At 61.1% G+C, this 57,671-nt stretch carries 53 protein-coding genes, 2 tRNA genes and 1 riboswitch; of the genes, 32 read left to right on the top strand and 23 right to left on the bottom strand.

Annotated features, from left to right (window positions below):
- The first annotated feature begins 117 nt into the window (after window positions 1-117).
- The 6 genes from ABR989_RS05975 (at window position 118) to ABR989_RS05950 (ending at window position 3,422) form a co-directional block, all read left to right on the top strand.
- Window positions 118-699, top strand: coding sequence for a Maf family protein (locus tag ABR989_RS05975; RefSeq protein ID WP_428126540.1), 582 nt, complete (start codon window positions 118-120; stop codon window positions 697-699).
- Between the two features lie 14 nt (window positions 700-713).
- Window positions 714-1,403, top strand: coding sequence for a YggS family pyridoxal phosphate-dependent enzyme (locus ABR989_RS05970; RefSeq protein ID WP_428126537.1), 690 nt, complete (start codon window positions 714-716; stop codon window positions 1,401-1,403).
- A gap of 12 nt (window positions 1,404-1,415) precedes the next feature.
- On the top strand, window positions 1,416-2,255 hold the full coding sequence (gene proC, locus ABR989_RS05965; protein ID WP_428126535.1) for a pyrroline-5-carboxylate reductase: 840 nt from the start codon (window positions 1,416-1,418) through the stop codon (window positions 2,253-2,255).
- Between the two features lie 15 nt (window positions 2,256-2,270).
- Window positions 2,271-2,573, top strand: a complete 303-nt coding sequence (locus ABR989_RS05960) for a YggT family protein (protein ID WP_428126532.1) — start codon at window positions 2,271-2,273, stop codon at window positions 2,571-2,573.
- A 38-nt stretch (window positions 2,574-2,611) separates the two neighbouring features.
- Window positions 2,612-2,905 carry a DUF167 domain-containing protein gene (locus ABR989_RS05955; RefSeq protein WP_428126530.1) on the top strand — a complete coding sequence of 98 codons (294 nt, stop codon included), beginning with the start codon at window positions 2,612-2,614 and terminating at the stop codon, window positions 2,903-2,905.
- 124 nt (window positions 2,906-3,029) lie between these two features.
- Window positions 3,030-3,422 carry an FmdB family zinc ribbon protein gene (locus tag ABR989_RS05950; RefSeq protein ID WP_428126528.1) on the top strand — a complete coding sequence of 131 codons (393 nt, stop codon included), beginning with the start codon at window positions 3,030-3,032 and terminating at the stop codon, window positions 3,420-3,422.
- Between the two features lie 182 nt (window positions 3,423-3,604).
- Here the strand turns inward: ABR989_RS05950 and ABR989_RS05945 are convergent, their stop codons facing one another.
- Window positions 3,605-3,790: a hypothetical protein gene (locus tag ABR989_RS05945; protein WP_428126525.1), complete on the bottom strand. Its 186-nt coding sequence runs from the start codon at window positions 3,788-3,790 to the stop codon at window positions 3,605-3,607.
- Window positions 3,791-3,805: 15 nt separating this feature from the next.
- Between ABR989_RS05945 and ABR989_RS05940 the strand changes: the two genes are divergently transcribed.
- Together ABR989_RS05940 and ABR989_RS05935 are read left to right on the top strand one after the other, a co-directional pair.
- The gene (locus tag ABR989_RS05940; protein WP_428126523.1) at window positions 3,806-5,374 is read left to right on the top strand and encodes a choice-of-anchor D domain-containing protein; all 1,569 of its coding nucleotides are present in this window, start codon (window positions 3,806-3,808) and stop codon (window positions 5,372-5,374) included.
- Between the two features lie 391 nt (window positions 5,375-5,765).
- Window positions 5,766-9,125, top strand: coding sequence for a choice-of-anchor Q domain-containing protein (locus ABR989_RS05935; RefSeq protein ID WP_428126521.1), 3,360 nt, complete (start codon window positions 5,766-5,768; stop codon window positions 9,123-9,125).
- On the opposite strand, the gene ABR989_RS05930 is transcribed toward ABR989_RS05935, so the two are convergent.
- On the bottom strand, window positions 9,122-9,244 hold the full coding sequence (locus ABR989_RS05930; RefSeq protein WP_428126519.1) for a hypothetical protein: 123 nt from the start codon (window positions 9,242-9,244) through the stop codon (window positions 9,122-9,124). The genes ABR989_RS05935 and ABR989_RS05930 overlap by 4 nt on opposite strands.
- A 327-nt stretch (window positions 9,245-9,571) precedes the next feature.
- Window positions 9,572-9,640, top strand: a riboswitch (Fluoride riboswitch).
- Window positions 9,641-9,770: 130 nt separating this feature from the next.
- Here ABR989_RS05930 and ABR989_RS05925 point away from each other — a divergent pair.
- Together ABR989_RS05925 and ABR989_RS05920 are read left to right on the top strand one after the other, a co-directional pair.
- A complete protein-coding gene (locus tag ABR989_RS05925) occupies window positions 9,771-10,946 on the top strand; it encodes a cation:proton antiporter (protein ID WP_428126517.1) in 1,176 nt (391 codons plus the stop codon).
- A 13-nt stretch (window positions 10,947-10,959) separates the two neighbouring features.
- Window positions 10,960-11,379 (top strand): universal stress protein, encoded by a 420-nt coding sequence (locus tag ABR989_RS05920; protein ID WP_428126515.1) that lies wholly within the window; start codon window positions 10,960-10,962, stop codon window positions 11,377-11,379.
- A gap of 494 nt (window positions 11,380-11,873) precedes the next feature.
- Here ABR989_RS05920 and ABR989_RS05915 read toward each other — a convergent pair whose 3' ends face one another.
- From ABR989_RS05915 to ABR989_RS05905, 3 genes are read right to left on the bottom strand one after another with little or no spacing between them, the layout of a single operon-like run.
- Window positions 11,874-12,809, bottom strand: coding sequence for a hypothetical protein (locus tag ABR989_RS05915; RefSeq protein WP_428126512.1), 936 nt, complete (start codon window positions 12,807-12,809; stop codon window positions 11,874-11,876).
- Window positions 12,809-13,759 carry a hypothetical protein gene (locus ABR989_RS05910; RefSeq protein ID WP_428126509.1) on the bottom strand — a complete coding sequence of 317 codons (951 nt, stop codon included), beginning with the start codon at window positions 13,757-13,759 and terminating at the stop codon, window positions 12,809-12,811. The genes ABR989_RS05915 and ABR989_RS05910 overlap by 1 nt, the downstream gene beginning before the upstream one ends.
- Before the next feature lie 27 nt (window positions 13,760-13,786).
- Window positions 13,787-15,175 (bottom strand): hypothetical protein, encoded by a 1,389-nt coding sequence (locus tag ABR989_RS05905; RefSeq protein ID WP_428126506.1) that lies wholly within the window; start codon window positions 15,173-15,175, stop codon window positions 13,787-13,789.
- 686 nt (window positions 15,176-15,861) lie between these two features.
- Here ABR989_RS05905 and ABR989_RS05900 point away from each other — a divergent pair.
- The 4 genes from ABR989_RS05900 to ABR989_RS05885 are packed head-to-tail and all read left to right on the top strand — an operon-like array spanning window position 15,862 to window position 20,830.
- On the top strand, window positions 15,862-16,818 hold the full coding sequence (locus tag ABR989_RS05900; RefSeq protein WP_428126503.1) for an MDR/zinc-dependent alcohol dehydrogenase-like family protein: 957 nt from the start codon (window positions 15,862-15,864) through the stop codon (window positions 16,816-16,818).
- Window positions 16,815-18,812, top strand: coding sequence for a hydantoinase/oxoprolinase family protein (locus ABR989_RS05895; RefSeq protein ID WP_428126501.1), 1,998 nt, complete (start codon window positions 16,815-16,817; stop codon window positions 18,810-18,812). The genes ABR989_RS05900 and ABR989_RS05895 overlap by 4 nt, the downstream gene beginning before the upstream one ends.
- The gene (locus ABR989_RS05890) at window positions 18,809-20,374 is read left to right on the top strand and encodes a hydantoinase B/oxoprolinase family protein (protein ID WP_428126498.1); all 1,566 of its coding nucleotides are present in this window, start codon (window positions 18,809-18,811) and stop codon (window positions 20,372-20,374) included. The genes ABR989_RS05895 and ABR989_RS05890 overlap by 4 nt, the downstream gene beginning before the upstream one ends.
- 45 nt (window positions 20,375-20,419) lie before the next feature.
- Window positions 20,420-20,830: an NUDIX domain-containing protein gene (locus tag ABR989_RS05885; protein ID WP_428126495.1), complete on the top strand. Its 411-nt coding sequence runs from the start codon at window positions 20,420-20,422 to the stop codon at window positions 20,828-20,830.
- Between the two features lie 16 nt (window positions 20,831-20,846).
- On the opposite strand, the gene ABR989_RS05880 is transcribed toward ABR989_RS05885, so the two are convergent.
- From ABR989_RS05880 to thiI, 3 genes are all read right to left on the bottom strand, one after another.
- Window positions 20,847-21,749 carry a glycosyltransferase family 2 protein gene (locus ABR989_RS05880; protein WP_428126493.1) on the bottom strand — a complete coding sequence of 301 codons (903 nt, stop codon included), beginning with the start codon at window positions 21,747-21,749 and terminating at the stop codon, window positions 20,847-20,849.
- A gap of 133 nt (window positions 21,750-21,882) precedes the next feature.
- Window positions 21,883-23,055, bottom strand: coding sequence for a hypothetical protein (locus ABR989_RS05875; RefSeq protein ID WP_428126490.1), 1,173 nt, complete (start codon window positions 23,053-23,055; stop codon window positions 21,883-21,885).
- Window positions 23,056-23,203: 148 nt separating this feature from the next.
- On the bottom strand, window positions 23,204-24,409 hold the full coding sequence (thiI, locus tag ABR989_RS05870; RefSeq protein WP_428126487.1) for a tRNA uracil 4-sulfurtransferase ThiI: 1,206 nt from the start codon (window positions 24,407-24,409) through the stop codon (window positions 23,204-23,206).
- 114 nt (window positions 24,410-24,523) lie between these two features.
- Here thiI and ABR989_RS05865 point away from each other — a divergent pair, with 114 nt between their 5' ends.
- The 7 genes from ABR989_RS05865 (at window position 24,524) to ABR989_RS05835 (ending at window position 32,912) form a co-directional block, all read left to right on the top strand.
- Window positions 24,524-25,195: an NUDIX hydrolase gene (locus ABR989_RS05865; protein WP_428126484.1), complete on the top strand. Its 672-nt coding sequence runs from the start codon at window positions 24,524-24,526 to the stop codon at window positions 25,193-25,195.
- Between the two features lie 32 nt (window positions 25,196-25,227).
- The gene (locus tag ABR989_RS05860; protein ID WP_428126482.1) at window positions 25,228-25,836 is read left to right on the top strand and encodes a TetR/AcrR family transcriptional regulator; all 609 of its coding nucleotides are present in this window, start codon (window positions 25,228-25,230) and stop codon (window positions 25,834-25,836) included.
- A gap of 25 nt (window positions 25,837-25,861) precedes the next feature.
- Complete coding sequence (locus tag ABR989_RS05855; protein ID WP_428126480.1) at window positions 25,862-27,439, top strand: sulfatase family protein; 1,578 nt, start codon at window positions 25,862-25,864, stop codon at window positions 27,437-27,439.
- 40 nt (window positions 27,440-27,479) lie between these two features.
- Complete coding sequence (locus tag ABR989_RS05850; RefSeq protein ID WP_428126478.1) at window positions 27,480-28,508, top strand: glutathione S-transferase N-terminal domain-containing protein; 1,029 nt, start codon at window positions 27,480-27,482, stop codon at window positions 28,506-28,508.
- Between the two features lie 30 nt (window positions 28,509-28,538).
- Entirely contained in the window at window positions 28,539-30,380 is a 1,842-nt protein-coding gene (locus ABR989_RS05845) for a hypothetical protein (RefSeq protein ID WP_428126475.1), read from the top strand.
- 267 nt (window positions 30,381-30,647) lie between these two features.
- A complete protein-coding gene (locus ABR989_RS05840) occupies window positions 30,648-31,835 on the top strand; it encodes a hypothetical protein (protein ID WP_428126473.1) in 1,188 nt (395 codons plus the stop codon).
- Between the two features lie 687 nt (window positions 31,836-32,522).
- On the top strand, window positions 32,523-32,912 hold the full coding sequence (locus ABR989_RS05835; RefSeq protein WP_428126471.1) for a hypothetical protein: 390 nt from the start codon (window positions 32,523-32,525) through the stop codon (window positions 32,910-32,912).
- Between the two features lie 405 nt (window positions 32,913-33,317).
- Here the strand turns inward: ABR989_RS05835 and ABR989_RS05830 are convergent.
- A tRNA-Sec gene (locus tag ABR989_RS05830) sits at window positions 33,318-33,413 on the bottom strand.
- A gap of 37 nt (window positions 33,414-33,450) precedes the next feature.
- Window positions 33,451-34,287: a universal stress protein gene (locus ABR989_RS05825; protein ID WP_428126468.1), complete on the bottom strand. Its 837-nt coding sequence runs from the start codon at window positions 34,285-34,287 to the stop codon at window positions 33,451-33,453.
- Between the two features lie 104 nt (window positions 34,288-34,391).
- On the opposite strand from ABR989_RS05825, the gene ABR989_RS05820 reads away from it, so the two are divergent.
- Together ABR989_RS05820 and ABR989_RS05815 are read left to right on the top strand one after the other, a co-directional pair.
- Complete coding sequence (locus ABR989_RS05820; RefSeq protein ID WP_428126467.1) at window positions 34,392-34,685, top strand: hypothetical protein; 294 nt, start codon at window positions 34,392-34,394, stop codon at window positions 34,683-34,685.
- Between the two features lie 8 nt (window positions 34,686-34,693).
- Window positions 34,694-35,197: a Fur family transcriptional regulator gene (locus ABR989_RS05815; RefSeq protein ID WP_428126465.1), complete on the top strand. Its 504-nt coding sequence runs from the start codon at window positions 34,694-34,696 to the stop codon at window positions 35,195-35,197.
- A gap of 47 nt (window positions 35,198-35,244) precedes the next feature.
- On the opposite strand, the gene ABR989_RS05810 is transcribed toward ABR989_RS05815, so the two are convergent.
- Window positions 35,245-35,493 (bottom strand): zinc ribbon domain-containing protein, encoded by a 249-nt coding sequence (locus ABR989_RS05810; RefSeq protein WP_428126462.1) that lies wholly within the window; start codon window positions 35,491-35,493, stop codon window positions 35,245-35,247.
- A 20-nt stretch (window positions 35,494-35,513) separates the two neighbouring features.
- Complete coding sequence (gene sppA / locus ABR989_RS05805; RefSeq protein WP_428126460.1) at window positions 35,514-37,256, bottom strand: signal peptide peptidase SppA; 1,743 nt, start codon at window positions 37,254-37,256, stop codon at window positions 35,514-35,516.
- Between the two features lie 119 nt (window positions 37,257-37,375).
- On the opposite strand from sppA, the gene ABR989_RS05800 reads away from it, so the two are divergent.
- A complete protein-coding gene (locus ABR989_RS05800; protein ID WP_428126458.1) occupies window positions 37,376-38,659 on the top strand; it encodes an MFS transporter in 1,284 nt (427 codons plus the stop codon).
- On the opposite strand, the gene ABR989_RS05795 is transcribed toward ABR989_RS05800, so the two are convergent.
- Window positions 38,643-39,668, bottom strand: a complete 1,026-nt coding sequence (locus ABR989_RS05795) for a DNA-methyltransferase (protein WP_428126456.1) — start codon at window positions 39,666-39,668, stop codon at window positions 38,643-38,645. The genes ABR989_RS05800 and ABR989_RS05795 overlap by 17 nt on opposite strands.
- Before the next feature lie 88 nt (window positions 39,669-39,756).
- Between ABR989_RS05795 and ABR989_RS05790 the strand changes: the two genes are divergently transcribed.
- Entirely contained in the window at window positions 39,757-40,005 is a 249-nt protein-coding gene (locus ABR989_RS05790; RefSeq protein WP_428126453.1) for a helix-turn-helix domain-containing protein, read from the top strand.
- Window positions 39,989-40,489 (top strand): PDDEXK family nuclease, encoded by a 501-nt coding sequence (locus tag ABR989_RS05785; RefSeq protein ID WP_428126451.1) that lies wholly within the window; start codon window positions 39,989-39,991, stop codon window positions 40,487-40,489. Before ABR989_RS05790 ends, ABR989_RS05785 begins: the two co-directional genes overlap by 17 nt.
- Window positions 40,490-40,621: 132 nt before the next feature.
- Here ABR989_RS05785 and ABR989_RS05780 read toward each other — a convergent pair whose 3' ends face one another.
- Together ABR989_RS05780 and ABR989_RS05775 are read right to left on the bottom strand one after the other, a co-directional pair.
- Complete coding sequence (locus ABR989_RS05780) at window positions 40,622-42,538, bottom strand: alkaline phosphatase family protein (protein WP_428126449.1); 1,917 nt, start codon at window positions 42,536-42,538, stop codon at window positions 40,622-40,624.
- Between the two features lie 240 nt (window positions 42,539-42,778).
- A complete protein-coding gene (locus ABR989_RS05775) occupies window positions 42,779-44,713 on the bottom strand; it encodes an AAA family ATPase (RefSeq protein ID WP_428126447.1) in 1,935 nt (644 codons plus the stop codon).
- A gap of 733 nt (window positions 44,714-45,446) precedes the next feature.
- Between ABR989_RS05775 and ABR989_RS05770 the strand changes: the two genes are divergently transcribed.
- Together ABR989_RS05770 and ABR989_RS05765 are read left to right on the top strand one after the other, a co-directional pair.
- Complete coding sequence (locus ABR989_RS05770; RefSeq protein ID WP_428126445.1) at window positions 45,447-46,367, top strand: methionyl-tRNA formyltransferase; 921 nt, start codon at window positions 45,447-45,449, stop codon at window positions 46,365-46,367.
- Window positions 46,368-46,460: 93 nt separating this feature from the next.
- Complete coding sequence (locus ABR989_RS05765) at window positions 46,461-47,471, top strand: WD40/YVTN/BNR-like repeat-containing protein (protein WP_428126443.1); 1,011 nt, start codon at window positions 46,461-46,463, stop codon at window positions 47,469-47,471.
- A gap of 88 nt (window positions 47,472-47,559) precedes the next feature.
- Here ABR989_RS05765 and ABR989_RS05760 read toward each other — a convergent pair whose 3' ends face one another.
- The gene (locus ABR989_RS05760; RefSeq protein WP_428126440.1) at window positions 47,560-48,369 is read right to left on the bottom strand and encodes an SDR family NAD(P)-dependent oxidoreductase; all 810 of its coding nucleotides are present in this window, start codon (window positions 48,367-48,369) and stop codon (window positions 47,560-47,562) included.
- A gap of 197 nt (window positions 48,370-48,566) precedes the next feature.
- On the opposite strand from ABR989_RS05760, the gene ABR989_RS05755 reads away from it, so the two are divergent.
- Genes ABR989_RS05755 through ABR989_RS05745 form a run of 3 tightly spaced genes read left to right on the top strand, consistent with a single transcriptional unit; the run spans window position 48,567 to window position 51,474 of the window.
- Entirely contained in the window at window positions 48,567-49,592 is a 1,026-nt protein-coding gene (locus ABR989_RS05755; protein WP_428126438.1) for an SPL family radical SAM protein, read from the top strand.
- 17 nt (window positions 49,593-49,609) lie between these two features.
- On the top strand, window positions 49,610-50,359 hold the full coding sequence (locus ABR989_RS05750; RefSeq protein ID WP_428126437.1) for a DUF5131 family protein: 750 nt from the start codon (window positions 49,610-49,612) through the stop codon (window positions 50,357-50,359).
- On the top strand, window positions 50,356-51,474 hold the full coding sequence (locus ABR989_RS05745; protein WP_428126435.1) for a three-Cys-motif partner protein TcmP: 1,119 nt from the start codon (window positions 50,356-50,358) through the stop codon (window positions 51,472-51,474). Before ABR989_RS05750 ends, ABR989_RS05745 begins: the two co-directional genes overlap by 4 nt.
- Before the next feature lie 72 nt (window positions 51,475-51,546).
- Here ABR989_RS05745 and ABR989_RS05740 read toward each other — a convergent pair.
- The 7 genes from ABR989_RS05740 to ABR989_RS05710 all read right to left on the bottom strand — a co-directional run bounded on the left by ABR989_RS05740 (window position 51,547) and on the right by ABR989_RS05710 (window position 56,348).
- Window positions 51,547-51,632: transfer RNA gene (locus ABR989_RS05740), tRNA-Leu, on the bottom strand.
- Window positions 51,633-51,709: 77 nt separating this feature from the next.
- Window positions 51,710-52,090 carry a preprotein translocase subunit SecG gene (gene secG / locus ABR989_RS05735; protein WP_428126432.1) on the bottom strand — a complete coding sequence of 127 codons (381 nt, stop codon included), beginning with the start codon at window positions 52,088-52,090 and terminating at the stop codon, window positions 51,710-51,712.
- 10 nt (window positions 52,091-52,100) lie between these two features.
- Window positions 52,101-52,874 carry a triose-phosphate isomerase gene (tpiA, locus tag ABR989_RS05730; protein WP_428126430.1) on the bottom strand — a complete coding sequence of 258 codons (774 nt, stop codon included), beginning with the start codon at window positions 52,872-52,874 and terminating at the stop codon, window positions 52,101-52,103.
- Window positions 52,875-52,899: 25 nt separating this feature from the next.
- Complete coding sequence (locus tag ABR989_RS05725; RefSeq protein ID WP_428126427.1) at window positions 52,900-54,075, bottom strand: phosphoglycerate kinase; 1,176 nt, start codon at window positions 54,073-54,075, stop codon at window positions 52,900-52,902.
- Window positions 54,076-54,115: 40 nt separating this feature from the next.
- Window positions 54,116-55,120: a type I glyceraldehyde-3-phosphate dehydrogenase gene (gene gap, locus ABR989_RS05720; protein ID WP_428126425.1), complete on the bottom strand. Its 1,005-nt coding sequence runs from the start codon at window positions 55,118-55,120 to the stop codon at window positions 54,116-54,118.
- 200 nt (window positions 55,121-55,320) lie between these two features.
- The gene (locus tag ABR989_RS05715) at window positions 55,321-55,770 is read right to left on the bottom strand and encodes a MauE/DoxX family redox-associated membrane protein (protein ID WP_428126423.1); all 450 of its coding nucleotides are present in this window, start codon (window positions 55,768-55,770) and stop codon (window positions 55,321-55,323) included.
- Window positions 55,770-56,348, bottom strand: a complete 579-nt coding sequence (locus ABR989_RS05710; RefSeq protein WP_428126422.1) for a rhodanese-like domain-containing protein — start codon at window positions 56,346-56,348, stop codon at window positions 55,770-55,772. The genes ABR989_RS05715 and ABR989_RS05710 overlap by 1 nt, the downstream gene beginning before the upstream one ends.
- Window positions 56,349-57,187: 839 nt before the next feature.
- On the opposite strand from ABR989_RS05710, the gene ABR989_RS05705 reads away from it, so the two are divergent.
- Window positions 57,188-57,671, top strand: a 484-nt coding sequence (locus tag ABR989_RS05705) for a cobalamin-dependent protein (RefSeq protein WP_428126420.1), incomplete at its 3' end; no start/stop codon positions are given.

Below are 57,671 nucleotides of genomic sequence, written 5' to 3'. Positions count from 1 at the left end.
ACGGTTCTCCGGCGCGACATCGGAGCGCCTCAGGCCACTGAAAAAAGAGTTGCGGGCGCGTGCGGCGTCTGGCAACAGTCGGTAACCTGATTCGTGAAGCGTGCGCGCAAATCCTCGATGGGCAATTCAACCAAAGTGATTCTTGCCTCGGCGTCGCCGCGCCGCCGTCAACTGTTGGGGGCAGCGGGAATTGAGTTCGAGGCGATCGAAAGCTTCGTGCCGGAGCGGCACGTCGCGGGCGAGTCGGCGCGCGACTACGCACTCAGGATGGCGCGGGGAAAGGCCGGCGCGGTTTCAGCGCGATTCCCGGCAGCGATTGTGATTGGCGCCGACACCATCGTGGTGTGCGAGACTCGAATTCTGGAAAAGCCTGCCAATGAGGACGATGCGCGCCGGATGCTCGAGATGCTCTCCGGACGCACCCACACGGTCGTGACCGCGTTTGCATTGGCGCGGGGCGGAAAGATCCTGGAGAGTTCGCCGGTCGAGAGCCAGGTCACTTTTCGCAGGCTGGCCGAGGCCGAAATCGACGATTACATCGCTACCGAAGAACCGTTCGACAAGGCCGGGGCTTACGGGATTCAAGGCGTTGGCGGAGGATTTATTTCCCACGTCGAAGGATCGCGCGACAACGTGATGGGCCTGCCGACAGAGCGCGTCGTCGCGGCGCTCGCGCGATGGGGCGTGAAGCCTGCTTAGCCAAGGTCGTGGAAATGTCGATTGGAAATGAAATTGAACGGCGGCTGGAGACCGTGCGAGCGCGGATCGCCGTGGCTGCCCGCCGCGCCGGCCGCAATCCCGCCTCGATTCGTCTCGTGCTCGCGAGCAAGACGCAGCCAAGCGAGGCGATTCGCGCCGCATCGCGGGCAGGCGCGCGCGATTTCGGTGAGAACTACGTCCAGGAGGCGATTGCGAAGCGCGCCGAGCTGGCGGACTTGACGGAAATTCGATGGCATCTGATCGGCCATCTCCAAACCAACAAGGCAAAGGCGGCCGCAAGCGCATTCTCGCTCATTCACAGCGTCGATTCTGTCCGCCTGGCCGAGGCGCTGGGCCGGGCGCAACCGTCGCCGCGCGTCCACGCACTCATCGAAGTGAATCTCGGCGCCGAGGCGAGCAAGAGTGGAGTCGCTCCGGACAGAGTCGCCACCCTCCTGGACGCGGCTCGCGGCAAAATCGAAATCGAGGGCCTGATGACGATTCCGCCGCCCGCCGCGATCGCCGAGACGACGCGTCCCTACTTCGCGCGCCTGCGCGAGATGCGCGATCGCCTTGCAGTGCAATCGGGGCTTGCGCTAAGCGAACTCTCGATGGGGATGACCGACGACTTCGAAATCGCCATCGAGGAAGGCTCGACGATCGTGCGGATCGGACGCGCGGTATTCGGCGGACGCACAGCGTGAAAACGTGAAACAATGAAAAAACTCGGATTCATCGGCGGCGGTAACATGGCCGAGGCGCTCGCGCACGGCCTGATCCAGCACAAGGTATTCAAGCCGGCCGAAATTATTGTGTCCGACGTTGCGCCGGAGCGCCGGCGCAAACTCGCCCGCGCGCTCAAGATCGCGACGACGGACGACAATGCCGAGGTCGTGCGCGAGGCCGGGGCCGTCCTGCTCGCCGTCAAGCCGCAGACGATCGATGCGGTGATGGCGGAAATCGCGGCAGAACTGGCGAAAGCGGGCGGAAAAGCGGCCGGCAAAGGCAAGCTGTTCATTTCGATTGCCGCCGGTGTGACGATTGCGCGGCTGACCCGCGGGCTGGGTAAGCGCGCGCGAGTGATCCGCGTGATGCCGAACGCGCCCGCGATGGTGGGCCATGGGATGGCGGCGATGGTGCGTGCGCGCGGAGCGTCGGCGGGAGATGAGGCGTTCGCGCTGCGCATCTTCAGGGCGGTAGGCGACGCCGTCGCGCTCAAGGACGAAAATCTCCTGGACGTGGTCACTGCCCTCTCGGGCAGCGGCCCCGCTTACGTTTACCTGTTCGCCAAAGCGATGGCGGATGCTGCGGTGAGCGAGGGACTCCCGCGCGAACTGGCAATCCGGATGGCGCTGAAGACGATTCGTGGCGCCGAACACCTGATGCGCGAGTCCAAGCGCGAGGTCTCCGACTTGATTGCGGCGGTCGCTTCGCCGGGCGGCACAACCGAGGCCGCGCTGCGCCGATTCGCCGAGCATGGCTTTTCTGATATCGTGGCCGCCGCATTGCACGCCGCCAGCGATCGCTCACGCGAACTTGGCCGCGGGATCAACTAGCGGGAGCGCCATCGCGTGTACGCCTGGACCAACCTGATTATCTTCATCGCGCAGACCCTCGACGGTTTGCTGACGCTCTATTTGTATGTCGTGATCATTTCCGCGTTGATGACGTGGATCGAGCCGAATCCGTACAATCCGATCGTCCGCTTCATCTATTCGATCACGGAGCCGGTCTTCGAATGGTTCCGCGAACATATCCCGGTGGTGTTCGGCGGAATCGATTTTTCACCGCTGATCGTGATTATTGTCATCCAGCTCATCCAGCGCGTCGTCATTCCGAGCGTGGTGCACGCGCTGATTCCCGCATCCGTGTGAATCCGGGCGGCAATCCACCGGCGGGATACACGCCCTGGATGCGAGTGGCCGACGGCGAGGTAACGATCGAGGTAACGGCTCGGCCGGGCGCCTCGCGCCGAGGCGTCATCGGCACGAGTGGAGAGCGCCTCGTCGTCGGCGTCCATTCAGGGCCACAAAAAGGCAAAGCGAACGACGAACTGATCGAGTATCTCGCCGGTGAGCTGCGCGTCCCGCGATCGGCGCTGCTGATCGTTCGTGGGGCAACCTCGCGTCGCAAGACGATCCGAATCGTCACGCATGAGCCGGACAAGGCGGCCTCACGACTGCGGGATATTGGCAGACCAAAGTAACGTCTGCCGGCGAGACCGAGGCGAATCGAAGGCGAACAGTCGGCGTTTCGGTTGACTGCGTTGCTTTTCGTGGTTATTTAGGGGGGGTAGGGAGAGGTTTTCGATTAGCAGTCTGGGTTTTGCGATGCCAATTTACGAATACAAGTGCAACAAATGCGGCGTGTTCGAGGCGATGCAGGGGATTAAGGAATCCCCGCTCAAGAAATGTCCTACCTGCAACAGCAAGGTCGAGCGGCAGATGTCGCGCGGCTCGTTCATCCTGAAGGGCAGCGGATGGTACGCGAGCGACTACGCCAAGAAGAGCACCCCGAGCAGCGCGGACTCGGATTCAACGGCGCCGCCGGCCACGCCCGCGACCAACGGTAGTACGGCATCGTCGAGCGATTCGTCGGCGAAGGCGGCTGGCGAGTCGAAGCCGGCGTCGGAATCCAAATCGGCGTCATCGGAATCCAAAAAAACGTCCTCGGAGTCCAAATCGTCGTCTGAAAAGTCTGCGTCGGCCAAAGCCGCCGACTAATCCTCTTAGAGAAACACGCTCGACGCGCCCGAGAATAATTTGGCAATGAGACGCGCGGCGCAAGTGAGCGAGAGTGCGCATCAGCTTCAGCAAGACCAAGGAAAAGCTCCGACCGCTTGCACATGGAGGCCGTCGGGTCTATAGCAAAGCTGGAATCGGAGACTCAAAACGGAAATTCCGGCTTAATTGCCAGTTACAACTCGGAACGACCGAGTGATGAAGTTCCAAGTTGTGCGCGCCACGGGATGGCATTGGCGGCCGTTGGGGATTGCGGCCGGGATGATTGCCGTCGCGCTGTATGCGGCTATCGTGGTCGCGAGCGGCACCACTGCCGACGGTGTGCTGGGGCACAGCTCGATTTCACCCATTCGACGCCCAACCTGGTGGACGCTAAAGGGCTGTCTAGTCCTGATGCGGTGGCGATCGACGCCAGCGCCACGCCAAATCGAGTTTACGTGGCGGATGAAAACAACAACCGGGTGCTGGGCTGGACAGACGCGGACTCGTTCACCAACGGCGCTCCTGCCGACCTGGTGATCGGGCAGCCCGATTTTATCTCCTCTAATTGCAACGCCACCGGCGCCGGCAGCCTTTGCAAACCAAATGGAGTCGCGGTGGATGGCGCGGGCAACCTTTATGTGGCGGATGGAACCAACAGCCGGGTGCTGGAGTACAACGCCCCGCTGAGCACCGGTGCCGCTGCCAATATGGTCTTTGGCCAGGGCGGAAGCTTCACGTCGAACGCGTGCAATTTCGACGGCGGCGACATTCTCCCCGCTCTCAGGTCGCCCTCCGCCAATGACCTCTGCTCTCCATCTGGAGTCGCAGTGGACGGCGCGGGCAACCTCTACGTGGCGGATGGAAGCAACAACCACCGGGTGTTGGAGTACAACACTCCGCTCAATGCGGGCAGTGGCGAAATCGGCGCTGGCGACACCACGGCAGATACGGTCTTTGGCCAAGGCGGGAACTTTACGTCGAGAAAATGCAATGACGGCGGGATCAGCGCCAGCAGCCTGTGCGTTCCAACCGGCGTCGCGGTGGACGCGTCGGGCAACGTCTACGTAGCCGATAGCGTCAACGACCGGGTGCTGGAGTACAACACTCCGCTTAGCACCGGCACCATCGGCGACAGGGTCTTTGGCACGTGCGCCAGTTTCACGTCGTTTGCATGCACTGGGATCAGCGCCAACAGCCTGAGCGACCCGAAAGGAGTCGCAGTGGACGAGTCCGGTAACCTCTACGTGGCTGATTTCGGTAACAGCCGGGTGCTGAAGTACAACCAGCCGCTGCTGGCGGTTACCGCAACCCCAACAGCAACGCCGGCCGGCACTCCAACGGCGACGGCAACCGCGACCGCGACCGCCACGCCAACGGCGATTGCAACGAGTACCGGCGGCACGCCGACAGCCACTCCGACGCCAACGTCGACCAAGACCGGCGGCACGCCGACAGCCACCCCGACGCCAACGTCGACCAAGACCGGCGGCACGCCGACAGCCACCCCGACGCCAACGACGAAGACCGGCGGCACATCAACGCCGACCGCGACTGCTGCGACGCCAACGCCGACCGCAACTGCGACGCCGACCGCCACGCCGACTCCTATCTCGGAGAAGCTGACCATCAGTCCCAGTTCGCTGGCATTCGGAAAAAAGGTGGCAGTCGGAACTACCAGCGCGCCCAAGACGGTCACGATCAAGAACGCGGGTAAGAAGAGAACAGGTCTGGCGGTGAGCATCGAGAGCGAGAGCGCGTCGCCATCGGTGTTCGCGGTCAAGTCGGAATGCGAAAAAACGCTCGATCCCGGCAAGAGTTGCAACGTATCGGTGACCTTCACGCCGACGAACACGACGCCGCAAAGCGGAGAGTTGACCATCAATGACAACGTGATCGGCTCGCCGCAGTCCGTTTCTCTGTCGGGAACCGGCAAGGACCCCAAGAAGAAATAGGGGCCACCGCCGCCTTCCTTAGCGACTCTTTCCGTTATCAGCGACTCTCTCCGTCATCAGCGACTCTCTCTGTCATCCCGACCGAAGCGGAGGGACCCCGGATCTTTTTCTTTGCTCTGCGTGGCGGTTGTTGCGAAACGCACGGCGCACGTGAGCGAGAACACCGCTTGATGCCGGCGTCTTCGGACCAGTTTCAATTCCGCGCGCCCTGATCCCGCGATTCACTCGCGCTCCGGTTGCGCCGGAAATCCCGTCCCTCAAGTCTAAACTTAATGTCACACTAAGAACACACTTTCAGTTGACAGCGCTAACCCTGTTCATGATACCATCCCCACGCTAACGTTGGTGGGGAAGGCTAACCGTTACGCGAGACAGGGGAGGAAACTCTACCATGAAGCGTGTGTGGGCCTTAGCGCTTTCAGCTAATAGAGTTCTGAGCACAAGCACGATCATCCTGCTGGCCGTGGCCATCGCGACGTTCGCGTGGTCAGGCAGGGCGGCGGCAGAGTCCGAAGAGGCCGGGCAGGAGTTGCAGAATTATTTCAGCAACGCCAACACCACCGGCGGACAGGCCTACGTCAATATCATTGCTCCCCTCGAGGGAGATCCAACGGCCACGGCCCCCTACGCGATAGCGGGCGAAACTTGCGCGATGATCTACGTCTTCAATACTGAGCAGGCGATGCAGGCCTGCTGCGGATGCCCGCTGACCGCGGATGCTCTGTTGACCTTCAACATCTCAACCCAATTGGCGAACAACCCGGTGGCGTTAGGGACCATCCTCCACGACGGCGTGATCCGTATTCTCTCGAGCTTGCCAAATTCCACACCGGGGGATCCGCCCGGAGATGACGTGTTTTGCGACCCCAGCACCAGCGTCTGCTGCGATCCTACCGCGTCGGGCGCCGGTTTGACGCTGACCGTCGGTTCGAAACTGGTGGCTTGGGCGGACCACATACAGAATACCCAGATCACCGAAGACGCGTTCCAGGCCGATGTTCCGCATGCGGAGGAACTCGCCTCACTGACCGGCTCACTGCCGGAAGCGTGCGCCGATATCCTTAAGTTGGGTACCGGTCAGGGCGTCTGCACCTGCCCCTTCGGCGATCCGAGCGTGCCGATCCCGCCGACTCCGACCCCGACCGCGACCGCTACCCCGACCGCGAGCGCAACCGCTACGGCGACAGCAACTGCAACTGCCACTCAGACTGCAACGGCGACGGCAACCGCGACTGCAACTGCAACTTTAACGGCAACGCCAACTGCGACGGCGACCGCAACCGCGACTGCAACGGCGACTGCGACCGACACGGCTACCTTAACCGCGACGCCGACGGCGACTGCAACCGCCACTCAGACTGCAACGGCGACGGCAACCGCAACCGCGACTGCGACCGCCACGGCTACCGATACGGCGACGGCAACCGCGACTGCGACCGCCACGGCTACCGATACGGCGACGGCAACCGCGACTGCGACCGCCACGGCTACCGATACGGCGACGCCGACGGCAACCGCGACTGCAACTGCGACTTTAACGGCAACGCCAACTGCGACGGCGACTGCGACCGACACGGCTACCTTAACCGCGACGCCGACGGCGACTGCAACCGCCACTCAGACTGCAACGGCGACGGCAACCGCAACCGCGACTGCGACCGCCACGGCTACCGATACGGCGACGGCAACCGCGACGGCGACTGCGACCGACACGGCTACCTTAACGGCGACGCCGACGGCTACTGCAACCGCAACCGCGACTGCGACCGCGACCGACACGGCTACCGATACGGCGACGCCGACGGCAACCGCGACTGCGACCGACACGGCTACTGCAACGCCGACTGCAACCGCAACACCTAGTTTAACCGTCGACAGCACCGCCGACCCCGCGGGAAGCACTTCCGACAACGGGTTCTGCACGCTCCGTGAAGCGATCAACAACGCCAACAGCCCGGGCGTGGATACCACGGGCGGGGACTGCTGGGTCCCCACCGCAGGCACCCCCGACGACATCACTTTCAGCGTCACCGGCACCATCACGCTAACCAGCAGTCTCCCCGCAATCCTAAGCACGAGTATTACGGGTCTTACGTCGGTTACGATCGATGGGACCGGGCAGAGCATCACGATCAACGGCCTCAACGGCCTCAATGCTTACCAAATACTTTCGGTGAACTCGGGCGCTATGCTCACCCTGAATGACCTGACGATTGAAAACGGCAGTTCGGGAAGCTACGGCGGCGGCGTCTGGAATTCCGGCACCCTGAACGTCACCAACAGCACCTTCTCCGGCAACAGCGCGGGGATCGAGGGCGGCGGCGTCTGGAATTCCGGCACCCTGAACGTCACCAACAGCACCTTCTCCGGCAACATCGCGGGGATCGAGGGCGGCGGCATCTACAACATTTTGGGCACTGTGAACGTCACCAACAGCACCTTCTCCGGCAACAGCGGGGGCGACGGCGGCGGCATCTACAACGATTCTGGCACCACCACCGTAACTAACTCCATCCTGGCCACGGACACGGGCGGAAACTGCGCGGGGTTCGGGACGCCGCCTGTCACCGACGGCGGCTACAATATCTCCGACGACACTACGTGTGGTTTTACGGCTACCGGCAGCTCCAATAGCACCAATCCTCTCCTCGCCACCGCTGGGTTGGTGAATAACGGCGGGCCCACCCAGACCATCGCACTTCAGGCCGCGAGTCCGGCTGTCGATGTGATCCCGAGCGGGGTCGGGAACGCAAATTGTCCGGGATTCGACCAGCGTGGCGATCCGCGGCCCGCCCCCGGATTCAGCAATTGCGACATCGGCGCGTACGAGCTTCAGCCGATAATCGTCAACACGCTGGCTGATACAGGCTCGGTGGGAGTTTGCGCCCTGCGCGACGCGATCACCGCAGCCAACAGTCAGGCCGCCGTGAACGGATGCGCCGCAGGCACCGGCAACGACCTCATCACTTTCAGCGTCACCGGCACGATCCTGCTGGGCAGCACGCTCACCGCAATCACGAATACCTCGCCCGCTAGTCTCACGATCGATGGCACCGGGCAGAACATCATCATCAACGGCGGCGGTACTTACGGAGTACTTTCGGTGAGCGGGGGCGCTACGCTCACCCTGAATGACCTGACGATTGAAAACGGTAGTGCGACGTTCGGCGGCGGCATCGAAAACAACGGCACGCTGACCGTCACCAACAGCACCTTCTCCGGCAACAACGCGTCTGCCAACGGCGGCGGCATCTACAACGAGGTTGGCACTCTGAACCTCACCAACAGCACCTTCTCGGCCAACAGCGCGGGTAACGTCGGCGGCGGCGTCTGGAATTCCGGCACCTTGAACGTCACCAACAGCACCTTCTCGGCCAACAGCGGGGGTGTCGGCATCTACAACTCTGGCACCGCCACCGTAACTAACTCCATCTTGGCCGCGGACACGGGTGGAAACTGCTCAGGTACGATCGCCGACGGCGGCTACAACATCTCCGACGACGCAACCTGTGGTTTTACGGCGACGGGGAGCGCCAATAGTAAGAATCCGCTGCTCGCCGCCGCTGGGTTGGCGAATAACGGCGGGCCTACGTATACGATCGCGCTTCAGTCCACGAGTCCGGCTATCGATGTGATCCCGAGCGGGAGCGCAAATTGTCCGGGATTCGACCAGCGCGGCGCACCGCGACCCGCGCCCACATACACCGACTGCGACATCGGCGCGTACGAGTACGGCGGCGTGGTTCCCTAGCCCACGCCGCCCGCAACCGCGACTGCGACTGCAACTGCCACGCCAGCAGCGGGAACCGGAAAGAACCCCAAGAAGAAATAGGGGCCGCCGCTGCCTTCCTTAGCGATTCTTTCCGTCATCAGCGACTCTTTCCGTCATCCCGACCGAAGCGGAGGGACCCCGGATCTTTTTCTTTGCTCTGCGTTTATTTTCCTAGCCTTGTAACCGTCTTCGGCGATGCGGGACAGTACGACGGGCGGCGATGTGGCGGTTGTTGCGAAACGCGCGGCCGCGCCCTCTCCCGTTCTAGCAGGGCCTTACGACTTTGCTCAGGGTGAACTCCGCCCGCATCTTTGTTCTAATATTGGGTGCAGGGGTCACCCCCTGCGGGTCACCCCTGCCACAACTTTCGCTGATAATTCCCAACACCGTCGCGATTGACTGAAAAGGACGGCCTGCTAAAGTTAATCGAGACTGGTGATGGGGTTCACCAAAACCGCTCTGCTCCGAGCAGGGCTGACGACCCCTACCGAGGCCGTAAGGCCGGTAGGGGTTTTCGTTTATATCCCTACCGGACATTCGTTGGCGCGACACGAGCGGCGATCGAAATAGCGCTCGCGCGAACATATTAGCGCCGCACGCGAGCCGTGCGATGGAGGCAGTCGAATGCAGAATGTCTGGTTCGTAGCATCGGCGTGGATGGGGATAGCGTTCCTGGCAAGCCTGATCTCGATTCGTTTGGGCGTGTCAGTGGCGTTGATCGAAATCCTGCTCGGCGTCGTTGCAGGCAATACCTTTCATATTCAGTCGAACGAGTGGGTCAGTTTCCTTGCCACCTTCGGCGCCGGCTTGCTGACGTTCCTCGCCGGAGCGGAAATCGACCCCGAATCGCTTCGTTCACATTTAAAACAGAGCATGGCCATCGGCGTCATTGCATTCCTCATCCCGTTCCTCGGGGTCCTGGCGTTCGCGTACTGGGTGGCTGGCTGGACGTATCACGAGGCGCTCATCGCAGGTATAGCTCTGTCCACGACCTCGGTTGCGGTGGTGTACGCCGTGCTGGTTGAGAGCGGGCTGAACCGAACTGAGCTTGGCAAGATGATACTCGCGGCTTGTTTCATCAACGACTTCGGAACCGTGCTGGCGCTGGGAGTGTTCTTCGCGAATTTCAATCGCTGGATGGTGTTGTTCGTGGTGCTGATGGCAGTGACGCTTTATTTTCTGCCGTCGTGCACGCGCGCGATTATCAAAAGTTTGGGCGCGACTCGCGTGAGCGAGCCGGAAGTAAAATTCCTCTTTCTGGTTCTCTTCTTCCTTGGCGGTCTCGCGAAGGTGGCGAATAGCGAGGCGGTCCTGCCGGCTTATCTCGCGGGCTTGGTCGTCGCCGGAGTATTCCTGAACGACCGCGTGCTGGTAAACCGGATGCGGTCGATCGCATTCACGATGCTGACACCCTTCTACTTCATCAAGGCGGGTCTGTACGTTTCACTGCCTGCCCTGATTCCGACGGCGGGGTTAGTCATGGTATTGCTGGGAATCAAAATGTTGACGAAATTTACAGGTGTATGGCCGCTCAGTTACGGCTTTGGCATACCGTCGCGCGAGCGCATGTACACGACGATGCTGATGTCCACGGGGCTGACGTTCGGCACCATCTCGGCACTCTTCGGTCTCGAAAACCACATTATATCGCAAGCTCAATACACCGTGCTCGTGACCGTCGTGATTCTAAGCGCCGTGGTGCCGACTCTGATTGCCGAGCGCTTCTTCATGCCCGATACTGGTGCTGAGGCGGCCCGTGAAAAACACGCTCAACCGCCGGTTCGTGCCGCTAACGAATAGGAGAATGTTGCCAATGTACCGGAATATAGCCTGCGCGTTCGACGGCTCCGATTGCTCCAGACGGGCGCTAGACGTGGCGCTACATCTGGCGCGGGCCGACCAGCAGAAGCTGTGGATGATCTTCATCGAGGAAATGCCTCGTTATCCCGGTGCTCCGAGCGAGACTAACGAAGAGCTCGAGCGCGCGGATGCGATCTTCGATAAGCTTCGGGATGAAGCGCTTGAGGCAGGCAAGAAGTACGGTGTCGAAGTGGTCGCGGAAAAACGCGTGGGCCATCCCGCCCAGGCGCTCGTGCGCTACGTGAAAGATGCCGGCATCGATCTCTTGGTGATGGGCCACACGGGACACTCGAAGCTCTGGGGCACGTTTCTCGGGACGACGGCCGACAAGGTTGTCAGCCACGCGACATGTTCGGTGCACGTCGTTCGATGAAAGATGCTGCCCCCGCGAAAAACGGCGAAGTCGAGCGATTCGTCGGCGAAGGCGGCTGGCGAGTCGAAGCCGGCGTCGGAATCGAAGTCGGCGTCATCTGAGTCGAAAACGTCCTCATCCAAAACATCTTCCCAGTCCAAATCGTCGTCCGAAAAGTCTGCGTCGGCCAAATCCGCCGACTGATCTTCCTTAGCGACTCTTTCCGTCATCAGCGACTCTTTCCGTCATCAGCGACTCTTTCCGATCATCAGCGACTCTTTCCGATCATCAGCGACTCTTTCCGTCATCAGCGACTCTTTCCGTCATCCCGACCGAAGCGGAGGGACCCCGGATCTTTTTCCTTGCTCTGCGTTTATTTTCCTAGCCCTGTAACCGTCTTCGGCGATGCAGGACAGTACAACGGGCGGCGATGTGGCGGCTGTTGCGAAACGCGCGGCCCCGCCTTCTCGCCCGCGCCAAATCTCACCGACCATGTACTGGCGGCTTTCATTGCCTTATAAGCCCGTTTGTATCCAGTTGGTCCCGTTACAGCGAATAGCACAATGCATGGTTCCGCCACTTGTAGCCGTAGCCCCTAGCGAGCAGGCTGCCGTTGAGTCCGATTCGGTTTGCGTTTCGCCTTCAATAGAAGGAGCAAAAGTACCAAAACTTGCCAGCGGTTGCGCGATGCCCGAGATAAGTATCGGATACAGCGGCTTGAACGCTACAAGATCTGCTACCCACTGCGCTGATGAGCTTATAGCGGCGGTTTCAGTACCCGTCGCGCCGATTGGATAAGCCCATGCCTGCGTTGTCAGATTCAGAAACCTCACGGAGTCAGTCGGCGCGGTAAACGACCCGGTACCAAGCTGGTAGTCGCCAGCTACAACAGCGATGCCCATGCCAGTCGGCGCGGTCCACGTCCCGGCGCCCAGTTGAGCAAAGAACGCCATCAGGTAATCGCCAGCTAGAGTGGTTGTGACTGTTGGCGCTGCCGGTGCCGTGCTAATTCCGCTGGCATTGCTTGCCACATCAAATACTGAAATGTTCGAGACGACATACGTCCTCATATCAAAAGGCAGCGTGCCCGTCCACGAGAAAGTGTAAGGAGGACTCTCACTCGCACCAAACACTTTGAAATAAAGCGCCTGACATAATCCAGTAGCCGAAGCCACGGAATTAGGAATCAGTGTCCATCCAGAGGGCGGTGTGATTGTTTGACAGGCGGTCGAGCTTCCAAGCAGCACTTGGATAACTCCCGCTAGATTTTCAAGATTTGCTGCTATTGAATTAAACGGATAGGCTTGCCCAGAACTTCCGGTCCAGGATTGTGTGTCGACCACAGAATCACTGTCAGTGAAGGTTGACCCGCCCAGAAACTGCGCCTGCGCGACCGCTGGCGACAACGCATATAGTAACGCGACCGCAATAAGAAACGAGATTTTACGCATTAGTAGCTTGGAACCTCCTCGTTGTACACGCTATTCCACGTCTCATAGGCATTGGTAGAATTGCCGGGGTTGATATAACATACATAGGAAGCGTAATCAGTAGGAGCTGGATTAATGCCAGCCACACTATTAACTTGAAATTCAGTGCAGCCCCCCGCTGGTACTTGAACCGGTGCAGTTTGATCGGTTGCGTAGTTCTGATTTCCTAGATTGCAGCGGAATACGGCCAGTGTCGGAGCTGAGCGAAAATTACAGAATTGAACTAACACAACCTGAAGTGGTGAATAAAAATAAACACCATTGCCCTCGCCAGCCTCGAACCCACCGTTGTCGCCAGCAACGGCTGTTTCGATGTTCGCGGGGAGAGCTAAGGCTGCTCTGGGGCTGGCGTTACCCGGATGATTACCTATGCCGGTGCCATTGCCCTGAAATGTCGGTGAAATCGCTTGAACGCTCGAACGAGAGAGGTACTCCCATTTCGATATGGCGTCGTCGTACTGAAAAAGTATATCTTCAACATCATTCGGCCAAGTCTCAGGAATCAGTGTGTTTGGCTGATTAGTAATCGAATTTTGGAACAGGAACATACTGCCCCAAGTCGGAACCCTGCCGCCAGTAGAGTCCTGGGTAAGCCGTATTGTAAAGAACTGGCCCGGCGTCTGTCCCGCCCCCATGTTTATAGTTTGATTGGCCGTCACGGTGAGCGTTCCGATGCTGTACCCGGATGGGTTGCAGGTCCAACTGTTTGACGCCAGCGTGCAGGCCGACTTACTTGCGATGACCATGCCGGTCCCGGTGGCCAGCGTCGCGACACAGGCGTTGTAGGCCTGCCAATTAGTTAGATCCGATCCCTGAGCGTTTACAGGATCGCAGGGCGCGGCCATCGCGAAAGAGCCGAGGCATCCAAGTCCTAAGATGATAAATAAGATCAACACCAGTGATTTTATCATCGCAAGTCTCCATTCAGAGTTTGCAACCTAAGCACCACCGCCGATGCTCTTAGCCGTGTCGAGCCAATCCAGTCCGCTGGTAGCGCCGTTGAAGAATCGGCGGAAAGTATCGTCGACCAAACGGCGGGTCGCCTTGCCACGTGACGCGGTAATTTGCTCTAGCGCAGACCAATAGTCCGCGAGGTTGAGAGGGTCTTCACCGCCCTCCTTCATGAGGTTCATCAACCGGTCTAGCTCGCCATCCAAGACTTTCATGTTCTTGGTATTACGAATGTATCCGCACGCAGCTACTAGCCCGAAAAGGAACGCGCTACTAGTGGAAAGCAGATAGCGCTTGTACGGATCGCTCGCGTAAGCGGCCATCATCGCCGGATGAAGGTCGGTGGCGATTCGCTTCAGCGTCGCGACGACATCCTCGATATCGCCCACCTTGTCTAGGTACGCTTCGTCTTCGAGATAGCGATCCGCTTCGGGCGCAGCGGAGACCTGCGCATTGTTGGCGATGAACGCTTCCGTTGCCAGGATGAGGTCTGAGGCAGCGAATTGTTCCTTGGGCTTGGTCATCCCGGGAATTTTCTCAATCTCATACCAGAGCTTGATTTGTGCGCGTATTTGCAGCTCCTCGATCAGTGGGCGTTTCATGATTTCAAGTTGAACCGGCAGGTTCATCCGCCTTTGCCCGGTGTTGAAAGTCACCATGAAATGCAGCAGGCCCCCAAGGTCTATGTTGTAGAAGACTTCATATCGCATCAGGCGAGTAAGAATCTTTTCAGTGGCAGCCTTCGGGTCGCCAGTTGCCTTGACCACTTCCGCGAAGTATTCCCATGCGTCTTTTGGAATCACGCCATCTGCGACAAGTTGCTCACGGTATAGGACGAGTAAGATCGCGATGCAGTAGCAATACAGTCGCTGCAATCCATCGATGATGGAACAGCGGATCGGGCCGGCGTCGATTTTTTCGACCTTTCCGTTTGAATGATTCAGCGCCGCCACCTTAGATTCCGGCATCAGCGCTCCTTCGATGTAATCCCGAATCAGCCGCCTGTAGATCGGGTCGATGACGTGGTCGAAGGGCGGGCGCTGCGAGAAGTTATCTGCAATAGAGACCCGCTGTATGTATGCGGCCAGCGGCTCTCGCACCTTGCCGACGTATCCCCCGGTCTTTGGATCGAGGTCAGGCTCTTCCACAAGCTGGATTGGTCCGGGCGGCTTGAGCAAACCTCCAAAGCCCATATTTTCAAGTTCTTCCTTGAGGTGAAGCAGTCGAGTGCGCAGTTTTTCCGCGCGCTCAAGGCGGGTTGGAGCCTTGGCCTTAATCTTCGTTCTTCTTCCCTTCATCTTTTTCGTTGCCCTCACTTCGGCTGCTATTTCGTCGTCGAAACTCGCAGTGTCTTCCGTAGCGGTTTGCACATCCATATTTTTTCTCGTGCCTGCGCTTTCTGGCGCTTTTGGGATGGCGGAAATCTAACCATAGAATTGGCTCTAAAACAATGAGCCTATTCAATTTAGGAGCCATTTAATTTGTAATTTGGCTCATCTCAGCCGCTTAGTCGAAAATGCGTGCAACTGGTTTCTGCTGATATTTCGGTCGTTTAGCTGGTCTATTTCAGTAGCAGCGCTTATCCCCACCACTGGCGGCATCAAATCGATTTCATAGTTGAAAGGTGCCTGCCCGCTGACAAGGAGGCCTCGGTGAGAAACCCACGCGCGATCATAGCCGCGCCCTCTCGCGCGCGCCATCATCCGACCTACCGATTGTCGCATCCAGATGAGGCCAATATGCTCCCCGGCTCTTTCCCCCTAACCCGTTCTAACAGGCCGCCAGGCCGCATCTTTGTTTTAATATTGGGTGCAGGGCTCAGCCCTGGCCGTGGCGACGGCAGCGCAGTATTAAGAAAGGAAAACACGGCGCGCCTGCGGGCAGGGGCCGCGCCCGCCAACGGCGGGCGGCCTTAATACTGGGTGCAGGGGTCACCCCTGCAATCACACGGTGGGTTTCACATTTAATTAAGTGATTTCCCTTCCCCGGCGCGCGTCCCCGGGACTGTCACCCCCTGCCTGGCTGTGGCAAGCCTACTGCTTTTTTGTTTGAATCGTGCGCGATGCGCGCGCTGGTATTCGATCGCAATCTGGAATTTCGCGCCGACTATCCCGATCCCGTTGCGGCGCCGGGCGAGAGTGTCGTCCGCGTCTCGCTCGCCGGCATCTGCGGAACCGACCTCGAGATCGCCGGCGGCTACATGCAATTTCGGGGAGTGCCGGGTCATGAATTCGTCGGCCGCGTAGTCGAATCGAACAACTCCTCGATCCGGGGAAAACGCGTCGTTGGCGAGATCAACGCGGGATGCGGGCGATGCGCGATATGCGCCGGCGGTCTCGCGCGCCATTGTCCCAATCGCACAGTGCTCGGAATCCTCGGGCGCGACGGCGCCTTTGCAGAATTCCTTCGTCTTCCCGACAGCAACCTGGTTGCGATTCCCGATTCGATTCCAGACGAGGTTGCGGTATTCACCGAACCGGTCGCCGCCGCGTACGAGATCTTCGAGCAGGTTCATCTATCGCGCAATCAGACGATCGCGGTGATAGGCGACGGCCGGCTCGGCGCGATCGTCGCGATGGCGCTCAAGGGCGAGAAGTACCAGCCGTTGGTAGCGGGCCATCATCGTGAGAAACTCGCGCGGCTGGCTGAACTCGGACTCGATACGGCCGAGGAATCTTCTGTGCGGGACAAATTCGAGGTCGCGATCGATTGCAGTGGAAGCGGATCGGGTTTTCGGCGCGCGGTTGAACTGGTCCGGCCGCGCGGAAAGATCATACTGAAGAGCACCGTGGCAGCGGCGGCTGAAATTAATCTGGCGCCAATCGTGGTGAATGAAATCAGCGTGATCGGTTCGCGATGCGGCCGCTTTGCGCCTGCGCTCGACGCACTCGCGGCCGGAAAAATCGATCCTCGCCCGCTGATCGATGGCATCTTCGCGCTCGACAGCGAAAACGGCCTGGCCGGTTTCGATGCCGCGAAGGATCCGCTCAATTTCAAAATACTGCTGAGAGCGCCGTGAAACGCCGCAGCCCCCGGCCATTGCGCGCCGGCCGAATCGTGGTCGGAATCGATACGGGCGGCACGTTCACCGATCTCGTCGCGATCGCCGGCGGTGAAATCCGCGTGCATAAAGTGCTCTCGACGCCGGCGGACCCTGCCGACGCTGTCATCCGCGGCCTGCGCGAGATGCTCGCGGGCATCGACGCGGCGCCGCAGTCCGTCACCTACAGTTCCACCGTCGCGACCAATGCGCTGCTCGAGAAAAAAGGCGCGCGCGTCGCACTGTTTACCAACGCAGGGTTCGAAGACCTCATCGAGATCGGGCGCCAGAACCGCGACGACCTGTACGCGCTGGCGCCTTCGCGACCCGAGCCGCTCGTCGGCCGCGCGATGCGCTTCGGCGTTGCCGAGCGCACGCTGTTCGACGGGATCATCATCAGATCGCTCAGCCGTGCGGAGCTTGCGCGAATTCGGCGGCTCGCTGCGCGCAGCGGCGCCGACGCATTCGCCATCTGCCTGCTTCACTCGTACGCCAATCCGAAAGGCGAGGAATCGATCGCGCGGGCGCTGGCGCCGCTCGGACGGCCGCTCTCGGTCTCGCATCGGATTGTCGCCGAGTATCGCGAATATGAGCGCTTCTCGACGGCGGTCGTGAATGCGTACGTCGCGCCGCGTATGTCGTCGCATCTGAAAAACCTGGAGACCCGGCTCGAAGGGGCGCGGCTTCGAGTGATGCAGTCCAACGGCAGCGCGATCGGCCTGGAGCTGGCGCGGGCAGAGCCGGTGCGAACGATTCTCTCCGGCCCCGCCGCGGGCGTGATTGGAGCGGCGAGCCTGGCGCGCGCATTCGGCGCCGATCGCTTCATCACGTTCGACATGGGCGGTACCTCGACGGATGTTTCGCTGTTTGATCGCCGCGCGCCAGTCCGCACGCTGAGTCATCCCGACGGATACGCGGTGCACACGCCGGTTTTGGACATTCACACCGTCGGCGCAGGCGGCGGCTCGATCGCGCGGATCGACGCAGGCGGTTCGCTCCGAGTCGGACCGGATAGCGCGGGAGCGGATCCCGGACCCGCGTGCTATGGACGCGGGGAGTCGTGCACCGTGACTGACGCCGACCTGATCGCGGGCAGATTGGTCGCGGGGAATTTCCTGGGCGGCCAAATGAAGCTTTATCCGGATCGCGCTCGGCGCGCATTGTCGCGGCTCGCGAGCGAGATGAAAACGAATCCGATTGCGGCGGCGCGCGGGATTATTCGCGTCGTCAACGCGAACATGGAGCGCGCGATTCGCGTGATCACGGTCGAGCGCGGGTACGATCCGCGCGACTTCGCGTTGCTGGCGTTCGGGGGCGCCGGCCCGATGCACGCGTGCGAACTGGCGCTCGATTTGGGTATCCGGCGAATCGTGATGCCGCGAAATCCCGGCCTGCTGTGCGCGTGGGGGGCGGCGAGCGCTCCTTTGGGCCGCGAGTATTCGCTGACGGTGCGCGAGACGAATCCGAACTATCGGGGCCTGCTCGCGCGCGCCTCGGGACTGGTCCGCCGCGCACACGCCGAGCTCGGGGCTGAAGGAGCGGCCGCGATTCGTCACGAACTGTGGGCCGACATGCGCTATCGGGGGCAGTCGTACGAACTCGAAATCGCGCTCACGCCCCGATTCGTCGCCGACTTTCATTCGACGCATCGCAGAACTTTCGGACATTGCTGCGCGAGTAGCGCCGTCGAAGTGGTGAATATCCGTATCCGCGCGGTCGCGGCGGCGTCGGTCGCCAGGCCGAAGCGAATCGCACGCCAGGTCGGGAAGCCAACGCCGGTTTCAAGCGGACCAGTGCTGGTTGGCGGACGGGAACGTGCGGCGCCGATCTACGATCGAGCCTCATTTGGCGCAGGCGCGCGCGTGCGCGGGCCGATCGTCGTCGTCGAGCTGAGTTCCACCGCGTACGTCGCGCCGGAATTCACTTTGCGCGTGGACGACTTCGGTAATCTCCAGTTGGAGGCGGCGCGATGAAGCTCGATTCGATCACGCTGGCCGTGATGAACAGTCGTCTTGCAGCGATTGCCGACGAGATGGGCGTTGTGCTCGGGCATACGGCGTTCTCGCCCAATATCAAGGAGCGGCACGATTTTTCATGTGCGATTTTCGACGCGCGCGGCGAGCTGGTCGCGCAGGCCGCACATATTCCGGTGCATCTCGGCTCGACGCCGCTCTCGGTGCGCGCGGCGATCGCGACGCTCGAGTTCGAGCGCGGCGACGTCGCCGCGCTGAACGACCCCTTCGCCGGCGGGACGCATCTGCCCGACTTGACGCTGGTCGCGCCGGTGTTTATCGGGATCGAGCGCCGCCCGTTCGCGTACGCCGCCAACCGGGCGCATCACGCGGACATGGGCGGGATCGCGCCGGGCTCGATGGCGCTCGCGACGGAGATTTACCAGGAAGGTTTCCGATTGCCTCCGGTGAAAATTGTCAGCGGCGGCGAGATTGCCCGCGACGTGATGACGCTGTTTCTCGCCAATACGAGAGTCCGCGAGGAGCGCGAGGGCGACCTGCGCGCGCAGATTGCCGCGTTGTCGGTCGGCGCCGAGCGGTTGCTGGCGATCGTAAAAACGTCGGGACGGAAAACGGTCGAAGCTGCGATGGACGGGCTCAAGGATTACGCCGAGCGCCTGATGATGGCCGCGCTTGCCGAGCTTCGGCCGGGAACCTATCGGGCGGAGGATTTTCTCGACGACGACGGATTCGGCACAGGTCCGATTCCAATTCGTGCCGCAATCAAAATAGGCGGCGGCAGGGCGTTCGTCGACTTCACCGGTTCCGCGCCGCAGGTGCGCGGTTCGGTCAACGCAAATTTCGCGGTCACCCTGTCCGCGACTTTCTATGTCATGAAATGCCTCGCGGCGGAGGCCGTGCCCGCCAACGAAGGCCTGATGCGCCCGATCAGTCTCCTCGCGCCGCCAGGCTCGATCGTCAACGCGTTGGCTCCAGCAGCGGTCGCGGGCGGAAACGTCGAGACCTCGCAGCGGATTGTTGACGTTCTGTTTCGCGCGCTCGCCAAGGCGGCGCCGAATCGCATCCCGGCGGCGAGTTCGGGCTCGATGTCGAATCTGACGGTCGGCGGCTTCGACCGATTTCGCGACCGCCATTTTTCTTACTACGAAACGATCGCCGGCGGCGCGGGCGCCGCAAAGGGCCGGCCCGGCGCGTCTGGCATCCACACTCACATGACCAACACGCTCAACACGCCGATCGAGGCGCTCGAGGCCTACTACCCGATGCGGATCACCGAGTATCGAATCCGGCGCCGCTCGGGTGGCCGTGGTCGCGCGCGTGGCGGCGACGGACTGATTCGTGAACTCGAGTGCCTTGTCGATTCGAACGTAAGCTTGCTCACTGAACGGCGGACAATCGCGCCGTACGGACTCGCCGGCGGAGGACCGGGCGCGACGGGGATGAACATTCTGGTGCGTGGCACGCGACGAACCAGGTTGCCCGGCAAAACGAATATCGATGTCAAAGCGCACGAGCGCATTCGAATCGAGACACCCGGCGGCGGCGCCTGGGGCCGTCGCTAAACGCGGAAGTGGCGCATCGACCGGCGGCCCGCTAGCTTGAGCACGATGGCGGAGCAGCAATTCTATGTGGGCATCCATGGCGTTATCGCCAGTCGCGGGCGAATACTCGTGCTCAAGCGCGCGCCGGTAATGCCGTATCGGCCCGGAAGCTGGGACCTTCCCGGCGGCCATATCGCGCTGGGCGAGAGTTTCGAGGATTGCCTGTTGCGCGAGGTCAAGGAGGAAACCGGGCTTGATGTCGCGATCGACCGCCTGCTCGGATTGCACAGCATGGTTTCAGAGCCCTATCTGCAGGCGCTTTACTCGTGTCGGTTGACAGTTTTTCAGAAAGTGCAGCTGCGGCCCGACGAACACGTCGAGCATCGATGGGTCGCGCCGGCTGAGCTCGCGAGCCTCGAGCTGATTCCTTATCTCGCGGCGATTCTAAAGCGCGGTATGCTGGGTTACGTGAAGTGATCGAGGCGATGCGGCGCTATCTCGCGATCAGGCGGCCGCGCCAGTAACCGAGGAAGTTGGCGCATTCGAGTTCGTGATAAATCGCCCGCTCCGGATCGCCGCGCATCGCGGCGGCCGCCATTCTGACCCCGTTGCGGACCAGCTTGTCGAGGCGGTTGTGGCTTTGCAGTCCCGCAAATGCGGTGCCCATGCCGAAGGCGAAGCTCTTGCGCCGCAGATACGCCCGCGTCATCCGCTCGGCCGGAATCAGATGATGCACGATCGCGCGCGGAGCAAACCCGATCGCGCCGCCGCGCGCCAATATCCGCGCAAACAGTTCGGTGTCCTCGCCCGAGATAGGATTGCCGCCGACCACGCCGAGGTCCTCGCGAAATTTCCCGAAACGCGCGAACGCAGAGCGCTTGAATCCGACATTGGCGCTGAAATAATTATCCAACCGCTCGGCAGATGACGTTGGCGCCGACTCGATCGTACGCCGGTCGTGAACTGCGAGCTTGACCCACAGGCTCGGCCCGAGCCACTTGGGCGGCGGCGATGACCATCGCGGGATAACCATCCCGCACGCGGCGTCCAGGTCGCGCTGGCGCATGTTATCGAGTAGTTCGGCGGCCCAATCGCGCTCGGCCAGCGCGTCGTCGTCTATGAAGAAGATGAAGTCCGACGCGGTTTCGTCCACCGCACGATTTCGCGCAAAGCTCGACCCCAGGCGCGGTTCGAACACCCGCCGCATCGCAAGCGCCGCGCCACGCGCGGATTCATCGATTACCGCTGCGGTATCGTCAGTCGATCCATTGTCGATGACGAGGCAGTCGGCCTCGACGCCCGCCGGCATCGAGAGCGACGCGATACTCGCCAACGTCTCGCGCACCAAGGCCGCGCGATTATGGGTGGGAATCGCAATTGTGAGTTTGACTGTCAATGCGGTCGTGCGCGCGCGCTAAGCGAATCCGCCGCCGCTTCATGCCGCGCCGCGTTTCCATAATAGCCCAACCGCGCCTCGCACCGGATAACCCGGCGCCGATGCGCAACTCGGCGTCAAGCGCCGGGCCGCGTCAGTTCTTCGCCGGCGCTGCCGCCGAAGCGGCGGGCGCGGAAGCTGCCGAAGCAGCCGTCGCGGGCGAAGCTCCCGGCGACGGCGATGGCGCCGCGGGCTTGGGCAGCGGCGCGCCCGATTGCGTGAACGCGATCGACGTGACCGTCAGGTCGGGCGTCGCTTTTTGCTGGATGTCGGTCGCGGCTGTGAGGCGGAAACCGAAATTGCGCGTCTCGCCCGGCACGAACGGCAGCACCGGACGCCCGAAGTTGGTGAACTCGAGCGGGGTCGCGATCGGCGTGTGGACCTCGCTGAAGACTTCCTTCTTGGTTTTCCCTTTGCCCACTGTGTACGTGACCGTGAACTGAACCTCGTCGATAGCTTTGTCGCCGCTGTTCGTCATCTTGCCGAAAATTCCCGGCACTCGCGACGCTGACATCTTCATATCGACATCGCTCAGCGCGATTTTCGGGACGTACGCCTGCGCGTCGGAGAGCTGCTTCTGCGCGTTTTGTATATCCGCCAACTCGCGCCCGTACTGGAACTTGAGGCCCGCGTTGCCGGTCGCCTGCTCTTTGTCCAGTTCGTCGAGGATTTTCTGATAGGCGGCGATCGCCTTGTCGTAGTCGTGCTTGTGGTAGAGATCGACGGCGTCCTTGTGTTCCTTGATGATATTTTCTTTGAACGGGAAATTGACGAACAGCCGCCATTCGCCACCCTGATTCACCATCACCATATTGTCGTCGTAGGTGACCTTGGGGTACGTATTTTCGGCCAGGTTCTTTTGCGCGATCGGGTCGGGGGACGCATCTCTGGTAAGTGAAGCATCGATCGTCCGCTCCCAGAGCGCGAGATCGGGCTGCGTCACGCTGACCGTGACTATTGCCTTGTCGCCGTCGGTCTTCGAGTCGCCAACCTTGTAATCATAAACGCGCAGCACGCCCTTGAACCAGTCCTTGCTCACGTCGGGCGCCATCGGGATTTCGCTGAGGAACTGATCCATCGTGCGATCGACCTGGTCCTGATGCGACAGCGCCTGGTAGCAGGTCGGGTAATTGTAAAGTTTCAGGTTGCTCAGATAGGTTTCCGCCGCGTGCTGGGGCGTATGACCCTGGCATCCCGCCACGAGAAACGCACAAACCGCAGCAGCCGCAAGAATCGCACCCTTGGCCTGAATTCTGCTCATTGTCATCGTCGAAATCCTTCTTTACGCGAGCCGCAAACGGTTCGATTCTAATGTCGCTTCCACCGAAAACAAGCTCGGCTCGGGGGGGCAATTTCCACCCGTTGGCCGCCATCCTGGCAGGCAACAGTCCCCTGCTTATCAGAAAAAAGGCGCGCTATGCGAACGGCCGCGGATCCGCCGCAGCCGCTTGCGTGGCCCGCGGCGGAAACCAAAAGCGCTCGACTTCGGTGGCGCGGATCGCATCGTCGATCATCCGCGGGACATCGAATCGCGATTCCGCCGCCTCGACTTCCTCGATTCGCGCCCGCGTCTCGGGATGCGCCGGCACAAACAGCGTGCAGCAGTCCTGGTCGGGCAATATCGACGTCTCGAACGTGTGCAGCCGGCGCGCCTGATCGATAATCTCGTTTTTGTCCATCCCGACCAGCGGCCGCATGACCCCAAACGCCGCCGCCTTCTCGATCACCGCCATGTTTTCCAGCGTCTGCGAGGCGACCTGCCCCAGGCTTTCGCCCGTTACCAGCACCGTCGCGCCTGAACGCTCCGCCAGCGCGCTTGCGATTCGCAGCATGAAGCGCCGGTACAGCACCACCCGCAGCGGGCGCAAAGTATTCGCCACGATCTCGCGCTGCAAGTTTCCAAACGGCACCAGCATCAACGTCGATCGCGCCTGCCATCGCGTCAGATGAGCTGCAAGCTCCGCCGCCTTCTCCCGGCTCGCCGCCGAAACGATCGGATACGCGTGAAAATGTACGAAGTCCAGCCTAAGCCCGCGCCTCATCATTCGATGCGCTGCGACCGGCGAATCGATCCCGCCCGACAGCAGCGCCAGTCCATGCCCCGTGACCCCCACCGGAAGTCCGCCCGCGCCCGCCATCTTGCCCGCCGACACGTACGCGGCATCGTTCATTATCTCGATCGATATCGTGAGCTCGGGCGCGTCAAGATCCACTTCGAAGCCGAGCGCCTCCTGCACTTCGCCGCCGACCGCACGATCTATTTCCACCGAATTCATCGCGAACCGTTTGTCCTCGCGTTTGGTCCGCACCGCAAATGTCCTCGCATTGCTTCCGCTGGCGCGCTTGATCGCTTCGCGCGCGATCGATTCGATGTCGCGAGCGGTCGCACGGCTTATCGAGAAGTTCTGCAGCCCGAAAATCAACGCCGCGCGCTCGGCTGCGGTTTCGTCACTTAGCTCGTCGGGGATTTGCACCATCAGGCGCGGCCCGACGCTGCGGATATTGCCCAGCCGGTAGTCGCCGAATATATCGCGCAGATTCTGCTTGACCTGATCGACGAATCGCCACTGATTGCGCCCCTTGAGCGCGATCTCGTGGTACCTGCCAATCAAATATCGCATGCTATGAAGTCACTCGCGTGCAGCCGCCGGACTTGAGGTTAGCCTACCCGGCGGCAGCATTGAAAACCGGGCGGGCGCTTGCAAGAAGGGCGTTGCGCGCGATTATCTGTAGCAATGAGTGACGCTAGACCCACACCCGATCCCACCGCGGCGAACGACAATGCCCCTGAAAGGACGTTTGCCCGCCAGATCGATCTCATCCGACGCAAGCTCTCCACCGTCACTCCCGCCCCGCGCGCGGCGCTGGCGAACAAGTCGAACGCCGCCGCGGTGCTGATGCCGCTCTTCGAGCGCGCCGGCCGCCTTCACGTCGTCTATATCCGCCGCTCTGACCATGTCGCGAGCCATCGCGGCCAGGTCGCGTTTCCCGGCGGACGCGTCGATCCCGTGGATGCGACCCTGCTCGACGCCGCTCTGCGCGAGGCGCACGAAGAAGTCGGCATCCATCCTTCGACCGTAGAAGTGGTCGGCGCTTTCCCCACCATGCAAACGACGACCAGCGGAATTGTCGTCGCGCCATTCGTCGGTGTGATCCCGTCCGACGCGCCGCTCAAGCCTCAAATCTCCGAAGTCGCCGAAATCTTCGACGTGCCTCTTGCCGCGCTCCGCGATCCGAAGTTTCGCGGCGACTATGAATGGAAGAGCGATGGGCCGGCCGGTCGTTCCTCGAAATTCCCGGCGATTCTCTACGGCGGCCAGGTAATCTGGGGCCTCACCCTGCGCATCACGCTGAACCTGCTCGAGCTTCTCGATCCGGCTCCCTTTTCTTCCAATTCCCGCTTGTAATTGCACTGTTAATGTAATAAGTTTCGCCCCTGATGCCGCAACTTGCTCGTCTCGACGGACGCCTTGCCCGCTCGGCTCGCACTCGCCGCGCCGTGGTCGGCGCCCTGCTCGGTCTCCTCGGCGAGGGCGACCTGCGGCCCACCGCGGCGCGAATCGCCGAACGCGCGGGCGTCTCGCTGCGGCTCGTGTTCCATCATTTCGACGACCTCGAAGAGATCTACAGCGAGCTCGCCGACCGCCAGGCCGAGCGCGTCAAGCCGCTCGCCGTGCCAATTCCTGTCTCGACCCCGCTGGCGCGCCGCATCGAAGGATTCTCCGCGCAACGCGGCCGCCTGCTCGAGACGTTATCGCCCGTGCGCCGCGCCGCGGTTTTGATGGAACCATTTCGCCCTGCCCTGGCCCGCCGCCTCAAGCATGCGCGCGATCTCACGCGAGCCGCCACGCTTGCCGCATTCGCGCCCGAACTCTCGAAACTCGCCGCCGATGAAAAGCGTGCGACGATCGCCGCGCTTGACGTTGCTACTTGCTGGGTCGCGTGGGAGCAGATGCGCCGGCATCAGGGGCTTTCCGAAACCGAGGCGCGAGGCGTGATGGCGACGACCATCCGCGCGCTGCTGACAACGGGAAAAGTTAAAGAGTGAAGTTTCTACGCGGGAGCCGAATCCAATGGGACGCAATATCCTTTTCATCACCACCGATCAGCAGCGCTACGACGCGCTGGGATGCAACGGCGGTACGATCGCGAAGACGCCGGTCGCCGACCGGCTCGCCAATAGCGGAATCAACTATCGGCGCGCGCACAATCAAAATGTCGTCTGCATGCCGGCCCGCTCCACCATGATTACCGGCCAATACGTGCGCACCCACGGCGTCGTCGCCAACGGCGTTGCACTTCCGCCCGACTCGCCGAGCGTCGCGGCTTATCTTCACGAGAAGGCCGGTTACCACACCGCGCTGCTGGGCAAGGCGCATTTCGAGCCCGCTTTCGATTTGCAGGGGCGATGGTTCGAGAACCAGATGGCGCGCCGGAATTCAACCGGCCCGTATCGCGGCTTCGATCGGATGGAACTGGCGATGCATTCGCCGATCGGCGGATGGCATTATTCCCTGTGGCTGCAGAAAAACTATCCCGACGAAATAAGCGGCTTCGCGCCGATTCTCACCGCGATGCCCGGCGGCGACACCGGCGCGCCCGAAGTGAAGTACAATCCGATTCCGCGCGAGCATTACCACACCGACTGGGTGGCCGCGCGGACGATCGCATACCTCGATTCGCTCGATCCCGGCGACAACTGGTTCGTGTGGATGAGTTTCCCCGATCCCCATCATCCATGGGACCCGCCGGAGCACGAGGCGCGGCGAATCAATTGGCGCGATCTCGATCTGCCCGCCGGCTATCCCGGCTCGCGCGAGAAAATCGAAAAAATACTCGGCGGCAAGCCGCGCCATTGGCTCGATTGGTACCAGGGCCGCTTCGGCAACTTCGAGGGCGGCCCCGCCAGCTTCGTCCCGTGCCAGCTCACCGAGAATCAGCTTCGCGAAGTCAACGCGATGATCCACGTCGAAAACGAATTGATCGACCAGGCTTGCGGCCGCGTGCTCGCCCGAATCGCCGAGCGGGGATGGGAACCGCGCACGGACGTATTTTTCACGACAGACCACGGCGAGCTGCAAGGCGACTTCGGCTTGCTCTACAAGGGGCCGTATCACGTTGACGCCTTGATGCGGCTGCCGATGATCTGGCGCCCCGCGCCGTCGGCCAAAATCACGCGCAACGAAATCGCGGAACCGGTCGGGCAGCTCGATCTCGCGCCGACGTTCTGCCAAATCGCGGGCGTCCCGGTTCCCGACTGGATGCAGGGAAAGCCGCTTCCCATCGCGCCGGGCTCGGGCCGCGAGCGCGTGATCACCGAATGGGACAGCCAGTTCGCCGCAATCGGGATGCATCTGCGCAGTATCTATCGCGACGGCTACACGCTCACCGTTTACGAGAAATCGACTCGCGACTATGGATTCGACCTGGCCAACATTCCACCGATGCTCGCGCCGCGCGGTCCGATTGCCGATATCCGCTACGACGGCACCGAGGGCGAGCTCTACAATCTGCGCGAGGATCCGATGCAATGGCGCAATCTGTGGAACGATCCGGCCTACGCGAAGCTGAAGTCCGATCTGCGCGCCGACCTGTACGACAATCTTCCTCCCGAGCGCAACCCGAAGCTTCCCGTAGAGGCCCCCGCTTGAGCGGTCGATTGACGAGCACTGTGACGAGAGGGCCGAAACGATGACAGCATTGAAACTGGTCGGCGGATTCGGCTCCCCCTACTCGCGCAAAATGCGCGCGGTTTTGCGCTTTCGGCGGATCCCCTTCACCTGGATAATGCGCGGCTCATCGGAGGACGTCGATATTCCTCCGGTCCCTGTCGCTCTTATCCCGGTGCTCGTTTTCCCCGGTGAGGGAGGGCGCGCCGACGAGGCGATGATCGACTCGACGTTTCAGATCCGGCGGCTCGAAAAGCTCATCCCCACACGTTCCATTGTCCCGCCCGATCCCGCGCTCGCGTTTCTGGACGCGATCCTAGAGGACTACGCCGACGAATGGCTCACAAAGCCGATGTTCCACTATCGATGGAAATACGCGGCCGACATCGACAAGGCCTCGCACGTGCTCGCGCTCGACCGCGATCTATGCATGAGCGGTGACACGCTGGCCAAGGCGTCCCGCTATTTTGCCGATCGTCAAATCGCACGGCTCGGCGTGGTCGGATCGAACGACGTGACGACGCCGGTTATCGAGGCGAGCTACCGCCGCTTGCTCGTGTTGCTCGATTCGCATCTGGTCGCCGGAAATCGATTCCTCATGGGCGCGCGGCCGGGCGCCGGCGACTTCGGCTTCTTCGGCCAGTTGAGCCAGCTTGCGCACTTCGATCCGACGCCCGCGGCAATTGCGGCCGCCGAGACTCCGCGCGTGGTCTCATGGGTCACCCATCTCGACGATCTCTCGTCGCTTGATGTCGAAGACGCTCGATGGCTCCCGCGCGAGGATGCCGTCGCCGCGCTTCGCCCGTTTTTGATCGAGATTGGCCGCGTCTATGCGCCCTTCCTGCTCGCCAACGCGCGTGCGCTTGCTTCGCGCGCAAGTGAAGTGCGATGCGAGATTGACGGGCGTGCGTGGGTGCAGCAGCCCTTTCCCTACCAGGGCAAGTGTCTAGGATGGTTGCGCGAAGCTCGCTTGGCGCTCAGCGCCGCCGATCGAAAATTCGTGGACTCGGCGCTGGAGTCCACCGGAGCAGACAGCATCTTCAGCGCTTAGATTTATCAATCACGCGCCGCGGAGAGTTACGTGACGCTCGAATCGAAATCGCTCGAAGCACCGAATCGCGCGGCGCGCGCAGTCACCTGGACGATCCTCGGCGTCAACGCCCTCTTGCTGATTATCTCGCTGCCCGACTACCGGGTGAGCATCGACTCCGGCTATCACATCTCGCTCGCGCGATGGTACGCAGCGCACGGCACCGCGTGGTGGGACCATATAAATTACGGCCCCGGCGGACGGCCGAACCTGCAGGGGCCTGCGCTCCACGTAGCGATCGCAATACTCGGACTAATCCTCGGCGGCAGACCCGATTCATTCATTCTAGCCAACGCGATTCTCGGCCTCGCGCAATGGGGCGCGGCGATGCTCACCGTGCTCTACTTCGCGCGCCGGCTCGGCGGCGATATCGCCGCGATGTTCGCGGTCGCGTTGCTCGCCGGCAGCGCTTTTGCCGCAGGTTCGTTCTATGTCGGGATTCCTTCGGGATGGCTCTTCATTTCGATACCGTGGGCGATTTATTTTTTTCTCGAAGATCGGCTCGTACTTGCGACGCTGATCACATCCGCCGCCTGTTACATTCATCTTGGTGGATTCCTCACGGCGCCGCTCGGCATTCTGGTTGCCGCGATTTTGGAACGACGCTGGCGTGCGCTGATCATCGTCGGCGTCGCCACCGCGATACTCACTTCGCCCTACTCGATTCACTTTCTGGCCAATCTCGCGTGGTATCGCGGCCGCCATGGGCACGAAGCGACGCACCTCGATCCGCTGACCGATATTCTGGCGATTGCGGGAGCGATCTGGCTTTTCCGCCATCCGACGCGCCACAAATTTCTGCTCGCATGGGCCGCCGCGCCTGTTTCGTGGCTGCTTCAGGATCCCAGTCGCTTCGTCGCGCAATCCGCGCTCGCCGGTTCCGTGATCGCCGGCTTGTTCCTTGCAGCGATGATGGATCGTGTCGCCGTCCGCGCCGTCCGTATTGCCTTCGCCACGGTTCTGGTCGCCCTCGCAACGATCTTTCCGCTGGGCGCCCCGAGTCTCGCCGCCGAGGCGTTATGGGACGCGGGATTTCATTTTCCTTTGCTCGAGGATTGGGACCAGGCGCGCGAATTGGCTCGCGTGATCGACGACCATCACCTCAATAACCGGCTGATCGCGATGTACGCGTCGTCAGCCGGGCCGGGAATCGCCGTGTTCACTCCCGTGGTGCTGCGCAAGGGACATTGGGTCGAGGTGCAGCCGCGCCACGATCCCGGCGACGATCTCTCCGCGGGCGCTCAGACTTACGTTGCGCCGCTTGCGCCTGACGATCCGGTGCTGTCGTCGATGTCACAAGCCGGTCTCGTTCAGATTTACGGCGGCACTTCGGATTGCGCCGTGATCGATCTGCTGAAGCCTGCGGATCCCAAAACGATTGCGCCTGTCGTTGCGCAAATTCTCGGCGATAACGCGGATTGGCTCGGCGACAATGCGATCAACAACAAGACGCCGCCGACGCTCGCCGATCTCGGAAAGCTGGGGTTGAAAAAAGGGCTCGACGCACGCCGGGTCAGGATGGACCAGCAACGATTTCGCGCGGGCAGAATGGAAATAGCGTGCCTGGTTTACGCCTACGCAATCGAGAACCAGTCGCCGGAACTTGCCGGTCAACTTCGCGGCGTCGCGCGGGGATTCGGTGAGATGGCGGGTTTTATCAGCGACGGCTCCCCGGTCGGCTTCATGAGCGACGCGCAGTTCGAACTATTCAAGCGCAACATGCTCGTGTTCGCCGCCGCCGTTAAGGCGGGCGGGTCCGACCCGCTCGACGCGCCCGCGGTTCACAGCGCAATCGGCAAATTGTTCGACGACTTCTTTGGCCGCGATGCGTAGCCGGCCGGCTAGGGCTTCGCGAGCAGCTCGAAGTACGACACGTCGATCAGATCGGCCTGCCCTACTCCAAGCGCCAAAAGGATCTCATCTACCGCAGCGCGCTTCGAGGCTTTTCATTTTTTCATTTTTTCGTTTTTCGTTTTTTCGTTTTTTCGTTGATCGCTACCGCCTTGGCGTGAAAAACTTGACAGTTCGGGAAGCCCGCGAATAGGCTCCCACGATTCGCTGTCTTAATCGCGCAGAAATCCGCGCTCGCACGGCATTCATTTGAGTATTTTACCTCAAACCAATCTTGACGATGCGAAATTGATCGAGGCCGGCTTCGACCCCGCGCTCGCGCCCGCCGACGCGCTCGCGAAACTGCGCGCGCTCAAGGGCAGGGCCGGCATCGCGGATGTCGCAATTGCGCGCGCCCTCGGCAGGATCGCAGACCCGCGCGCCGCCGCGATGCTCACCGAGATGGAAGCCGGCGCGGCCGGCGCGATCCGGCGCGAAGTCCGCCGCGCGCTGTACAAGCTGAAGCAGCACGGGATCGACGCGCCCGCGGCCACCGCTGCAGCGGCCGGCGCCGTGCACGACAACGCCACTGAAAAAACTGAAATAGCCGCGATGCTCTCGCCGATCGACAGCGAAGGCGCGCGCATCGTCTGGATCGTCAAGCCGCGCGTGCAGGGCGGCGTGATCCGGCTGTGGGCGCTGATCTCCGAGCGCGACGGCCTGGTCGGCGCGCAGAACGGCGCGCTGTCGCGGCGCGAGCTGAAATCCGAACGCGAAGAACTCGAACGCCGCGCACAGGTGAAGCTGGTTGACGCCGATTGGCGCGTCGCGGACTTCATCGCGTGCGAGGCCTGGCGCAACACGCCCGAGTCGCGGCGCGGTCACGTCGGAAACTTTCTCGCGCTGCGCTCCGAGTTGATCGCGTCGCCGCCGCCGACTGAACTGCTTCATCCGGTCTATGCCGAGCTTGCCGCTGAAGCTGCCGGCGAGCCGTCAGTCGAGCTGCTCAAGGAACCGGAACTGCTCGAATGGCGGATCCCCGACGCGATCCTCAAACCCTACGTCGACGAGATTGCCCGCGCCGGCGAAAGCGTGATCGTCTTGAATCCGCTCCACAAGCAGGAACGCGTGAACGCCGTGATCGATCGCGCGACCGCCGAACTGCTGACGGGCGACAACGGGCGCGCGGTCCAGCGGCGGCTCGAGGATATCGCGTACTACATGACGCGGGTTGGACGCCGCGCGCAGGCGGGATGGGCCGCGGCGGCAGCGGCGCGGCTGCGCGACGGAATCGACGTGACGAGAGTACTTTTCTTTCAGGCCTTCATCCGCACCCAGCTCGGCGCCGTCGCGGTGGCCGAGCAGCAGAAGGCCGAGCAAGAGCCGCGGCTGATCATGACTCCGGCCGAGGCGATGCGCGCGCGCGAAGCTCAAGAAGCAAGGACCCGCCGCCGCTAGTCGCGCGGAGAACTGTGATTCGGAAGCGAGGAAGCGACGGGAGTAAGGGGCACCGCATGGCGTTCAGCGCGCAACGTATAGCGCGCTCGGCCGATCGTAGGGCCGAGGCAGCAAGTAGCGGCCGCTAAGGCAGCGGCGTGAAACCATGTGAAGGGCAGCGCGAAGCCTCCGCGCAAAGCCACGGGCGCGAGCAACGTGCTCTAGTCCGCCACCCGCGGACATGCTCTCACGACTCGCAGCAGAACTCGACGGCGATTCGCCGAGCCGTGGATCGAGAGTCTCTTTAGCCGAAGGCCTGCCCACTCGGGATAGGTGCGTTCAGAATCGCGCTCGCCGCAAGCGCGTCGCGCGAGGACGGCAACTAGAGATAATAGCTGCGCGAGCGAAGCGAGCGTGTACCTCACAGCGACGCGCGTTCGTCGCCCTTCACTCGTCAGATATCGAAGCATCTGCACGGCGGTTTCCGTAGGGGCCAGATTGAGCGGGGATGGCACTTGATTTAATTAAACATACGGCGTATTATCAATGGTAGAGCCGATAGTATCTAAATTGATGGCTCGGGAGACTATATTTATGAATGTAAACGAGAGAGTAAGAGCGCTGTACGCCAGAGACCCCGCTGCTACGAGTGCGTTTGATTCTCTTAGACGATATCAGCGGAATCGCTCCGAGACGACCGTTTCCGTCTTGAAGTGGCAGGCGGGGCTTGACGATGAGGCGGTGAAGAATTTTTTCAGTGAATTGCAGAATATGGGGTTGGGGACGTACATCCCCGGCCGTTATGACCATCCCTGCCGGTTTCGCTGGATTTTGCCGGTGAAGGTGGTCGCTGCTGTGGCCGTTGGGGCGAGCGACGAGCCTCTTGAGGTTGAAGCCTCGGTGTCGGCTGCTGTCGCTGCTGATGGTGTTGGTGGTCATGGTGCTGCCGGCGTCATTCGGCATAGCTACAGTTTACGCCCCGATTTTGTTGTGACAATCGTGTTGCCGGCGGATCTCACAGCCGGCGAGGCGACCAGGCTTGCGGACTTCACGCGGACGCTGCCGTTTTCTGCTGATTCATCGGCGGTGGCTGCCTAAGCAGGTAAGAACCGGCCGCGCTCATCGCGCTCTGCGACGCGAGCGCGCGCGGCCGGCGCGTACTTTGTGCCCGTTGCGTCGTAAAGCGTGGCGGCATCGAGCGCAGAGCGCAACGGGAGGCGCTTCGGCGACAGCGGCATCACTCAGCGCTGGTAGCGGCAGGGAAACTGCTGGAGTGATCTCAGAGCTGGGCGGCGAAGCCGGACGATGGTCCAAGCGTTGAAGCAAGCGTCGAAGTGGCGCTGGGATGGCGCTCATATTGCGCTGGATTCTACGCTGGCCGAGCGTCGAAAAAAAACGCCCCGCGATTCGGGAAACCGCGGGGCGTCGCGACAGTCTCGTTACCATTCCTTCGATTCGCTCGGATACCGGCGCGCGCTCATCTCACGAGAGCACACTCACTCTTGGCGGAGGGGGGAGGGAGTCGAACCCTCCGGCGGCAATATTAGCCGCCAAGCCGGTTTTGAAGACCGGTAAGGCCACCGGGCCTTTTCCTCCTCCAGCCCTTATTTATTAAGGACTTACGACGATGCGAATCTCAGCGCGCCAGGAACACCGGGCACGGCGAGTTGCGCAGCACGTACTCGGTGGTCGAGCCGAGCACCATCTCGATAATCCTGCTATGCCCGTATGCGCCGATGAAGAGCAGGTCGGCATCGTGCTCTTTAAGGAACTTCACAATTTCCTCATTGGCGTGACCCTGGAGCAGCTTGAACTCGGCCTTCGGCGTGTAGTTCTCGAAGTAGGTGCGCGCCTCGGCCAGAGTCCGCTCACCAAGCCTGGGATCGCGCGCACAGGTGATGACGGTGACCGGAATCCCCAGGCCGTTGGCAATTTCCGCCGCCGAGCGCATCGCGCGCGATGCCCGTTCGCTGCCGTCGTACGCCAGCACGGGGCGTTTGACCTCGCGAAATCGCTTCGGCGAGATGAACAGCTGGCGTGGAGATTTGCGCGCGACGCTTTCCGCCGTCGAACCCAAAAGCCCGGTCGAGAACTTTTCGTTGACGCCGCGATGCCCGATCATGACCAGATCGCTGCTGCGCGCTCGTTCGCAAATCTGGTTGGCGACGATTCCCATGTCGAGCACGGTCTCGACGGCAAGATTCTCGCGGCCTGCCGCAGCGGCAAATTCGTCGAGCACGGCACGGCCCCGGGCGGTCAGCACCTCGCGCATCTTGGACGAGAAATCCAAATATGGTTCCAGCCCGAGCGAACCTGATATATCATGGAAAAAGGAGCCTTCGATCGACACGATATCGACGACATGCAATCCGATCAGCGACGCATTGAAAATTCGGGCAAAATAGAAGGCGTACGCCTGTGCGTTGCGGGAGTGTTCGGAGGTGTCGATGCCGATGAGGATTTTCTTGATCAAGCGCGTAACCTCCGCGTCAGTTACCGCGATAACATGCCGCGCGGTGATGCCTCAAGAGGGGGCGGAGCCGCAGCCACAATCGATTGGGCAGGGATGCAGGTGAAATGAGCGAACTTAGCGAGGCGCGGATGATGAGAATCGTGGATGAGCTCGCCGAGGCTGCCCAGCGCGTCGGGCTCGAGGTCCGTCGTGAAAAGATCATGCGCGAAATTGGCTACCGCACGCGCGGCGGCGCCTGCCGGTTGCGCGACAAGAACCTCGTTATTATCGATCGCGATCAGCCTGCCGCCGAGCAGCTCGAAGTGATTGCCGAGGCGCTGCGCTCCCGCGATCTCGAATCCTTATATCTGTCCCCCGCCGCACGGCGCGTCGTTCACGTCGGAGACGCCCCATCCTGAGTACTGAGATGCCGCGTCCAGGCGAAACCGCATCGGCTGGTCACACCGTAATCGGTCGCAAACCTGCGATCAGCGCGGAAGATCGGATGCATGCCTTCCACGCGCGGCTCAAGGAGCGCGGGCTCAAGTCCACCGGCCAGCGCGACGACATCGCACGCGCATTCTTCGAGCTCGGACATCATATCAGCGCCGAGGAACTGCATGCGGAGGTCAAGAAGATCAACCCGCACGTCGGCTATGCGACGATTTACCGGACGCTGCGCCTGCTCAAGGAATGCGCGCTGTTGTACGAGCGCCATTTTGACGAGGGCCAGGCGCGTTACGAAGCCGTCGCCGAGCGCCATCACGATCATTTCATCTGCGAGCGATGCGGCCGGATCATCGAGTTCGAGAACGCCTCGATCGAGCGCATGCAAAACATCGTCGCCCGCGATCTCGGCGTGACGCTGACCCGGCACAAGATGGAACTGTACGGAATCTGCTCCGACTGCCACGCCCGGCAGGGCATGTAGCCGCGAACTTCAAGCAATCTGCTGATCGCGTCGCGCCCGAGATGCCCTCAACGCCGTGAAGAGCGGTCGCCGGAAGGCCGCCGCCTCGTCGGCCGCAGGTCCGCCGCCGCCCTGGGAACCGCTTCGGGACCGGCGCGATGCCTGTACTTCATGTCGTTGCCGCAGTGTGGACAGTTGACGTCGTCATACTTCACGACCCGTCCGCAGTACGGGCACTTGTAACGGCGCCTTGCCACCCAGTAGAAAAATGCCGCCGTCAACCCCGCCATCAGCAGGCCGATGATTGTTTGCCGCATGAGACTTGCTCCGAACGCGCTCAGAGCATCGGCGCCACTGGACAATACGCAGCGCTGAAAAGCGCGTGACCGCTGAGCGCCAGGCGAATCAGCTCGATGACCGGCTCGACGATTCGCGCAGCCGGGCGCTGCGTGATCGACGCGACCATCTTGCCGCTGGTCAGCGATTGCAGCAGTCCCGGCTGCTCGGGAAGTTCGATGATCCCGACCGGCTGATCGGGAGCCAGGCGCGCCAATCCTTTCGCGACCGCCATCGCGTCATCGAGTCCGCCAAGCGAATCGACCAGCTTGATCTTGAGCGCCTGCTCTCCTGTCCAGACCCGTCCCTGCGCGACCGCATCGGCCTGCTCCACCGTGATATGGCGGCCGGCCGCGACCAGTTTCAGGAAGTACTGGTAGTCGCGCATAATCTCATCCTGGAACTGCTTGGATTGCGCGGGCGTGAAGTCGGTCCACATATCGAACATTCCGACGTTTGCTCCGCGGCTCACCGCGTTGGTGTTCGCATAAATCTTTTGCGCGGCCGGCGAGATGTTGAACTTGCCGCCGAGCACGCCAATCGAGCCGGTGACCGTGCCGGGTTCGGCGATAATCCTCGCCGCTGGAATCGATACCAGGTATCCGCCCGAAGCGGCGTACCCCGACATGCTGACGACCACCGGTTTTTTCTTCGCCGTGAGCTCGACCTCGCGGCCGATGAGTTCCGACGCGAGCATCGAGCCTCCGGGTGAATCGACCCTGAAAATGACGGCGCGAACGCCGTCATCCTCGCGCGCGGACTTGAACGCTTTGGCCATGTCGTCGGCAGTCATCGCTTCGGTATCGGGACTTGAAAATGGTTCGAAGCCTTCGCCGCCGCTCTGAATCTCCCCATCCCCGTAAATCACCGCGATTCGATCTCCGCCGGCGAAGTTGGAAAACAGGCTCGCACGTGCGTAATTGGCGTAGTCGACCTCCGTGTGAAGCGAGCCGCCGTGATGCTTCACGCGATCGCTGAATTCGTCCTCGTATTCGAGTCGATCCACCAGGCGCGCCTTCAGCCCCGCGTCCGCATTCAACGGCGCTTGATCGATCAGGCTTTTGATCGCGTCGGGACTGAGCTTGCGCGCGGCCCCGATTGCCGCGACGATCTGATCGAACAAGCTCCCGGCCAGCCCTTCGTCCTCTTCCCTTTGCGCCGGCGTGAAGTCCTTGTTGGTGAACATGTTGGCCGCGCTCTTGTACTGCCCCGCCGAGGCGAAGATCGGCGTGATCCCCAGCCAGTCGAGCGTGCCGCGCATGAACAGCTCGCGCAGTTGCACTCCCATCAGGTTGAGGTCTCCCCGCGGCATCAGCGAGACTTCATCGGCGGCGCTCGCAACGATGTAGGGCAGATTGCCCGCGCCCGATTCGCCGGCGGTCTCGATATACGCGGTCGTCCATTTGCCGTGGCTCTTGAACGACTGGATCAATGCAACGATCTCCTGCGCCTGCGCCAGTTCCATCTCGGGGTTGATAACCTTGATTTCCAGGCCGACTATCTTCGGATCCTTCGCACCCGCGTCGATCGCATTGCGCAGATCGTTGAGCGCCGTCTGATGTGTGCTCAGAAGGCCGAGCAACCCGCTGCCGCCGCGCTCGACAACCGATCCGTTCAGCTCGACCGCCAGAACAGAGTTGGGCCGCACCCGATGCGCGATGTAATCCGAGATGGCGACGATCGCGAACAGCGCGGCGACTGTGATCACCGTTCGAACAATCCATCGAAAAAATCTTTTGAACATTCACTCCTCCGAACTGCGAAGGCGCGCCGATCCGCCTTGGCGGAGTCAAAATGACGCGCCGCCGGGCGCATTCCCTTGACAGTCGCAGCTGGCAAGGATAGCCAACCATACCCGATTCCATGCAGCCAGTCGCCGATATACCGCCGCCCGCGCCTGCCGTCCCGCGCACTTCGCCCGGACTGCTGATGAACCAGCGCGAGACCGGCGCCATCCATCTGAGGATCGTCGCGCTCGCCTTCGCCGCCTGGATCTTTGACTTCTACGACCTGATTCTCTACTCGTTCCTGCTGGTCCCGGTTGCGCGCGAACTCCATCTGACGCCGGAGCAGTCGTCGATTGCGCTGGGCACATCGCTGCTGATGACGGCGCTTGGTGGAGTCATTTTCGGCTTCTTCGGCGATCGCTTCGGGCGAAAACCAACGATCGCAACCACGGTCGCAATCTACGGCGTCGGCACCGCGCTGTGCGGATTCAGCCATACTCTCCCCCAACTGATCGTGTTTCGATCGATAACCGGGCTCGGGATGGGCGGCGGATGGGCCCCCGGACAAAGTCTGGTTGCCGAAAGCGTGCCGGCCGAGCGCCGCGCACGATACGCAGCATACGTGCAGACGGGAGCGCCGCTCGGGGTTTTGTTGGCGGCGGCGGCGGGCGGTTATCTTGCACCCGCGATCGGATGGCGTCTGACGTTCATGGTTTCCGCCATCCCCGCCGTATTTGTCGTCGCCGCCGTGATGAAGTGGATGCCGGAGAGCGACGTCTGGCAGCGCACGCGCACCGAGCTGAACCGCGGCATCGACTTGCGCGCGATTCTCGTTCACAAGCGGATCTTCGTGCTGCTGTTCGTAGTCGTCCTGCTGAACTCCGAGGCGTACTGGTTCACGTACACCTGGATGCCGGGATACCTGGAACTCAAGCGCGGGCTCACCGCTGCGGGCGCCGGCCGCATGATGATGAAAATGCAGGTCGGCGGCGTGCTCGGCTACCTGACGTTTGGCCGCGTCGCGGACCGATTCGGCCGCCGGCCCGCGTTTTGCGCATACGGGATGCTGATGGCGGCCGGCACCATCCCGCCGACCGTACTGTGGAATTCGGCGCGGGCTGTGCCCGGACTCATCTCGGCTGCGATGTTCACGGCGGGATTCGGCACCGGTATCTGGGCAGGAGTCGCGCCGATGATCGCCGAGCTGTTGCCGACGCGGGTTCGCAATACTTCGCTTGGATTGCTGCTCAACGTCACGCGCGGATTTCAGTTCTTCACGCCGATCCTGATCGCGGCGCTCGGCGCGCGGTTTGGTTTCGGCGCGACGCTTTCGCTCGGCGCAGTCTTCTCGACGCTGGGCGCCATGATGGTCTGGATACTGCCCGAGACGCGCGGCCGCTCGATCACCGCGCTGGATTGACGGCGGGCTCTAGAAGATTCCGCTGCCCGAGATACTGCCGGAGATCGACGGTCACACCTGCCTCGATGCGCTCGTAGAGTGCGCGCATTTCGGCACGGCTGTTATGCGTCGTGAGGAAACGAAAAGCGGATGCGGCGACGTATTCCGGGGACGATTCGAATGCAAGCCAACAGCGTGCTTCGGACTCCGCAACTTGGCCCGTCGTGTTTGACCCGGCGAAGATATCAACTACCACATCACCGGGCTCCGTAAGCATGCGGATGAAAAATTCCGGCAGCTTGGCCGGAAATCGCGCAGGGTGCTGCTTGGCCCGTATCGCCTTGCACGCATCGAGGTACCGCCCGTTGGATTCGGTATTCGATATCCGCAACAGATTGGATGGGATAGCTCCCCCGTTGTCCCTCCCAAATGCGTTACTGATGTCGTGCCCTGACGGCCTCGCCTTCGGCGTATAGAAGGCGTCGGGGTCTTCAAGAAGCTTCTTCATCCTTGCGCTATAAGGAACTCGAACCTTAGTGATATCGGCCTTGGGCCACTCTCCCTTGCCGAACCACCAGACCGTATTCACAGCGTCCTTGGCGCGCAGCTTGCGTTTGTTCACCCATTCGATCGGACTCGGCAGTTTGGACGGATTGAACCAGTAGAAATCTTCAGCGAGGTAAAAACCAATGTCGTCACATAACTTGAGTAGAACGCGAAAATTATACAAGCTCCGCGTCGGCACGCCCTTTTCGTATGCACCGCCGAGGTCAAGCACAAAGCTCCCGTCCTCCTGCAACACTCGGTGCACCTGTCGAGCAAACTGGGCGAGCCAGTCGATGTATTCCGCTTGGTCCTTGTTCCCGTAGGCCTTTTGTCGCTGGAGCGCGAACGGTGGCGACGTCACGACGAGATTAACGCTGCCCTCGGGAAGCCCGGCCAACAGCTCTTGGGAATCGCCGCAGTACGCAGCCCCGTACTCTGTAATGTACGCGGCACTCGCTGAAAGTTGGGGCAGGTTGCGTTTCATCTATCAGCCTATTTGCTCAAAATCTTACGCTGCAAAAGCTACTTAAAGTCTGTAGACCTAAAGTCATCCAAAGTTCAAGCCTGTCCATGTGGCTCGATCGAAGAACAGGCCGGCCGCGCGAAGTATTTTAGCACGGAACCTGCGCCGGTTCCGCGCCGTGAAAGCTGTTTCGCAGGAGGCTCTGGCCGATCTCGCGGGCCTACATCGAACGTATTTGGGCTCAGTTGAGCGCGGTGAGCGAAATGTGTCGATCGACAACATCGAGCGGTTAGCAGAGGCACTCGGCGTTACGGTTAGCGAGTTGTTGAAGGAGGGGAAGAATGAAATCCCATCCTGACGCCAAGCTGCTCAAGGAACTGTTCCCAGCGATCCGCAAGTACCAAAAGCTGGCGATGAAGCACGGCATCCCGGACATTTTTCAAGACAATGGCGGCAAAATACTTCAGGTCTGCCTCATCCTCGGCCTCACCGCACTGAAGGCGCGCGAAGGCAACGACGCCGTTGATGCTGATGGGAACGAGTACGAACTGAAGACCGTCAATATTCTCCGAACTGACCAATTCACCACTCATCACCACCTTAACCCAGCAATTATCGCCAAATACAGGAAAGTCGATTGGATTTTTGCAACCTACGAAGGCATTGAACTGAAGGAAATCTATCGACTAAAGCCCGCAGCTATGGAGTTCTGGTACACCAAGTGGGAGGCAAAGTGGCACGCTGACGGAGATAAAGACATCAACAATCCGAAGGTGCCGTTGTCCTACGTTCGGAAACACGGGGAGCTACTGTATTCGAGTATCGGCGATAAGCTGAGTTGAACCTCGCCACCAAAGTGACCCCGCCGCCGCCTTCTCGTGCGTGATGTTCTCGTAATCGCGCCGCACGGGGTGGGACAAAGGACTCTCTTGCTATGCTCCCGGCCTAGCCGCGCCAACGAGCTGACTCGACTGTCACGGCGAGCTGCCCAGCGGCTTATGCTCGACGGTCGAGCTATCGAGATACGGCTCGTCGCCGATCCAGCTCACTCGAATCGTCGTCACGGCCTCGACGCCTTGCAGCATCAGGTCGGTCGTCATCGTTTGCGTATGCGATCCTCCAGCGCCGTGGCGGCCATCGGTCAGCGCCTCGGCCATCGCGCGTCCCGCGGGCGCCAGACCGCCGGGGCCGATATTCGGCAGCACACCCAGTATCTGCGTGATCGTCGGCGCAACGTCGGTGTTCGCGGTGGGATTGAGATCGACGAACCCGCGCCGGAAGTCCGGGCCAATCGCGGCGCAAAAATTATGAATCTCGCGCTCGCCTGCCGCGCCATGCATCCCCATCCCGGTCGTGAACGTCTGGCTGGTCCCGCTATCCTCGTACATGAGTCCCTTTACCGGATGCACCAGTTCGGCGGACTTGTTGCGCGTCGAGACCTGTCCGGTTCCGCCGATCAGGAACGCGGGATTGCCCGGCCCGGTAAGGCCCTTGTTGTCGGCGTCGGGCTCCTCGCGAAATGAAATCACCAGGTCCGGCGAGCGCGCGGGATTGTAGAGACCCACGACGCGCTGGCTGAAGGTGCCGTCGATCCATCCGAGGTACGGTTTCGGCGCGCGCTGGATGCGGCCACGACGGCTGCGCTCAGCGGGCGCGATGGCGGACTCGCGCGAGAAGATCGGTCCGCACCATTCCTGCGCCTCGGCGAAGTTGACGATCTTCTGCAGCACCGCGCGACGCGCTTGCGGCGTGGGGAACTCGGTCGGCGACAGGTAAATCAGGTCCGCGCCGCCGTTGGGGGCGACGATGACGTCGGTGCTGTCGTGCGATTTCTTGATTCCCGCCGACACCAGCATTTCCGACAGAATGATTCGGAACTTAATCGTCGCGAAGCCGTGGTCCGAGACCACTATCAGGTCGGTTTTGTCCGCGATTCCCAACGCGTCGATCGCCGCGCGAAGACGCGCCAGGTTGTTGTCGCAAAGGGTCAACGCCTCCATCGCGGGCAATGTGCCCAACCCCGCAATGTGCTGCGTGAGATCGGGATTGTGCTGCCAGAAAACGACCAACGCAGGCCGGCCCGCGTCCGCCGCGCGCTTGGCCGACGGGATAGCGTCTTCCACGACCAGCCGCTCGAAGTACAAATCGCGCTGCTCATCGGCGATCGCGGTTTTCGAATCCGGCGGCATCGCGGAGCTTATTTTCTGACTCACCGCCTTGGGCTCGACCAGATCGTCCGAGGCAAACAGGTAATCCTTGTGCGGCTCGCCGAGAATGTCCTTGCCATCGACGACCGTTTCAACGCGATTGTCAAACACCGAAGTCGGTCCCTGCTTGCCGATCACGCTGACGTAGCCGCCCTCGCGCGCGACCTCCTGCGTGATTGTGTCCAACCCGATCAAACGGCCCTTGAATCCATCCGCCCCGTTCAAGTTGACGATCGCCCTGGCGCCCTCCGTCCAGACCATCCGACCCTGCGCGTCTTTCGCAATCGTCGGCGCCCCCGGCTTGGCCTCAAAGGGAGAAATGTTGCTGACGGAGGCCGGCGTATCTGCCGACGGCTCCAGATAGAAGACGTTGCCCTCGAGTCCGTTGACGCTGGGCGGCGCTCCCGTGGCAAGCGCGGTGGCATTGACCATCGTAAGGGTCGGGAAGATCGAGTGATGGCGGTCAAACCGCACGCCCTCTCGCGCCAGCCGGTAAAGATTGGGCGTGTCGCGTTGCGTGACGAAGTCGGGCCGCAGCCCATCCCATACCATCAGCACCACGATACGGCCGCGGCCGCGATGCGCAGCGGTGGAGTCCTGCGCGCGGCCGGGCACGGCCACGAATACGAGAAGTATCGCGAGAATTTCGGACAACCGTCGAGTGGAGAACATTTGATCGGTCATCAAAGCGGCCCGCGCCCGACCGTGTCAATCGCCCTTCAATGAAATTCCGCGCAGCATGTCGGCCTAAGGACCCAAAAGCGAGCCCCCGCGTCATTCTTCGCTGCGCTCAGAATCCCGGATGTGCGTGAGCCCTAGATTTGATCCTGCGGAGGATCATCCACGTCCATCCCGCCGCGCGCTGTAACCGCGCGCCCGCCACGACTCGGACAGACAGTGCGCGATCGCCGGCGGAGGTGGACGCTAGAGAGCGGCCAGATATGCGCGAAACGCCGCCAGCTCTGGAGGAATTTCAGCGCCTTCACGCGCCCAGGCCGCAAAGGTCGCCAGGATCATAGCCTGAGCACCGGCGAAACCCGCGGCCACTGCAACACTATTCAAGACCTGTTTCCCCTCGCAGGACTTCCAGAGATCGTCTTCGTCGCGTTTGCGGGCATACGAATTTGCGCTTACTTCCAGAATTCCGCGCAGCCTGCGCTGATCCTCGGCGTCATACCCGGAAACATCGATGATGCTGTGAAGCGCGGTATTCCGATCAGCGTCGAACTGCGCCCAAGTGAATGCTTTCGCCTGTGTCTTGGCAGGCACCGAGATGTCGGGCAGCGACTTCGCGTTAGGCGTCGCCATCGCGTGCTGAAAAATCCAACTGCCGGCACGGGCATCGGACCGACTGCGGATCATGTCCAGCGGCGCACCGTTGGTGCGCCCATTCTGCTCCAGAAGGAGGCGAAGGGTCGCCGGGTGGAGAAAAAAATTCTCTGCCTCATGCACAGGAAGGACGAACACGCCACGGGCGCTGGTTAGCGTCATTGCTTCGGCATCGGACCGAAAATCTCGGTCAACGATGCCGCCAATGCGGATTCCAGCTTCGGACTCGCTCGCAAGCGCTTTGATGTCGGCGACCCGTCGCACCACTTCATTGCAGGAGCCGCATTCCATGAAGCGGAGGTTCTGCAGTCCGGCGAGCTTTTGGAAGAACTCGCGCTCTCCGACGCCTTCCTCTCCTTCGACGAATACGAAAACCAATTGAGAAATCGAGAAAGCCGGCGTGCCAACCGCGCGGGATAGCGCAGAAAGGACAGGGCGGGTATCCAGACGGGTGAGGCTGTCGACCTTGCGCGTCTCCTCGTTCCTCTCCAAAACGAATGTGGCATGCATTCCCGCGGCCTCGACGGCCTCAAGCGAATGAGTCGCGAGCCAGACTTGTCCGGTCTCGACCGTACCGGTCAGATACGCGATCCACGTTCTGATCAGGTCGGCGTTGAGGTGCAGCTCCGGTTCATCGAGTAGGAACAAGCCCTTCCGCAATCCAAATCGATCGATCTGACCAATTAGAAACGCGATCTCCCGCTCACCACCACTGAGCTGGTTAAAGGACAGTTCCAACCCCGTCGTATCGAAGAGTAGCGTGCGTTGCTTTGGATCGATACCTGTGAAGAAGACATGCGGCAAGACCTTCTGAAGAGACGCCGCATATGCTTCAAAATGATCTTCGAATCCGGGCTGCTCTGCACCGAGCTTCTTTGCCCGACGCATGTCCTGCATCAGCTGTGCCCCGGACTGGTTCTCCAGCGCAAGGAAGTACTTCAACCACTCATCGTAGAGCGTCGCGGTCCTTCTGAATGATCTGCCACGCGTATATTCGACGCCAGCCCAATCAATCTGATAGGCCATGGCGGCATCGGTAAAGGTGAGATGTCTCATCGGATACGCGCGGTCGGAGTCAAGCGACAGAAAATGTACGTCGCTAGACTGCTGCAACTGGTGAATAACGCGACGGGCAAATTCAACTTTACGGCTAGTGTTCGCTATGCCTCCAGCTTCGATTCTGCTGATGTGATTGCCCTCGTGGCGCTCGCTCTGAATGGTGAGGGTACGGTCCCACTCGCGAAAGTCCGGCTCACCGGCAAGCCCTTCGTCGATTCCCGCGCTCACACCTTCGCCGAGATAAAATTGCAGGGAAAAGCTATGCGGATCGGAGAACGGATCGCCGCGCGGAATCTCGATGCCCCCTGATAAACCGAGATGATGAGCGCAGGCCGCAACTAGCTCCAGCAAATTGCTCTTGCCGGTCCCATTGGCACCGACAAGGCAGACGAGACCAGTTTCGTCACTGAGCTGGAGCTCGATATTCTCGAAGTGCCGCCACTGGCTGATTTTGATATTTCTTATACGCACTTAGACTCCCAGAGATTATTTGATATTTATTGCCCCGGATACTTGCCAACGGCAAGGCTATCCGAGATCTGAAGTGTCACGCGGCAGGACTCGGTATCGCGGGAAAAAATAATTATTGCTTCAAATCTCTACGCTGACTCTGCAGTCGCGAGCGCGCTCCACCGCCCCCTCGCGGTCAGTAAGTTCCGGAAAAAGATCCGGGGTCCCTCGACTTCGCTCGGGATGACGCAGGACACGACGGACAACGACGACTATTTTTTCCCCTTAACCTGTTTTATCACCGGGTGCAGGGACCGGGTCCCTGCTTCGTGATTTGTTCTCCTGAACTAAAAAACGTTTCACGTGAAACGTTTTCCTCAAAACCCCAACACTACAGCACCATTTCCGACCACTTTCGAAAAAAGTGACTGCCATTGCACCACTGCTCTTAATACTGGATGCAGGGGTCACCCCTGCCCGCGCGCGACAACGGAGCGCGGCCTTAACACTGGGTGCAGGGCTCAGCCCTGCTCGCGTCTTCTCAATGCGGGTGCAGGGGCCGCAGCCCCTGGCCGTGGCGACGGCAGCGCAGTATTAAGCCATTGGCAGGGCCGCGCGCGACAACGGAGCGCGGCGTTAATACTGGCCAGCCGTGCCAACGGCCGACAACGGAGCGCGGCCTTAACGTTGGGTGCAGGTGCAACTCCATTTTTGATTTGGTAGCGTAACCGGATAAATTTGGAGGAACACCAGGTTGCGTATCGCACTGCTCGGACAGGCTGCATTCGCGGAAAAAGCGCTCGAGGCGCTCGTCAATCACGGTGACGAAATCGTTCACGTCTTCGCACCGCACGATCCGCCCGCCGGCAGGGCGGATCCGCTGGCCGCCAAGGCGCGCGCGATGGGCTTGCCGATGAGCCAGCCCAGGTCATTCAAGAACGACGCCGCCTTCGAGCATTTCAAAACCCTCGACGCCGACCTGGCCATCCTCGCGTTCGTCACCCTGATTGTTCCCGAGCGAATTCTCTACGCACCGCGCTACAAGTCGATTTGCTTTCACCCTTCCCTCCTCCCGCGCCATCGCGGCGCCAGCGGGATGAACTGGGCGATAATCCAGGGCGACGTGGAAACAGGAGTCACCTGGTTCTGGCCGGATAAGGGTATCGACACCGGACCGATCCTCATTCAAAAGCGCGTGCCGATTGCGGAGAACGACACCGTCGGCTCCATTTACTTCAACACGCTCTTCCCGATGGGAATCGGCGCGATGGTCGAAGCGGTCGATCTGATCAAATCCGGTAACGCGCCCGCGCTCGTGCAGGACGAGAGCAAGGCGACCTACGAGCCGCCGTGCCGCGACGAGCACGCGAAGATCGATTTTGCAAAACCGGCGCGCGAGGTCTTCAATCTGATTCGCGGATGCGACCCGCAGCCGGGCGCGTTCGCAATCGTCGGCGACAAACGCCTGCGCCTCTATGAAGCGGGCTTCTCAGCAGGCCACTCAGACGTCGCACCGGGGACGATAATCGCGCTTGACTCCGATGGAATGAAGGTCGCGCTCGCCGGCGGGACGATTTTGGTCAAACGGGCGCGAATCGATCCCAACCCCAAAAAAGCCGCGCCCGCCGAGCTCGCAGCCGCCGGCGAGATCCGCCTCGGCACAAAGCTGACGTAAGCTCCGCGCGGCGCACCTGCCGTGCGCGCCGGGCGCTATTCCGTCAGAGTCCTTTGCGCTACGATTTGGCGCGGCCACGAGAGGTTTACCGGGATGCGCCTGTGCATCGGGACGGCCAAGGGCATTGTGATTCTGGATCCCTCGCGCGGCGGGGCTCCGCTGATGGTGCTTGCCGATCCGTCAGCCATCTGGTGCATGGCGCAGGATGCCGTCGATCCCACGCTCATCTACGCCGGCTCGACCGAGCACGTCCGCGGCAGGGGCGCGCTCGCGCGCTCGACCGACGGCGGCAGAACCTGGACCGACGTGACTCCCCCGCTCGCGCGCGAAGAAGAGGTCTGGTCGATCGCCGCATCTCCCGCCGTGAAGGATCGCGTATTCATCGGGACCTCGCACGCCCGCCTGTTTCGCAGCGACGATCGCGGACACATCTTCAAGGAATGCGACGGCTTCCTGAAAATCCCGGGGCGCGACCGCTGGACGTTTCCGCCAGCGCCGCATATCCCGCACGTGCGTTCGATCGCCTTCGATCCGCATGAGCCGTCCACGATGTACGTCGGCGTCGAGGAGGGCGGCATCTTCCGCTCGCGCAACGACGGCGCGTCATTCGAGCCGCTCAACGACGGTCTCTATTGGGATGTTCATACCGTCGCGGTGGACTCGCGCGATTCGCGCCGCCTCTACGCCACCACCGGCAATGGGTTCTACTTGTCCGGCAACGCCGGCAAATCGTGGCAACCCGTAACACGCGGGCTCAACCGCACCTACACCGTCCCGCTGCTCGTAAGCCGGCCGGACAGCGAAGACGTTTTCACCGCGGCCGCGATGGGCCCGCCGCCCACCTGGCGCGTCGGACCGACCGGCGCGGACGCGGTGCTGTTCCGGAGCAGCGATCGCGGCGAAAGTTTCACGGCGATTTCCAGCGAACAGAGTTTTGGACGCGGCATGGTGATGCGGCTGAAGGCCGATCCGGAAAACAACGAAAGCGGCTTCTTCGCGGTCTGCAACGACGGCGCCATCGTTCGCGTAACCGCTGATGGGTCGTCGCTCACGACGATCGCGGAGAAACTGCCGCCCGCCTACGACCTCGCGACAATTCCATGAGCCATGCACCGGCGGCTGGAGCAAGTTGACTATCCCGGACGCGCATGGATCCGCGCGTCCAGCACCGATCCGCGCCTCTACCGCATTTCTATCGCAGCTCTTGCGGAGTCTGGCCTTCGGTCACCTTCTTCGCGATTTTCACCGCCGTCGATCGAGGAACCAGCCGCGTCGCATTGGCGCGCACCCAGTTGAACCATCCCGAGATAACGCTCGGCTGCTTGCCGAGCGCGTCGAGCGCGACCCGCACTACATTTTCCGCTGGCTCGCCGTGGTCAGGCCCCACACTCTCTCCCGCCACCGCCTGGAACTCGGTCTTCGTGGGACCCGGCTCTATCACGAGCGCGTCGATGCCCGTCCCGCGCAGTTCGCCCCACAACCCCTCGCCGAACAGCAGATCGAATCCCTTGGTTGCGCTGTAAACCGCATGCAGCGGCAGCGGCTGGCGTCCCGCCACCGATCCCACGATGATCACCGCGCCGCGTCCACGCTTGACCATCCCGGGCATGATGCGGCTGGTCAGCACCACCGGCACGACGCAGTTTACGACCACCATCGCGCGCAGCCGATCGATTGCCAGCTTGTCGAAACGGCCAGCGTAGCCGAAGCCGGCGTTGTTGACCAGAAATGCGATCGGCAAATCCGCGACTGCGTCGGCCAGGCGATCCGCGCCGTCCGGCGCCGCGAGATCGACCGCGACCACCCGCGTTTCGACGTGAAAATTCTGGCGAAGTTCCGCGGCGAGCGCGTTCAGCCGTTCCTCGCGCCTGGCCGTCAGCACTATCGACATGCCCTCGCGCGCGAGCGCACGGGCAAACTCAAGGCCGATTCCCGCCGACGCGCCCGTCACGAGAGCCCACTCGCCGTACTTCTCACGATATTTTCGCCCATTGTCTGCCATCGCGATTTCCTCCCGCTGCGATGCGGATCGTTCTGTACCCGCGCCGCGCTCTCCGACCACTATCTAGCAGCTTTGCCGCCCGAAATGCTCCTGCTTAGCCTCTTGTGACATCGCAATCCCGCCACCCGGTGGAAAAACGTCTGGACGGCGCCGGTTGAACTTTAGCGAAGAAAAAGCGAAGATAGCCATGCTGTCAGATGAACGCCGCCGCCACATTGCCCCTCTATTCGCCCCCGCCTGAAGACCTCGACGTCACCCGCGGCGTCGAGTTTATCGAGATGCCGGTGCGGCAGATTCTCAATCGATGCGACAGCCCGCGCATGCCGTTTCGATGGACCATCAACCCGTATCGCGGCTGCGAGTTCGGGTGCGTGTACTGCTACGCGCGCTATACGCACGATTTTCTCGAGTTGCGCGACCCGATGGACTTCGAGCGCAAAATATTCGTCAAGCGGATGGCGGCCGAGGTCCTGGCGCGCACGCTCTCACGCACGCCGATCGGCGCCGACGCGATCGCAATCGGCACGGCGACCGACCCCTATCAGCCGGCCGAGCGGAAATACGGGCTCACGCGCTCCATGCTCGAAGTTTTCGCTCAACTGTCGGGGCTGGACCTGTCGATCACGACCAAATCCAGCTTGATCGTTCGCGACCTCGAGTGGCTCAAAAAGATTAATCGGCGCTCGAAGCTGTCGGTGAACTTCTCGCTGATAACGCTCGATCGAAAACTGCAACGAATCCTCGAGCCGCGAGCGCCGCGCCCGGGCCTGCGGCTGCGCGCGCTGTTCGAGCTGGCGCGGGCGGGAATCCGGTGCAACGTGCTCATGATGCCGATGATTCCGGGACTGACGGACGATCCCGCGGCGATCGAGAGCGTGATTCGCGGGGCGCATCGCGCGGGCGCGTCGGGAGTATGGTGGCGTTCGCTGTTTCTGAAACCCGCGGCGGCGCGCCGCTTCATTCCATTCGTGAGGGAGCGATTCCCGCATCTGGCGGAGCGTATCGACATGTTTTACGCGCGCGCCGAGTACGTTCCGCGTGCGTATGACGATCGGATGGGCGCGATTTTCGATCGCATCCGCACGCGCTACGGCTTCCCCATCGAGCACGAACGCTGCATGATTCAAATTAACAACATGTCACAACCGATACCCGCTCAACTGAATTTGCGATTGGTCGGCATCGACAGAGCTAGCACGTCGAGTACTGTGAGTGATAGATAGATTGGCGAGAGGTCCACATGGGAGACAAATCGTCGATTGAGTGGACGGATGCTACGTGGAATCCGGTCACTGGGTGCACAAAGATCAGCCCAGGTTGTAAGCATTGCTACGCTGAGCGGCTGGCGCATCGCCTTCAGGCCATGGGAAACCCCCGCTATCGTAACGGCTTCGAGATAACACTCCACTCCGATCAGATAGAACTCCCTTTAAGATGGCGGCAGCCGCGGAGAATCTTCGTGAACAGCATGAGCGACTTATTTCACGAAGATGTCCCCGACGCTTTCATCGAGCGCGTTTTCGCAACGATGGCTGAAGCTTCGTGGCATGCGTTTCAAATTCTCACCAAGAGGGCAGAACGGCTCGCTGAAATGGCGACACAGCTCGCCTGGCCGAGGAATGTGTGGCAGGGAGTCTCAACGGAGAGTGAGGAGTACGTTTATCGGATTATGCTGCTGAGGCAGGTGCCGGCCGCCGTAAGATTCGTATCAGTGGAGCCTATGCTAGGGCGGATTAGACGGCTACCGCTTCGCGGAATTCACTGGGTGATCGTGGGCGGTGAAAGTGGGCCCAACTTCCGCCGGATCGATCCTGATTGGGTACGAGAAATTCGCGACCAGTGCTTGGCAGCTAACGTTCCATTTTTCTTCAAGCAGTGGGGTGGCTTCAGACCAAAGTCCGGAGGTCGCAAGCTGGGAGGCAGAACTTGGGACCAAAGTCCACAGGTGCCAATCCTGGGAATTCGTGAAACTCGCGAGCAGACTGCATGACCTCTCCTAGCGAAACGATTTGGCCGATCGAGCCACATACCCTGATCAAACATAGAATTCTAGACCGATACCTTCAGGGTTGGCTGCCAGTTATGGCCAAGACAAACGGCCGGATCCATTTTCTCGATGGCTTCGCAGGACCAGGACGGTATAGCGGCGGTGAAATCGGTTCACCGCTGATCGCGTTACAAGCGTTGCTGAGTCACCCGCACTTCGCGAAAGCAAACAACCAACGCGAGGTCGTCTTTTCCTTCTTTGAGCGAGATAAGAGCCGAGCGGATGCTCTACGGGAAGAACTGAAGCGGGTGTCTCTTCCGAGTTGGGTGAGCTGCAATGTGTTCGACGGCGAGTTTGCCCCGCTGTTGTCCAGCATTCTGGACAAATTCCAAGCTGAGGGAAGTCAGCTCGCTCCGACATTTGCGTTCATCGATCCCTTTGGTTTCGCCGGAGTGCCGATGGACCTGATAGCTCGCATTGCTAGCAATGCAAAGTGTGAGTGCTTCATCACTTTCATGTACGAGGAAATAAACCGATTTCTAAGCGTTCCAGACGTTGCCGACCATTATGACGCTCTCTTCGGGACATCCAAATGGCGCGAGATTGTTGGTGAAACTGACTCTGGGAGACGTAGGGACAGAATCGCGGATCTCTACCGAAAACAATTAGAAACGGTCGCCGGCTTTAAATACGTCCGCGAGTTCCAAATGGTGAATCGGGGAAATCGAACGAAGTACTTCCTCTATTTCGGCACAAAAAGCGAAAAAGGACTAAGCTTGATGAAAGCAGCTATGTGGAAGGCCGACCCCGGAGGCGGAGAGATCTTCTCCGACCGAACGAATGAGAACCAAGTTGTACTATTTGAACCATCGCCGGATTTTGCGCGGCTCAGATCGATGTTGACGCAGCGGTTTCGCGGACAAGGTCCGATCGACATCAGCGATATTGAAAAATACGTTCTCGTTGAGACGCCTTTCTCAGAAACTATGCATTTGAGGAAAAGGACCTTGGGACAAATGGAAAAAAGTGGGCCCAGGTTGATTGAGGTTTATCGTCCGAAGGGCAAAGCCAACCGCGCCGGCAGTTACCCACCGGCCACAAAGATCAAGTTTGTTTAATAAGTATGAAGTGCCTCAGAGAATCGCGCGAGGATTAGCGTTTCAGTATTCGGATATGGCAACAAGGGTTTTTGGTGCGCGGGGCGGGACTTGAACCCGCACGGTATTGCTACCACCAGCCCCTCAAACTGGCGTGTCTGCCATTCCACCACCCGCGCATCGTGCGTACCGGCCGGAGCGAGGTTGAGGGTCTGAGCGCTCCGGCGCAAATCCGAAAGTACAGCTATTACTTCTATTACTTCTTCGACGACGGCGTCGCGGGTCCGGCGGGATTTCGACCGGCTGGCGCCGGCGCCGCGGGAAGCGCGTTCTTGGGCGCCTGCTTCGACGCCGGCATCACGCTCGACGGCGCCGACGAGAACGGCCGATCGAAGATACTACCGGTCACGCGCCGCGCTGAAGCCAGTGCCAGGAAGATCGAGGTCGCGAAAAAAATTGTCGCCATTGCCCACGTCGCTTTAGTCAGCGCATTGCCTGCCCCGCTCGCGCCAAAGACGGTCTGGCTCGAACCGCCGAAAACGGCGCCGACCTCCGCACCCTTGCCCTGCTGCAGCAGGATAATGATGCACATGGCCACGCAGACGATCACATGAATTGAAACAACGATTGAAACCATTTTGTCTTCTTCAGCGAGTCCGCGCCCTGACGATGCGCGCGAACGAGTCAGCCTTTAAGCTTGCCCCGCCGACCAGAGCCCCGTCAATATCGGGCTTGGACACGAGCGAGTCAACATTGTCGGCGTTTACACTGCCGCCGTAAATTATCCGCACCGCCGACGCGCGCTCGGGCCCGCATCGTTCGAGGATCGCGCCGCGGATCGCTCCGTGTATCGTTTCGGCGTGCTCGGGGGTCGCGTGGCGCCCGGTGCCAATCGCCCACACCGGCTCGTACGCAATCGCCACTGCGGTCATATGATCGTCGCCAACGTTCTCAAGCCCGCGCTGGAGCTGGTGCAGCACAACATCCAGCGCACGGCCGCTGTCGTGTTCGTCCTGGGTCTCGCCGACGCACAGAATCGGCGCCATTCGGTGCTTGAGCGCAGCGAGCACTTTCTTGTTAATCAGTTCATCGGTTTCATGAAAAATGTGGCGGCGCTCAGAATGGCCGACGATGACGTGGGTCACGCCATAGCTCTTCAGCATCGGCGGCGAGACTTCGCCGGTGAACGCGCCTTTGTCCTCGTAGTGCATATTTTGCGCGCCCAGCAGGATCGACGAGCCTGCGAGCGCCTGCGCCACGGCCGGGATGAGAATATCGGGCGGCGCGACCATCACGTCGCGATCTTTCGCCAGCGCCGCGGCGTCGCAATCGATCTCGGCGCGGATTGCGGCGATGAGCGCGCGGGCCTCGACCGGCACAAGATGCATCTTCCAGTTTCCGGCGATTAGTTTCCTGCGCACGCGCGTCCTTCCTGTCCGTACGAGGTCAGACTTCGAGCGCCTTCACGCCCGGCAGCTCGCGGCCTTCCAAAAATTCGAGCGTGGCTCCGCCGCCGGTCGAGATATGCGTGAACTTGTTCGCCCACGGCGCATGCGCGAAGGCCGCAGCCGTGTCGCCGCCGCCGATTATCGAAATGACGCCTGATTGATTGGCGAGCGCTTCACCGACTCGCATCGTGCCACCCGCGAACGCCGGGATCTCGAAGAATCCGAGCGGGCCATTCCATACAACGGTTTTGGCACGCGCGATTTCTGCGATGAACGCCGCCGCGGTATCCGGTCCGATGTCGAGCCCCATCATCTCGGAGGGAATTTCGGCGACTGTATGAGGCGTCGCGTCGGCTTCGGGAGCGGATGCGACAATATGATCCGACGGCAGCACGATTTTGACGCCCTTTCGCGCGGCCTCGGCGAGCAATTCCTTTGCCAGCTCGAGCTTGTCGTCTTCGACGAGCGAGCGGCCGACGGCGACGCCCTGAGCCTTGAGAAACGTGTACGCCATCGCGCCGCCAATCAGGATCGCATCGACCTTGGTCAGCAGATTTCTGATCAGCGCGATCTTGTCGGAGACTTTTGCGCCGCCCAGGATCGCGACCAACGGGCGCTGCGGATTCTCGGTGACCGCGCGCAACGCATCGAGTTCGCGCATCATCAGGAATCCGGCCGCGCGCTCCGCGATGAATCGTGTGACTCCGACCGTCGAGGCGTGCGCGCGATGTGCGGAGCCGAAACCGTCGTTCACATAGACCTGTTTGTGGCGCGCCAGTTCATGCGAGAAGTCGCGATCGTTGGCTTCCTCTTCTTTGTGGAAGCGCAGATTTTCGAGCAGAATCGCTTCGCCCGGCTTGAGCGCCTCGATCATTTTGCCGGTGTGATCGCCGATGCAGTCGGGCGCAAGCGCGACCTTCTGCCCGAGCGCTTTCGATAGATACTCGGCGACCGGCTTGAGGCTGAGCTCGGCGGTGCGCTCTTTGGGACGCCCCAGATGCGAGCAGAGCACGGCCGACCCACCATGATCGAGGATGTAGCGAATGGTATCGAGGCTCGCGTCGATTCGCGCCGGGTCCTGGATCTTTCCATCGTGGATCGGCACGTTGAAATCGCATCGCACGAGCGCCTTCTTGTCTTTCAACTCAAGGCGCGTAATCGGTAGTACAGGCATCGCGGCCACTCACTCCCGGGTCAGTTCGGTTGCCCCGCGGCTAAAGCTGGCCCGCGACGAATGCGGCGACATCCGCGAGCCGGTTCGAGTAGCCCCATTCGTTGTCGTACCACGAAAATACTTTCACCAGCCTGTTTCCAATCACCTTGGTCAACGGCGCGTCGAAGATCGACGAATGCGGATCGCCGTTGAGATCGACCGAGACGATCGGCGCATCGCTGTAGGCGAGAATCCCCTTGAGCGGGCCATCCGCCGCCGCTTTCATTGCGGCGTTGACGGATTTTGCGTCGGCGTCCTTGTCAACCGTCACGGTCAGGTCAACCAGCGAGACGTTCGCCGTCGGCACTCTGATCGCGAGTCCGTCGAGCTTGCCCTTGAGCGCGGGCAGCACGAGGCCGATCGCTTTCGCGGCGCCGGTCGAGGTCGGGATCATCGAGACCGCCGCAGCGCGCGCACGCCGCAGATCCCTGTGCGGCCCATCCTGCAGGTTCTGATCCGAGGTGTAGCTATGTACGGTGGTCATCAGGCCGTGGACTATTCCGAAACTGTCATGCAGGACTTTTCCAATCGGCGCGAGGCAGTTGGTCGTGCATGACGCGTTGGATATCACGTCGTGCTTTTTCGCGTCGTAAACGTGCTGGTTGACGCCCAGGCATAGCGTGACGTCGGCGCCGTCGGCGGGCGCGCTGATGACGACTTTTTTCGCGCCGGCAGAAAGATGCATCGCGGCCTTGTCACGCGCCGTGAACAGGCCGGTAGATTCGACGACCACCTGCACGCCGAGTTTGCTCCACGGTAATTTGCCGGGATCGCGTTCCGCCAGCACCTGGAGCGGCTTGCCGTCGAGGAAAATAATTCCGCCTTCGGCCTTGACCTCATGACGCAGCGTGCCGTGGATGGAATCGTATTTGAGCAGATGCGCGAGGGTGGGCGCGTCGGTGATGTCGTTGACGGCTACGATCTCGAGTTCCTTTTTGGCCAGGGCCGCGCGCAGGAACATTCTGCCGATTCGGCCGAATCCGTTTATCCCGACTTTTATCGCCACCGATCAATCCTCCCGAGAGTGCGTTGCGTACCAATGAAAAAGCGAAACCCTCAAAAGCAACAACCCGAACCTCAGATAAGTCCGGGTCCGATGTACAAGCGCGCCTCGACTGTCGATTATACGCCGAGAAGGGTCGCGAATGCAGGGGAGCGGGGAAGGGGAAATCACTTTATTAAATGTGAAACCCACCGCAGATGTGTTCACGGCGCGCGCGCGGGCAGGCGGGTAATCGAGCGCAAATAGATGAACAACGCGCCCGAGAACAACGCCGCGTCCAGCGCGAGCTCCAGCCACATTCTCGGTCGCGATGGCGCGCCGACCCCGAAACAGCCGCAGTCGAGCGTGAGACCTCGAAGCAGCGCGGACGCCAACGCCGTGAAAAATAGTACAGAGATTCCAGCGACCGCGAGCGCTCCGACCCGCCTGGTCCGTGGCCCGAGCAGCAGGACGCCGCATGCGATCTCGAATGGCGGCAGACCCAGCGCCAGCAGGTTGATGAACACCGCCGGCAGAATCGCGAATGCAGCGGTGCTGTCCGCGAACTGCAGCGGGTCGCGAATCTTGTCGATGCCCGCGTAAATGAATACGGCAGCGACGGCTATGCTGACCGCAAGCACCGCATAGTTCCGACGCGAATTGTCGGGAGCCATCATCGTCCGTTCCCTGTGGATGCCGGCAGCCCGCCCGCCGACCATGCATCCCACCCGCCCGTGAAGACGCTGACGTTGCCAAAGCCGAGACTCAGCAACGCGTTCGCGACGAGCCGGCTGTCATGACATTCGCCGCCGGAGCAGTACACGATGATCGGCTTGTCATGGGCAGCCTGCAGCACGCCGGCCAGGTCCCGATAGTCGTGGGCGAAGTCGTCTCGCGCGAGATTGAGCGCTCCCGGTACGTGTCCCTGTTCGAAGAACACGGACGGCCGGGCATCAAGGATGAGTGCGCTTTTACTCCCGGCGGCTGAACGGAATTCCTCAAGTCCGACAGTTGCTGCAGGCGCGATCTTGAACGGCGCCGCCGCGACCAGAGTCGTCAGCTCCGCATCGAACCGCTGCTCTGGCGCTTGATAGACGATAGGAAGTGGACTGAGGGAGAAACGGTTCATCACGAGCCCAGCCGCCAGGGACGCGATTGCAAGCAGCACAAGCCCACCGAGATCGCGCAGAATTTGCGATCCGAGACCCCTTGCTTGAGGCAGGCGCGCCGAATCAGGAGTGACGATCGACACTGTTGAAGTCATATCAGAATCCGCTGCTTTGCCAGTGGGTCGGTTTACCTCGGCGCCCGCCGGCAAAGTGGGTCAGTTTTCAACCGGCATTAACAAGCTAATTCCCTGAACACTCGGATTAACCTTTCTTCCAGCGTGCGCGGGCCGCTTTACGAGCTAATTCTTTGCGTTTCTTTGCCGAAATGCCTTCCCATCGCGCTTTGCCGCCCTTAAGGCCGCCCTTGCGTCCAAGCGCGACGGCGGCAGGGTCTTTCGCGGGTTTCTCCGGCTCAGGCTCCAGCGGTTGGCCGGTCGCCCTCTTCATGACCAATGCGGCGGGCCGGTTTGTATCGCGGGGCATGCGAGAGCGCTTTTGCACGACTCTTGGAATTTATGTTATAAGAGCGGTCGTGGTCAAGTTCGATCCCCTGAAATACGTGCCGCTTCACTGGGTTTGTTTTGCGCTTGCAGCGGTTGGACTAACCACACTCTTGGTCCAGGTTTTTTTCCCAAACGCTTATCTACCCTTGATGCGCCAATGGCCTTATGTTCTCGGGATCGTTCCATTAAGTCTGTTGACGGTTTTTTACTTTCTCATTGGGATCTCCGCGTGGCGATTTGCGAAGAGCCAATATCCGCCACCGCCGCCGTCTCCAGACCGGCATAATTAAGGCCCTTAAAAAAGCTTCCTCCTTACTCAGCTTCAGGGACCGGGGTCCCTGGCTGGTTTTGGGCGCGCTGATAGCGTTATAATGAATGGATTTTCAGCCGAATGATTCCGGCGAGTAGGCTCACCTGCTGGCGAGGGGCGACGCGGGCACAGCACGGGCTCGGAGCGTTGGCAACGACCAGAGGCGGCCATGCTGATATTTCTAATCCATGTTCGCGACCCGCAATTCTACGCCGTGCCGGCGGCCGGCCGCGCGAAAAACGGCAACCTGCGCATTATGGGGTTCCCACCGATCGGAATCATGTCGCTCTCCGCAGTGCTCAAGCGCGCCGGCCATGAATGCGTGATGTTCGACCAGGCCAATAGCGAGACTCCAAACCAGGTCATCATCGAGCAGATTCGCATGCGGCGGCCGCAACTGATCGGGTTGAGTTTTCTGAGCACGACCAGTTATCCCTACGCCAAGATTCTCGCCCGCCAGATCCGCGCCGTCGATTCCAAGGTCAAAGTCGCCATCGGCGGCGCCTTCGCGACGCTAAACGCGCCCCTGGTGAAACTGCAATGCAGCGAAGTGGATTTTGTCTGCCGCGGTGACGGTGAGCAGTTGATTCTCGACCTGGTTGAGCAGCTCGACAATCCGGCGGCTGTCGCCGGGCTGACCTGGGCGCGAGACG

This window comes from Binatus soli (SeqCode), assembly GCF_050015535.1.
Lineage (GTDB): Bacteria > Desulfobacterota > Binatia > Binatales > Binataceae > Binatus > Binatus soli.
The sequence above is the reverse complement of the archived record's forward strand: the minus strand, read 5'-3'. Positions and strand labels throughout refer to the sequence as shown.

Coding starts and splice junctions, on each gene's coding strand:
- ABR989_RS05975 (WP_428126540.1), top strand. CDS start 118: ATGGGCAATTCAACCAAAGTGATTCTTGCCTCGGCGTCGCCGCGCCGC.
- ABR989_RS05970 (WP_428126537.1), top strand. CDS start 714: ATGTCGATTGGAAATGAAATTGAACGGCGGCTGGAGACCGTGCGAGCG.
- proC (WP_428126535.1), top strand. CDS start 1,416: ATGAAAAAACTCGGATTCATCGGCGGCGGTAACATGGCCGAGGCGCTC.
- ABR989_RS05955 (WP_428126530.1), top strand. CDS start 2,612: ATGCGAGTGGCCGACGGCGAGGTAACGATCGAGGTAACGGCTCGGCCG.
- ABR989_RS05950 (WP_428126528.1), top strand. CDS start 3,030: ATGCCAATTTACGAATACAAGTGCAACAAATGCGGCGTGTTCGAGGCG.
- ABR989_RS05945 (WP_428126525.1), bottom strand. CDS start 3,790: ATGGGTGAAATCGAGCTGTGCCCCAGCACACCGTCGGCAGTGGTGCCG.
- ABR989_RS05935 (WP_428126521.1), top strand. CDS start 5,766: ATGAAGCGTGTGTGGGCCTTAGCGCTTTCAGCTAATAGAGTTCTGAGC.
- ABR989_RS05930 (WP_428126519.1), bottom strand. CDS start 9,244: ATGACGGAAAGAATCGCTAAGGAAGGCAGCGGCGGCCCCTATTTCTTC.
- ABR989_RS05925 (WP_428126517.1), top strand. CDS start 9,771: ATGCAGAATGTCTGGTTCGTAGCATCGGCGTGGATGGGGATAGCGTTC.
- ABR989_RS05920 (WP_428126515.1), top strand. CDS start 10,960: ATGTACCGGAATATAGCCTGCGCGTTCGACGGCTCCGATTGCTCCAGA.
- ABR989_RS05915 (WP_428126512.1), bottom strand. CDS start 12,809: ATGCGTAAAATCTCGTTTCTTATTGCGGTCGCGTTACTATATGCGTTG.
- ABR989_RS05910 (WP_428126509.1), bottom strand. CDS start 13,759: ATGATAAAATCACTGGTGTTGATCTTATTTATCATCTTAGGACTTGGA.
- ABR989_RS05905 (WP_428126506.1), bottom strand. CDS start 15,175: ATGGATGTGCAAACCGCTACGGAAGACACTGCGAGTTTCGACGACGAA.
- ABR989_RS05900 (WP_428126503.1), top strand. CDS start 15,862: ATGCGCGCGCTGGTATTCGATCGCAATCTGGAATTTCGCGCCGACTAT.
- ABR989_RS05890 (WP_428126498.1), top strand. CDS start 18,809: ATGAAGCTCGATTCGATCACGCTGGCCGTGATGAACAGTCGTCTTGCA.
- ABR989_RS05885 (WP_428126495.1), top strand. CDS start 20,420: ATGGCGGAGCAGCAATTCTATGTGGGCATCCATGGCGTTATCGCCAGT.
- ABR989_RS05875 (WP_428126490.1), bottom strand. CDS start 23,055: ATGACAATGAGCAGAATTCAGGCCAAGGGTGCGATTCTTGCGGCTGCT.
- thiI (WP_428126487.1), bottom strand. CDS start 24,409: ATGCGATATTTGATTGGCAGGTACCACGAGATCGCGCTCAAGGGGCGC.
- ABR989_RS05865 (WP_428126484.1), top strand. CDS start 24,524: ATGAGTGACGCTAGACCCACACCCGATCCCACCGCGGCGAACGACAAT.
- ABR989_RS05860 (WP_428126482.1), top strand. CDS start 25,228: ATGCCGCAACTTGCTCGTCTCGACGGACGCCTTGCCCGCTCGGCTCGC.
- ABR989_RS05855 (WP_428126480.1), top strand. CDS start 25,862: ATGGGACGCAATATCCTTTTCATCACCACCGATCAGCAGCGCTACGAC.
- ABR989_RS05850 (WP_428126478.1), top strand. CDS start 27,480: ATGACAGCATTGAAACTGGTCGGCGGATTCGGCTCCCCCTACTCGCGC.
- ABR989_RS05820 (WP_428126467.1), top strand. CDS start 34,392: ATGAGCGAACTTAGCGAGGCGCGGATGATGAGAATCGTGGATGAGCTC.
- ABR989_RS05815 (WP_428126465.1), top strand. CDS start 34,694: ATGCCGCGTCCAGGCGAAACCGCATCGGCTGGTCACACCGTAATCGGT.
- ABR989_RS05810 (WP_428126462.1), bottom strand. CDS start 35,493: ATGCGGCAAACAATCATCGGCCTGCTGATGGCGGGGTTGACGGCGGCA.
- sppA (WP_428126460.1), bottom strand. CDS start 37,256: ATGTTCAAAAGATTTTTTCGATGGATTGTTCGAACGGTGATCACAGTC.
- ABR989_RS05800 (WP_428126458.1), top strand. CDS start 37,376: ATGCAGCCAGTCGCCGATATACCGCCGCCCGCGCCTGCCGTCCCGCGC.
- ABR989_RS05795 (WP_428126456.1), bottom strand. CDS start 39,668: ATGAAACGCAACCTGCCCCAACTTTCAGCGAGTGCCGCGTACATTACA.
- ABR989_RS05785 (WP_428126451.1), top strand. CDS start 39,989: ATGAAATCCCATCCTGACGCCAAGCTGCTCAAGGAACTGTTCCCAGCG.
- ABR989_RS05780 (WP_428126449.1), bottom strand. CDS start 42,538: ATGACCGATCAAATGTTCTCCACTCGACGGTTGTCCGAAATTCTCGCG.
- ABR989_RS05765 (WP_428126443.1), top strand. CDS start 46,461: ATGCGCCTGTGCATCGGGACGGCCAAGGGCATTGTGATTCTGGATCCC.
- ABR989_RS05760 (WP_428126440.1), bottom strand. CDS start 48,369: ATGGCAGACAATGGGCGAAAATATCGTGAGAAGTACGGCGAGTGGGCT.
- ABR989_RS05755 (WP_428126438.1), top strand. CDS start 48,567: ATGAACGCCGCCGCCACATTGCCCCTCTATTCGCCCCCGCCTGAAGAC.
- ABR989_RS05750 (WP_428126437.1), top strand. CDS start 49,610: ATGGGAGACAAATCGTCGATTGAGTGGACGGATGCTACGTGGAATCCG.
- ABR989_RS05745 (WP_428126435.1), top strand. CDS start 50,356: ATGACCTCTCCTAGCGAAACGATTTGGCCGATCGAGCCACATACCCTG.
- secG (WP_428126432.1), bottom strand. CDS start 52,090: ATGGTTTCAATCGTTGTTTCAATTCATGTGATCGTCTGCGTGGCCATG.
- ABR989_RS05725 (WP_428126427.1), bottom strand. CDS start 54,075: ATGCCTGTACTACCGATTACGCGCCTTGAGTTGAAAGACAAGAAGGCG.
- ABR989_RS05715 (WP_428126423.1), bottom strand. CDS start 55,770: ATGGCTCCCGACAATTCGCGTCGGAACTATGCGGTGCTTGCGGTCAGC.